General features: G+C 40.7%; 70 protein-coding genes (2 of these 70 running past the window's edge). 17 read left to right on the forward strand and 53 right to left on the reverse strand.

Annotation, left to right across the window (positions count from 1 at the left end):
• The 16 genes from D8793_RS01830 to D8793_RS01905 form a co-directional block, all read right to left on the reverse strand.
• Positions 1-288: the start of an Imm59 family immunity protein gene (locus D8793_RS01830; RefSeq protein WP_125370785.1), read on the reverse strand. The gene continues 360 nt to the left of window position 1, outside the view; the window shows 288 of its 648 coding nt (coding positions 1-288); its start codon is at positions 286-288; the stop codon falls past the left edge of the window.
• A gap of 34 nt (positions 289-322) precedes the next feature.
• Positions 323-673 carry a hypothetical protein gene (locus D8793_RS01835; RefSeq protein WP_125370784.1) on the reverse strand — a complete coding sequence of 117 codons (351 nt, stop codon included), beginning with the start codon at positions 671-673 and terminating at the stop codon, positions 323-325.
• An 11-nt stretch (positions 674-684) separates the two neighbouring features.
• Positions 685-1,035, reverse strand: coding sequence for a hypothetical protein (locus tag D8793_RS01840; RefSeq protein ID WP_125370783.1), 351 nt, complete (start codon positions 1,033-1,035; stop codon positions 685-687).
• 19 nt (positions 1,036-1,054) lie between these two features.
• Positions 1,055-1,405 carry a hypothetical protein gene (locus D8793_RS01845; protein ID WP_125370782.1) on the reverse strand — a complete coding sequence of 117 codons (351 nt, stop codon included), beginning with the start codon at positions 1,403-1,405 and terminating at the stop codon, positions 1,055-1,057.
• Positions 1,406-1,422: 17 nt separating this feature from the next.
• A complete protein-coding gene (locus D8793_RS01850; RefSeq protein WP_125370781.1) occupies positions 1,423-1,773 on the reverse strand; it encodes a hypothetical protein in 351 nt (116 codons plus the stop codon).
• A complete protein-coding gene (locus tag D8793_RS01855; RefSeq protein ID WP_125370780.1) occupies positions 1,746-2,147 on the reverse strand; it encodes a hypothetical protein in 402 nt (133 codons plus the stop codon). Before D8793_RS01855 ends, D8793_RS01850 begins: the two co-directional genes overlap by 28 nt.
• An 18-nt stretch (positions 2,148-2,165) precedes the next feature.
• Entirely contained in the window at positions 2,166-2,516 is a 351-nt protein-coding gene (locus D8793_RS01860) for a hypothetical protein (RefSeq protein WP_125370927.1), read from the reverse strand.
• A gap of 22 nt (positions 2,517-2,538) precedes the next feature.
• Entirely contained in the window at positions 2,539-2,886 is a 348-nt protein-coding gene (locus D8793_RS01865) for a hypothetical protein (protein ID WP_125370779.1), read from the reverse strand.
• Between the two features lie 216 nt (positions 2,887-3,102).
• Positions 3,103-3,333, reverse strand: coding sequence for a hypothetical protein (locus D8793_RS12075; protein ID WP_260471068.1), 231 nt, complete (start codon positions 3,331-3,333; stop codon positions 3,103-3,105).
• 41 nt (positions 3,334-3,374) lie between these two features.
• Positions 3,375-3,710: a DUF7957 family protein gene (locus D8793_RS01875; protein ID WP_125370778.1), complete on the reverse strand. Its 336-nt coding sequence runs from the start codon at positions 3,708-3,710 to the stop codon at positions 3,375-3,377.
• 89 nt (positions 3,711-3,799) lie between these two features.
• Entirely contained in the window at positions 3,800-4,273 is a 474-nt protein-coding gene (locus tag D8793_RS01880; protein ID WP_125370777.1) for an SMI1/KNR4 family protein, read from the reverse strand.
• 11 nt (positions 4,274-4,284) lie between these two features.
• On the reverse strand, positions 4,285-4,728 hold the full coding sequence (locus D8793_RS01885; RefSeq protein WP_125370926.1) for a hypothetical protein: 444 nt from the start codon (positions 4,726-4,728) through the stop codon (positions 4,285-4,287).
• Between the two features lie 193 nt (positions 4,729-4,921).
• The gene (locus D8793_RS01890; protein ID WP_125383765.1) at positions 4,922-5,470 is read right to left on the reverse strand and encodes a DUF6036 family nucleotidyltransferase; all 549 of its coding nucleotides are present in this window, start codon (positions 5,468-5,470) and stop codon (positions 4,922-4,924) included.
• Positions 5,463-5,750, reverse strand: a complete 288-nt coding sequence (locus D8793_RS01895) for a hypothetical protein (protein ID WP_125370775.1) — start codon at positions 5,748-5,750, stop codon at positions 5,463-5,465. The genes D8793_RS01890 and D8793_RS01895 overlap by 8 nt, the downstream gene beginning before the upstream one ends.
• Positions 5,751-5,752: 2 nt before the next feature.
• Complete coding sequence (locus D8793_RS01900; protein WP_045759311.1) at positions 5,753-6,208, reverse strand: hypothetical protein; 456 nt, start codon at positions 6,206-6,208, stop codon at positions 5,753-5,755.
• Positions 6,198-7,115: an IS1595 family transposase gene (locus tag D8793_RS01905; protein ID WP_125370774.1), complete on the reverse strand. Its 918-nt coding sequence runs from the start codon at positions 7,113-7,115 to the stop codon at positions 6,198-6,200. Before D8793_RS01905 ends, D8793_RS01900 begins: the two co-directional genes overlap by 11 nt.
• A 136-nt stretch (positions 7,116-7,251) precedes the next feature.
• On the opposite strand from D8793_RS01905, the gene D8793_RS01910 reads away from it, so the two are divergent.
• The gene (locus tag D8793_RS01910) at positions 7,252-7,467 is read left to right on the forward strand and encodes a hypothetical protein (RefSeq protein WP_045759313.1); all 216 of its coding nucleotides are present in this window, start codon (positions 7,252-7,254) and stop codon (positions 7,465-7,467) included.
• Positions 7,460-9,751: a hypothetical protein gene (locus D8793_RS01915; protein WP_125370773.1), complete on the forward strand. Its 2,292-nt coding sequence runs from the start codon at positions 7,460-7,462 to the stop codon at positions 9,749-9,751. Before D8793_RS01910 ends, D8793_RS01915 begins: the two co-directional genes overlap by 8 nt.
• 55 nt (positions 9,752-9,806) lie before the next feature.
• On the opposite strand, the gene D8793_RS01920 is transcribed toward D8793_RS01915, so the two are convergent.
• The 14 genes from D8793_RS01920 to hisS form a co-directional block, all read right to left on the reverse strand.
• Positions 9,807-10,220: an Imm6 family immunity protein gene (locus D8793_RS01920; RefSeq protein WP_125370772.1), complete on the reverse strand. Its 414-nt coding sequence runs from the start codon at positions 10,218-10,220 to the stop codon at positions 9,807-9,809.
• 74 nt (positions 10,221-10,294) lie between these two features.
• A complete protein-coding gene (locus D8793_RS01925; RefSeq protein ID WP_125370771.1) occupies positions 10,295-10,789 on the reverse strand; it encodes an Imm6 family immunity protein in 495 nt (164 codons plus the stop codon).
• A gap of 37 nt (positions 10,790-10,826) precedes the next feature.
• Entirely contained in the window at positions 10,827-11,213 is a 387-nt protein-coding gene (locus D8793_RS01930) for an immunity 22 family protein (RefSeq protein ID WP_125370770.1), read from the reverse strand.
• A gap of 42 nt (positions 11,214-11,255) precedes the next feature.
• Positions 11,256-11,915: a PoNe immunity protein domain-containing protein gene (locus tag D8793_RS01935; protein WP_125370769.1), complete on the reverse strand. Its 660-nt coding sequence runs from the start codon at positions 11,913-11,915 to the stop codon at positions 11,256-11,258.
• A 162-nt stretch (positions 11,916-12,077) separates the two neighbouring features.
• Entirely contained in the window at positions 12,078-12,551 is a 474-nt protein-coding gene (locus D8793_RS01940) for an SMI1/KNR4 family protein (protein ID WP_125370768.1), read from the reverse strand.
• 52 nt (positions 12,552-12,603) lie between these two features.
• Positions 12,604-12,936, reverse strand: a complete 333-nt coding sequence (locus tag D8793_RS01945) for an Imm59 family immunity protein (protein WP_125370767.1) — start codon at positions 12,934-12,936, stop codon at positions 12,604-12,606.
• 15 nt (positions 12,937-12,951) lie between these two features.
• A complete protein-coding gene (locus tag D8793_RS01950; RefSeq protein ID WP_125370766.1) occupies positions 12,952-13,278 on the reverse strand; it encodes an Imm59 family immunity protein in 327 nt (108 codons plus the stop codon).
• A 50-nt stretch (positions 13,279-13,328) separates the two neighbouring features.
• Positions 13,329-13,808, reverse strand: coding sequence for a hypothetical protein (locus D8793_RS01955; protein WP_125370765.1), 480 nt, complete (start codon positions 13,806-13,808; stop codon positions 13,329-13,331).
• 60 nt (positions 13,809-13,868) lie between these two features.
• Positions 13,869-14,291 carry a hypothetical protein gene (locus tag D8793_RS01960; protein ID WP_125370764.1) on the reverse strand — a complete coding sequence of 141 codons (423 nt, stop codon included), beginning with the start codon at positions 14,289-14,291 and terminating at the stop codon, positions 13,869-13,871.
• Between the two features lie 70 nt (positions 14,292-14,361).
• On the reverse strand, positions 14,362-14,916 hold the full coding sequence (locus tag D8793_RS01965; protein WP_125370763.1) for a hypothetical protein: 555 nt from the start codon (positions 14,914-14,916) through the stop codon (positions 14,362-14,364).
• 20 nt (positions 14,917-14,936) lie between these two features.
• Positions 14,937-15,170, reverse strand: a complete 234-nt coding sequence (locus D8793_RS01970; protein ID WP_125370762.1) for an Imm74 family immunity protein — start codon at positions 15,168-15,170, stop codon at positions 14,937-14,939.
• Between the two features lie 327 nt (positions 15,171-15,497).
• The gene (locus tag D8793_RS01975) at positions 15,498-16,157 is read right to left on the reverse strand and encodes a DUF6572 domain-containing protein (protein ID WP_125370761.1); all 660 of its coding nucleotides are present in this window, start codon (positions 16,155-16,157) and stop codon (positions 15,498-15,500) included.
• A 105-nt stretch (positions 16,158-16,262) separates the two neighbouring features.
• On the reverse strand, positions 16,263-17,132 hold the full coding sequence (locus D8793_RS01980) for a hypothetical protein (protein WP_062004527.1): 870 nt from the start codon (positions 17,130-17,132) through the stop codon (positions 16,263-16,265).
• Between the two features lie 144 nt (positions 17,133-17,276).
• Positions 17,277-18,557 carry a histidine--tRNA ligase gene (gene hisS / locus D8793_RS01985; RefSeq protein ID WP_125370760.1) on the reverse strand — a complete coding sequence of 427 codons (1,281 nt, stop codon included), beginning with the start codon at positions 18,555-18,557 and terminating at the stop codon, positions 17,277-17,279.
• Between the two features lie 184 nt (positions 18,558-18,741).
• Here hisS and D8793_RS01990 point away from each other — a divergent pair, with 184 nt between their 5' ends.
• A complete protein-coding gene (locus D8793_RS01990) occupies positions 18,742-19,083 on the forward strand; it encodes a metal-sulfur cluster assembly factor (RefSeq protein ID WP_005591447.1) in 342 nt (113 codons plus the stop codon).
• Between the two features lie 69 nt (positions 19,084-19,152).
• Here D8793_RS01990 and ilvD read toward each other — a convergent pair whose 3' ends face one another.
• A complete protein-coding gene (gene ilvD / locus D8793_RS01995; protein WP_371259085.1) occupies positions 19,153-20,874 on the reverse strand; it encodes a dihydroxy-acid dehydratase in 1,722 nt (573 codons plus the stop codon).
• Between the two features lie 252 nt (positions 20,875-21,126).
• Here ilvD and rpmF point away from each other — a divergent pair, with 252 nt between their 5' ends.
• Both rpmF and rpmG read left to right on the forward strand, forming a co-directional pair.
• Positions 21,127-21,309: a 50S ribosomal protein L32 gene (gene rpmF, locus D8793_RS02000; RefSeq protein ID WP_000290416.1), complete on the forward strand. Its 183-nt coding sequence runs from the start codon at positions 21,127-21,129 to the stop codon at positions 21,307-21,309.
• A gap of 15 nt (positions 21,310-21,324) precedes the next feature.
• A complete protein-coding gene (gene rpmG, locus D8793_RS02005) occupies positions 21,325-21,474 on the forward strand; it encodes a 50S ribosomal protein L33 (protein WP_001265622.1) in 150 nt (49 codons plus the stop codon).
• 238 nt (positions 21,475-21,712) lie between these two features.
• On the opposite strand, the gene D8793_RS02010 is transcribed toward rpmG, so the two are convergent.
• Both D8793_RS02010 and D8793_RS02015 read right to left on the reverse strand, forming a co-directional pair.
• Positions 21,713-22,405 (reverse strand): ABC transporter permease, encoded by a 693-nt coding sequence (locus D8793_RS02010; protein ID WP_125370759.1) that lies wholly within the window; start codon positions 22,403-22,405, stop codon positions 21,713-21,715.
• A 1-nt stretch (position 22,406) separates the two neighbouring features.
• Positions 22,407-23,234 (reverse strand): ABC transporter ATP-binding protein, encoded by an 828-nt coding sequence (locus tag D8793_RS02015; RefSeq protein WP_125370758.1) that lies wholly within the window; start codon positions 23,232-23,234, stop codon positions 22,407-22,409.
• A gap of 284 nt (positions 23,235-23,518) precedes the next feature.
• Between D8793_RS02015 and D8793_RS02020 the strand changes: the two genes are divergently transcribed.
• Positions 23,519-26,149 (forward strand): serine-rich family protein, encoded by a 2,631-nt coding sequence (locus D8793_RS02020; protein WP_125370757.1) that lies wholly within the window; start codon positions 23,519-23,521, stop codon positions 26,147-26,149.
• 40 nt (positions 26,150-26,189) lie between these two features.
• Complete coding sequence (locus D8793_RS02025; protein WP_125370756.1) at positions 26,190-27,362, forward strand: family 1 glycosylhydrolase; 1,173 nt, start codon at positions 26,190-26,192, stop codon at positions 27,360-27,362.
• Between the two features lie 98 nt (positions 27,363-27,460).
• On the opposite strand, the gene D8793_RS02030 is transcribed toward D8793_RS02025, so the two are convergent.
• The 4 genes from D8793_RS02030 to D8793_RS02045 all read right to left on the reverse strand — a co-directional run bounded on the left by D8793_RS02030 (position 27,461) and on the right by D8793_RS02045 (position 29,948).
• Positions 27,461-28,108, reverse strand: a complete 648-nt coding sequence (locus D8793_RS02030; protein WP_125370755.1) for a Maf family protein — start codon at positions 28,106-28,108, stop codon at positions 27,461-27,463.
• Positions 28,105-28,332, reverse strand: coding sequence for a helix-turn-helix transcriptional regulator (locus D8793_RS02035; protein WP_125370754.1), 228 nt, complete (start codon positions 28,330-28,332; stop codon positions 28,105-28,107). Before D8793_RS02035 ends, D8793_RS02030 begins: the two co-directional genes overlap by 4 nt.
• A 2-nt stretch (positions 28,333-28,334) precedes the next feature.
• A complete protein-coding gene (locus D8793_RS02040) occupies positions 28,335-28,937 on the reverse strand; it encodes a DUF3796 domain-containing protein (RefSeq protein WP_125370753.1) in 603 nt (200 codons plus the stop codon).
• Positions 28,938-29,087: 150 nt separating this feature from the next.
• A complete protein-coding gene (locus tag D8793_RS02045) occupies positions 29,088-29,948 on the reverse strand; it encodes a cation diffusion facilitator family transporter (RefSeq protein WP_125370752.1) in 861 nt (286 codons plus the stop codon).
• Positions 29,949-30,117: 169 nt separating this feature from the next.
• On the opposite strand from D8793_RS02045, the gene D8793_RS02050 reads away from it, so the two are divergent.
• The 4 genes from D8793_RS02050 to D8793_RS02065 all read left to right on the forward strand — a co-directional run bounded on the left by D8793_RS02050 (position 30,118) and on the right by D8793_RS02065 (position 33,736).
• Positions 30,118-30,639, forward strand: a complete 522-nt coding sequence (locus tag D8793_RS02050) for a TetR/AcrR family transcriptional regulator (RefSeq protein WP_125370751.1) — start codon at positions 30,118-30,120, stop codon at positions 30,637-30,639.
• Between the two features lie 76 nt (positions 30,640-30,715).
• Entirely contained in the window at positions 30,716-31,888 is a 1,173-nt protein-coding gene (locus D8793_RS02055; protein WP_125370750.1) for a CynX/NimT family MFS transporter, read from the forward strand.
• Positions 31,889-32,120: 232 nt separating this feature from the next.
• Positions 32,121-32,867: a DeoR/GlpR family DNA-binding transcription regulator gene (locus D8793_RS02060; RefSeq protein ID WP_185761014.1), complete on the forward strand. Its 747-nt coding sequence runs from the start codon at positions 32,121-32,123 to the stop codon at positions 32,865-32,867.
• Positions 32,868-32,908: 41 nt separating this feature from the next.
• Complete coding sequence (locus D8793_RS02065) at positions 32,909-33,736, forward strand: Cof-type HAD-IIB family hydrolase (RefSeq protein ID WP_125370748.1); 828 nt, start codon at positions 32,909-32,911, stop codon at positions 33,734-33,736.
• A gap of 30 nt (positions 33,737-33,766) precedes the next feature.
• On the opposite strand, the gene D8793_RS02070 is transcribed toward D8793_RS02065, so the two are convergent.
• The 6 genes from D8793_RS02070 to D8793_RS02095 are packed head-to-tail and all read right to left on the reverse strand — an operon-like array spanning position 33,767 to position 38,739.
• Positions 33,767-34,246 (reverse strand): GNAT family N-acetyltransferase, encoded by a 480-nt coding sequence (locus D8793_RS02070; protein ID WP_125370747.1) that lies wholly within the window; start codon positions 34,244-34,246, stop codon positions 33,767-33,769.
• 24 nt (positions 34,247-34,270) lie between these two features.
• Complete coding sequence (gene dltD / locus D8793_RS02075) at positions 34,271-35,542, reverse strand: D-alanyl-lipoteichoic acid biosynthesis protein DltD (protein WP_125370746.1); 1,272 nt, start codon at positions 35,540-35,542, stop codon at positions 34,271-34,273.
• Entirely contained in the window at positions 35,535-35,774 is a 240-nt protein-coding gene (dltC, locus tag D8793_RS02080) for a D-alanine--poly(phosphoribitol) ligase subunit DltC (protein WP_005591431.1), read from the reverse strand. Before dltC ends, dltD begins: the two co-directional genes overlap by 8 nt.
• A 21-nt stretch (positions 35,775-35,795) precedes the next feature.
• Positions 35,796-37,040, reverse strand: a complete 1,245-nt coding sequence (gene dltB, locus D8793_RS02085; RefSeq protein ID WP_125370745.1) for a D-alanyl-lipoteichoic acid biosynthesis protein DltB — start codon at positions 37,038-37,040, stop codon at positions 35,796-35,798.
• Positions 37,037-38,587, reverse strand: a complete 1,551-nt coding sequence (dltA, locus tag D8793_RS02090) for a D-alanine--poly(phosphoribitol) ligase subunit DltA (RefSeq protein ID WP_125370744.1) — start codon at positions 38,585-38,587, stop codon at positions 37,037-37,039. Before dltA ends, dltB begins: the two co-directional genes overlap by 4 nt.
• 20 nt (positions 38,588-38,607) lie before the next feature.
• Complete coding sequence (locus D8793_RS02095; RefSeq protein WP_005591428.1) at positions 38,608-38,739, reverse strand: teichoic acid D-Ala incorporation-associated protein DltX; 132 nt, start codon at positions 38,737-38,739, stop codon at positions 38,608-38,610.
• Positions 38,740-39,005: 266 nt separating this feature from the next.
• Between D8793_RS02095 and D8793_RS02100 the strand changes: the two genes are divergently transcribed.
• The 5 genes from D8793_RS02100 (at position 39,006) to D8793_RS02120 (ending at position 42,519) form a co-directional block, all read left to right on the forward strand.
• Complete coding sequence (locus D8793_RS02100; RefSeq protein WP_005591427.1) at positions 39,006-39,332, forward strand: PadR family transcriptional regulator; 327 nt, start codon at positions 39,006-39,008, stop codon at positions 39,330-39,332.
• Positions 39,319-39,918, forward strand: coding sequence for a DUF1700 domain-containing protein (locus tag D8793_RS02105; protein WP_125370743.1), 600 nt, complete (start codon positions 39,319-39,321; stop codon positions 39,916-39,918). Before D8793_RS02100 ends, D8793_RS02105 begins: the two co-directional genes overlap by 14 nt.
• On the forward strand, positions 39,911-40,810 hold the full coding sequence (locus D8793_RS02110; RefSeq protein WP_125370742.1) for a DUF4097 family beta strand repeat-containing protein: 900 nt from the start codon (positions 39,911-39,913) through the stop codon (positions 40,808-40,810). Before D8793_RS02105 ends, D8793_RS02110 begins: the two co-directional genes overlap by 8 nt.
• A 72-nt stretch (positions 40,811-40,882) precedes the next feature.
• The gene (locus D8793_RS02115) at positions 40,883-41,497 is read left to right on the forward strand and encodes an HAD family hydrolase (RefSeq protein WP_125370741.1); all 615 of its coding nucleotides are present in this window, start codon (positions 40,883-40,885) and stop codon (positions 41,495-41,497) included.
• Positions 41,498-41,565: 68 nt separating this feature from the next.
• The gene (locus D8793_RS02120) at positions 41,566-42,519 is read left to right on the forward strand and encodes a S66 family peptidase (RefSeq protein WP_125370740.1); all 954 of its coding nucleotides are present in this window, start codon (positions 41,566-41,568) and stop codon (positions 42,517-42,519) included.
• A gap of 39 nt (positions 42,520-42,558) precedes the next feature.
• Here D8793_RS02120 and D8793_RS02125 read toward each other — a convergent pair whose 3' ends face one another.
• From D8793_RS02125 to D8793_RS02145, 5 genes are all read right to left on the reverse strand, one after another.
• Positions 42,559-43,809 carry a S41 family peptidase gene (locus D8793_RS02125; RefSeq protein WP_125370739.1) on the reverse strand — a complete coding sequence of 417 codons (1,251 nt, stop codon included), beginning with the start codon at positions 43,807-43,809 and terminating at the stop codon, positions 42,559-42,561.
• Positions 43,810-43,915: 106 nt separating this feature from the next.
• On the reverse strand, positions 43,916-45,166 hold the full coding sequence (locus D8793_RS02130; protein ID WP_125370738.1) for a carbohydrate-binding domain-containing protein: 1,251 nt from the start codon (positions 45,164-45,166) through the stop codon (positions 43,916-43,918).
• A 20-nt stretch (positions 45,167-45,186) separates the two neighbouring features.
• Positions 45,187-45,867 (reverse strand): DUF4956 domain-containing protein, encoded by a 681-nt coding sequence (locus D8793_RS02135; protein ID WP_125370737.1) that lies wholly within the window; start codon positions 45,865-45,867, stop codon positions 45,187-45,189.
• Positions 45,860-46,585 (reverse strand): polyphosphate polymerase domain-containing protein, encoded by a 726-nt coding sequence (locus tag D8793_RS02140; RefSeq protein ID WP_125370736.1) that lies wholly within the window; start codon positions 46,583-46,585, stop codon positions 45,860-45,862. Before D8793_RS02140 ends, D8793_RS02135 begins: the two co-directional genes overlap by 8 nt.
• Positions 46,586-46,826: 241 nt before the next feature.
• The gene (locus D8793_RS02145) at positions 46,827-49,226 is read right to left on the reverse strand and encodes a YhgE/Pip domain-containing protein (protein WP_125370735.1); all 2,400 of its coding nucleotides are present in this window, start codon (positions 49,224-49,226) and stop codon (positions 46,827-46,829) included.
• Positions 49,227-49,367: 141 nt separating this feature from the next.
• Between D8793_RS02145 and D8793_RS02150 the strand changes: the two genes are divergently transcribed.
• Positions 49,368-49,898 carry a TetR/AcrR family transcriptional regulator gene (locus tag D8793_RS02150; RefSeq protein WP_125370734.1) on the forward strand — a complete coding sequence of 177 codons (531 nt, stop codon included), beginning with the start codon at positions 49,368-49,370 and terminating at the stop codon, positions 49,896-49,898.
• Between the two features lie 104 nt (positions 49,899-50,002).
• Here the strand turns inward: D8793_RS02150 and rpsD are convergent, their stop codons facing one another.
• The 5 genes from rpsD to D8793_RS02175 form a co-directional block, all read right to left on the reverse strand.
• Complete coding sequence (gene rpsD, locus D8793_RS02155) at positions 50,003-50,614, reverse strand: 30S ribosomal protein S4 (protein WP_000092756.1); 612 nt, start codon at positions 50,612-50,614, stop codon at positions 50,003-50,005.
• 252 nt (positions 50,615-50,866) lie between these two features.
• Positions 50,867-51,589 carry an ABC transporter ATP-binding protein gene (locus D8793_RS02160; protein WP_125370733.1) on the reverse strand — a complete coding sequence of 241 codons (723 nt, stop codon included), beginning with the start codon at positions 51,587-51,589 and terminating at the stop codon, positions 50,867-50,869.
• A complete protein-coding gene (locus D8793_RS02165; protein ID WP_185761005.1) occupies positions 51,589-52,587 on the reverse strand; it encodes an ABC transporter substrate-binding protein in 999 nt (332 codons plus the stop codon). Before D8793_RS02165 ends, D8793_RS02160 begins: the two co-directional genes overlap by 1 nt.
• A gap of 42 nt (positions 52,588-52,629) precedes the next feature.
• Positions 52,630-53,382 (reverse strand): ABC transporter permease, encoded by a 753-nt coding sequence (locus D8793_RS02170; protein ID WP_125370731.1) that lies wholly within the window; start codon positions 53,380-53,382, stop codon positions 52,630-52,632.
• Positions 53,345-53,501, reverse strand: partial view of a thiamine-binding protein gene (locus D8793_RS02175; protein ID WP_045499954.1) — the 3' portion only. Its footprint extends 134 nt past the window's final position; 157 of the gene's 291 nt are visible here — the last part of the coding sequence; its start codon lies beyond the right edge, outside the window — the gene reads right to left on this strand; the stop codon is at positions 53,345-53,347. Before D8793_RS02175 ends, D8793_RS02170 begins: the two co-directional genes overlap by 38 nt.

A 53,501-nucleotide genomic window follows, 5' to 3' on the forward strand; every position in this document is an offset into this window, starting at 1 on the left:
CACCCAGCCATTGGAAATATAGTAATTAATTCTTGAAACAGTATGGTCTAAAAACTCTAAAAATTTTTCTTTTGCTTGAGGAAAATCAGGATACTCAAAAACTCTTCCTTTTCCAGCCCTGTCCCTTGTTAGATATACCTCATACTTATGAGTTTGAGGATTGAATTCAATTCTCGTTTCCCACTCCCAGGGATCATGGTCGTTGAAAATAGAAAATCTCAAACTATCATAGCCTAGTTCTTGAATCTCCGATAAAAGCTCCATTCGTTCTTGTTCTCTTTTAAACATAGTTCCTTTTCTCCTCTAAGAGTTTCAGACTAAACTACAACCATCCCTTGGATTTCAAAAACTTATCTGGAATGCGAAGCTCAATTTCTGCCATGATTTCTTTTAAGTAGCTGTCCCATTCACTAGTCGCCATATAACTTCGCATTCCACTTTCAAGGGACGCTCCAAATTCATCATTTAAAACAATAGAGAATCCGCATAAATCATTATCGTAATTAAATTGAACCCAATAGTAATCATAGGCTCTAAATATGAGGCGTAATATATGATGATTTGGGACATCGACGAACTCACAAATAGTTACTTCAGAGGCTCTATCTCCAAAAGAACGCTCAATCCGTCTAATCAATTCCAATTTTATCTCTTCTACACTCTTTCGCACCATATCAATACCTCCTATTTCCAGCCTTTAGCCTTTAAATACTTCTCTGGGATATAAGACTCAATTTTTACCATGATTTCTTTTAAATATACATCCCAATCACTTATTTCGCTATAACGACTGTTTGGCTTAGAAAGCAATAACCCTTCCTCGCCGTTTAAAAACAGATAAACCTCGAAGATATCATTCTTGTACTGAAATTTTGCCCCGGCAAAATTATAGACGCGGAACTTCAGTTTGAATGTATGACGATTTGGTTCGTCAATAACATCATAAATTCCAGAACCATACATTCTATCACCAAATACATTTCTAATTATTCTACTTGTTTGTACCGCCATAGTCTCTGTTTCATTTAATTTCAAAACAATACCTCCCAATCTTTTATCTCCAGCCTTTAGCTTTTAAATACTTCTCTGGTATATAGGACTCGATTTTTGTTATGATTTCTTTTAAATAACTATCCCAATCACTTATTTCGCTATAACAACTGTTTGGCTTAGAAAGCAATAACCCTTCCTCGCCGTTTAAAAACAGATAAATCTCAAAGAAATCATTCTCGTACTGAAATTTTACTCCAGCAAAATTATAGACGCGGAAGTTCAGTTTGAATGTATGACGATTGGGTTCATCAACTATATCATCAAACACTATACCATTAATCTTATTTTTAATACTTCTTTTAACTATATCAAAAAATTCATTTGATAAAATATCCATTTTATTTTCAAACATTACAAGATACCTCTTCTTTAATACCATCCCTTGGATTTCAAAAACTTATCTGGAATGCGAAGCTCGATTTCTGCCATGATCCCTTTTAAGTAGCTGCCCCAATCTGTTATTTGGCTATATACAGCTGGCTCTTTAGTCAAGGATATCTTCACTTCTTTTGTTAAAACAATAAAGAACTCACACATGTCATTTTCATAATCAAATTCGACAAAAAAATAATCGTAAGCCTTAAATTCTATTTTAAAAGTTTGATGACTGGGTTCATCAACTATATCGTACATACAACATGTGCCAATTCGCTTAGCAAACACTCTATCCAATATATCGCAGAATTTATCCGCTAAAATATCCATTTCATTTTCAAACATTGCAATATCCCTCTTCTTTTATACCATCCCTTGGCTTTCAAAAACTTGTCTGGAATGCGAGACTCAACTTCAATCATGAGTTCTTTCAAGTATTTGTCCCAGTCTCTAATCTCACTATAAAAAGTGGGTTTGTCTCCTTCGTTCAAGTCAGCTCCGAATCTATCACCAATAGAAATTGTAAATCCACAAAAATCAGCTTCATAGCTAAACATCATAAAGAAATAATCATACGCTATAAATTCAAGTCTAAAAGCTCTGTACTGTGGATATTCAACAACATCCACAATGTTTGGCTCAGTGATGCGATCACCAAATGCACTTTTGATTTTTTCTCTCGTTTCTTCTGCTAGTCGAAGCATTTTATTATCTTCCATTCAAATACTCCTTTTTTCTCATAGCCATCCCTTGGCTTTCAAAAACTTATCCGGAATCCGGAGTTCGAGCTCATCCTTGATTCCTTTTAAATAACTATCCCAATCTGTTATTTTGCTATATACAGCAGGCTCTTTAGTAAGGGATATCTTCACTTCTTTCGTTAAAACAATGAAGAACTCACACATGTCATTTTCATAATGAAATTCAATTGCGAAGTAATCGTAAGCCTTAAAGTCTAATTTAAAAGTTTGATGATCGGGTTCATCAGCATAATCGTAACCTGCAATCGTATCTGTCCTTTCTCCAAATATTTTCCTTATTTTCTTTCTAGTTTCTCTTGCGAGCTCTAGCATATCGTTTATTTGCATACTCCGATCCTCTTTCATCTTACTACCATCCCTTGGCTTTTAAAAACTTGTCCGGAATCCGGAGTTCGAGCTCATCCTTGATTCCTTTTAGGTATTTATCCCAATCTGTTATTTGGCTGTATACAGCTGGCTCTTTGGTCAGGGATAATTTCACTTCTTTCGTTAAGACAATGAAGAACTCGCAGAGGTCATTCTCATAATCAAATTCAATAGTAAAGTAATCATATGCCTTAAAATCAATTTTAAATGCACGATGATTGGGTTCCTCAACTATGTCGTATATACATGTATCATCCATTCTCTTCCCAAAATGAGTTCGAATCATTCGGCTCGTTTCAACAGCAAACTTCCCAGTTTCATTTAATTCCATATCACTATTCTCCTCAAAGATATCATTTCTTTAAAATCTATTTGGTCAATTCTTTAATAACATTTCCGCTCTGTCTGAATCTAGAAAATCTTTCAATAGTTGCAAAGTCCGTTCGACTGATTCTTCATCACGGCCATACACTCTTCTTATACTCTTATCATCAATAACCTTGGATAAAAAAGTGATTGAAAATCTCTGTTCATCCGTTTGAGTGAATCATATGTTAAACAAGCCACCCTCTCCAGCTTCCAATTGCCTATTTTTACTTGTTGATGAAATCCCCATCGTCATATGATAACCCTTATACACGAACGGAAAATTAAAATTTTCATCTTCTCCTTCATGAATGGTAATCGTATCAAGATTAATCGAAAAAATTTTCTCTAAAACTTGTTTGACATTCTGATAACCCAAACTATCTCTTGTAGGCAAGTAACCTTCGCTCATTGATGAGCCCTCCACATATTTCCGAAATTTTCAAACTGCTATTACTTTGATGTAGCCCTATCAACTATTTTTCCTGTCTTTAGATTGACTTTTAACCTTCTAGCATAAAAATCAGTCGCATAAAGCCAGCCATCTCTCAAAGTCATCTGTTCAAAGGGATAAATATTATTACTGTATCCACTATTATCAATCTTCCAAACCACATTTCCACTAGCATCAACTCTTAAAATGTTATTCTTTTCAATCTCATTATCAAAAGGAATCTCTAATAAAACAATACATCCATCACCTAGTTCAATGATATTACGGATTTCAAATGTAAAAGATTTTATAACTTCACCATTTACTATTAGCTGATGTTTTTTATTTTCTAGCACTGTATCCACCTTTCATCTGAGAATTCCTACGTTAAACAGTCTTTTAATCGTTTCTTCGTCTTCGTGTTAAATCAATATCCAGCACATAGCTAATCCTGTAACATAGCTAAAAACTCTGTAAAGTTATTTGCTACTAACTCTATAGCTGGCTCTAGCTCGTAGGATTCCTCGTGGTACCAGATACACATGCTTGGATTTTCGGAATCCTCGACATAATTTAGACAAACAAAATCACCACCGAACAATGCTACTATGGGAATCAACTCAAATCCCAAAATATCTTCATGTACAAATAATCTTTCATCCAGTTGGGACATTAAAACATCAATGTCATACATGCCAAGTGGATTGTCTTTTGTGTTTTCTAATACACACAAGAATCGCTCAATCAAAAAGAACCTATTTGTTAAAGAAAATAAATTTTTGGAAGGGCGAAAATCATTTTTTCTCATTATAAATTTCTTATAATCATCAGGCAGGTTAACCCTCCACGCCACTTCTCTTTTCTGTAATAGCGCATCAGTTGGTAAGGGATAGATAATTGATGGATCTTGTTGGATCATATCTTCTTCTCCTACAGTTCCTCACCTTTTACTTCTTCAAACCATTTTTCAAACTCTAGACGTGGAAGCAATTCTTCATCCTTGTCATAACGCCCTTCATAACTATAGCGACTATCAAGGCTATTTTTCTTGGCATCATAAATCAACCACATTTCAGTTGGGTGTTCACGATTGTACTCTTGGCAAACATCAAGCATTGATTCTACATCCTTGATACCTTCTTTCAACAAGACAGTTTGTAAACTAGTGTCAACATGAGAGTCTTTAGGTAAAAAATTATTTACTAAGTGTTTGTGTACAATATTTCCTTTAATCTTATAAAATAGATTAAAACTATACAAACTGTCCGCTATCGCATAGATATATACTTTCTCTGCCTGATTTTGAACATACTCCATAGCTAATGAAATCATACTAACCTGAACATCCATAAATTTATCTTCAAATTTTTTCATAGTCATAATCCTATTCTATCTAATTCTATTAAGACCTCTTCCTTTGATGGCGATTGACAACGTGCAAGGAAGTCTTTGATGTCCTGAACGTGGTCATAAAAATTAAGGGAACTATATACCAGTTTACACTAGACACAAGATATAGTATTTTCGAGAATATCAAAAAAGGCGACTTCCAAACGGAAACCGTCTTTTAATAATGTCTAAATTCTTCATAATGTTCACTCATATATTCTGCCAACCATTCCATACCATAGGCTATCTCAAATACTTCCAATATCAATGAAAGGTCTGGTTGAAAACCATATTCTTTGAGTTTATTGATAATATCTTTTATAGAACGAATTTTCACTAGTTTAATAATTTCCCCAGAATCCTGCCTATCTCTATCTCGTCCGCTGTCTAGTTTCATTCCGAGAATGTAAGATAATGGTGGTACAAAAACAGTCAAATTTGAATAGCTAAATGCCTTCTCACAGATAGACAGTGGCGGTATTTTATTCATATTTGCAACATTGTTGTTCAGCCATAACTCATCAGGCTCATTCACGTCAAAATCATCGCCAACTTTCTCAATAATGCTTCTGATTTTAACATCTTCTTGATAAAAAGCATCAACATCTTGTGTTCCTCGAAGGTTGTAGTATTCGAGGACAAAGCCACCAACACAGATAATTTCTAGGTCAATGTTTTCCTTAGCTAATTCTGTATTGAGAGCCTCAAATAAAACTTTCTTATCCATAGTTACCCTCTCTAAAGAGTTTCAAAATATCTTTTGGATGACTTTTACGGTTCGCCTGCAAAACGTGTTCTCTTGTGTGTGTGCCTTCTGTTAAAGCATCTTGAAGGGTTATTTTTTGGAAAGGTGTTAAGGTAGGACTTTTCAACAATTGCTCTACATCATCAGTAGTTAGTCTAGTCTCCTCATCTTTAATGACCTTATAAAGATAGCGAAACCACAAATCACCGTCACTTCCAGCATGTTCACTAGCTCTCACCATGTAATCGTACCATGTTGTCATTATTATTCCCCCTCATCTTTTCTAGGGTTATAGTGCATTGCTATCCAAAGTTTTTTGTCAAAATCAGATAACTCTTTTTTCTTCTGATAAATGCAATCGTTCAAATTAGGAAATTTGAGACTGTATTTTTTCTCAAAAAAGTTCTGAAACTCCTCTTTACTTTCTGCAATATCAACCAAGGCTTCTAACTCTGCCATTTGTTTGGCAATAGCCTTTCTGTCAATTTTCTTTTGACTATCTCCAAGTACGTCATAAACACAACGTTTTGTCAGTTGAGTATAAAAAGAGCGATGTTCAGTAACAAAATCAAAGGAATAGGTCTTATCCCAGAGTTTGGTGTACTTATTGTAAAAACCATCTGAAAGGCTGACCTGATAGCCAATCAGCTTACTATCAACTCTACGAGCGATGGACCTTTCCAATTCAAAATGTAGGTCATGTAATGTATTAGTAGCCATAAATCAGCTCCCTGTATTTAGTTCGGACACAGGCATTTGAAATCAGGAGATTAAAACGCTCACTATCCGAATAGTCACGAGTATTATAACGAAAAACAAATTCATCTACATAGTCTTGAAGATATTTCTTAGACCACGAATGGTAAATTCCTAATACTCCACGTTTCAATCCAGCCCAAAAGCCTTCAATCGTGTTGGTATAAACATTACCTTGCACATACTCGCTAGTTCCATGATTAACAAAGTCATGATTATACATCTTAGCTACTTTATTATAACCCAGCCATTCATCTGTGTAAAGTTGAGCTGTTTCCTTTACGTATTTGACAATCTGTTCAGTCAATGTTTTCGTCTTTGTATCTGGTACATGATGAGCATTAACTTTACCCTGACGTTGTACCATGCCTACTACAGCAGATTTGTCTTTCAATGAACGCCCTTGAGCATTTTTGACTTTTTTGGAGTTATGACGATTCTTATTTTTACCACCTATGTAGGTTTCATCAACTTCCACAACGTCATCAAGACTATTGTTGTTTTCAGAACTAAAACACTTACGGATACGTTCCAGCATAAACCAAGCTGTTTTTTGCGTAACACCAATATCTTTTGATAATTGCACAGATGAGATTCCTTTTTTGTGAGAAGTCACAAGCCAAATTGCCATAAACCATTTACGAAGTTCAATTTTAGTATTGTCAAAAAGAGTACCAGTCTTGACATTGAAGTATTTTCCAGTATTTTTACAGCGGTATTTGTTACCTTTGCATTTGTAGACCTTTGAAGTAGCATCAAAAGGGCTGATAATCACATCGCCCCAAATCATATTTTCTAAATGGTCAATACATGACTGTTCGTCTGGAAAAGCAGATTGTAAATCAAATAATGACTTAAACTCAAACTTCATAACTGATACTCCTTACTTCTTGATTATATTATATCGAAAACAAGAATATTTGTCAATAAAAATGTAAACTTCTACTATGCAAGGTTCCAAAATTTTGATATAATAGAAGTATCAAAAATAAAGGAAATTAAGTATTATGAACGCAATCACAGCTCACAGCTCACAGCTCACAGCTCACAGCTCACAGCTCACAGCTCACAGCTCACAGCTCACAGCTCACACTGATTATGTAATCGGGCGTGTTTTTTGTCAAGCATTAAAACAGGCTTTTTCACATTTTTGTGAGAAGGCTTTTTATGTTGAGTTTTCTGAGTTGTTTTTAGAGAGAAATGGGGAGCTACAATATGCCTAACCATTTCTCAAACGAAGTTGATGGACAACTCAAGTTTTATCAAGATTATCTACCTCTTGTTGATAAAACTTTGAAAACAGATGATATTTTAACGGATTATACAGATGGTATTGTAAATGGAAATCTGATTGAATTTAAAGTTGTTATCAATGATATTAACACTGTTCTATTCCAAGCCATCAAATATCTATCCGCTCGGAGAATCAAAGGAAAAGAAATTCCCAAAAACATTCTGCTTGTGTCGCTAACGAATGAAAAAATCTACGTTTTTGATAGTCAGGAATATTTAATACATATCGAAAAAGTATATTTTGGTGGTGCAAGTGTAAAAACCTCTGGTTTTTCTTCTGATGCTCCTCTTGAAGTTTTAGAATACGGTCAAAGTCAACTAGACGAAAGTCGTCTTATTACTTTACTACGTTCAAAGCAATATACAAAAATTAACATCGACGAAAACTGTATTGTTGGTTGGGCAGAACGTTTTTATCGTGAAAATAAAGGAGCTAAAAAGTCTGATTTTATCGGTGACCATACTGGTAAAGTTAAAATTATTGGTGAAATTCGGAAACCTGAGAAACTAAAAGAGTTTATCAATCCTTATATCGGTGAAACTAATGTTCAATTTCAATATTTGATGGATAAACTCAATGATAATTTGCAAAAGAAAAATTTAGGAGCTTTCTACACTCCTGAACCTTATGTTCAAAAGTCATTGGAGCTAGTCCGACAAGCTATTAAACGTGTTCCAGAAGGAAATGATTATATTATTTTGGATAGATGTGCCGGAACTGGAAACCTTGAGAAATTGATGAGCGACGAGGAATTAAGTCACTGTGTTCTTTCAACTATAGAATATTATGAATACAAAGTTCTGCTGGAATTGCTTGGAGATAAAGTCCGTCATATCATTCCACCAACTGAAAAAGAAGATACTTTTAATATGGGGCTAGTCCGAGGAGCGGATGCTCTTAGCGAGGAATATATCAATAATGAAATTATTCAACGCTATATCAACGACCCAAAAGTAACAATTATTTTGTATGAAAACCCACCCTACGCAGATACACGCAGTATAGAACATCAAAAAGCAAAAAAGACTTCATCATCATCTCAATGGAAACAAAGTTATTTAATGAAACAGATGAAACAAGAAATCAAGGGAATGGGTGTAAATGAGATGGGAAATATCTTTATTTGGAGTGGTTTCAAATATTATCTTCGTCAGCCTACTGATAGTTACATTATTTATAGCCCAATCAAATATTGGAAAGAAATTCATCTCATTGATAAAAAGTTTGAAAGTGGATTTGCTTTCAACCGAAGACATTTTCACACTAAAATTGATGCGTTAGTTTCTTGTATTCTTTGGTCAAATGTAGATGAAAAATTAGATAATATTACCCTTGAAGCATTCAATATAGCCAATAACGAAATCTTACAAGAAGAAGATTTAACCATCAATCGTATTTATACGAAATATAGTAATGTGTATTACGACAAACGGAAATTTAGTGACGATAAATTATCTGATTTTGTATTGGGGTTAAATGGAGCAAAATTAGTAGGCACGAATAAAATTACTTCTCAGACAATTATAAATAACAATCTAATTGGCTATTTGCGAGCTTCTGGAGTGAATTTTGACAATCCTGACTTGGCTTCTTCTCTACTAGTTGCTAGTCTATATAATGGTGCAGGGTATTTCCCATTAAGAAAAGACAATTTCATCGAAAAGCTCCCAATGTTTGCCGCCAGTCGCTACATTACTTATAATCGTCACTGGACACAGCGTGCTAATATTATGAAATCTGCTGATGGCGCTGAACGTTTTAGTAAAGCTGTATCAAGTAACAAGATTGAACAAGACTTATTGAAAATTCTGCTCTTCACAACACTTGAAACGCAAAATCACATGAGAAGTTTATATGGTTCTGATGGACGATTCTACCGCAATGAGTTGTCACTGGATAACTCTAATGGAGATACGCTAGCAACAGTCAACTTAGCAAAATTGAAACAAGGTTCTAAAGAGACTGCTTTATTTGAACAATGGGAAAAAGTCCTAACAGAAGCTAAGAAAACGGAAAATTATAATTCTAAATTGACGTATTCAGTTTATCAGATTATTGATGAACTTAACACATCTGAAAAAGATGAAAATGATAAAACAATCTATAACTATCCCGAATTAAACGGACACTTGAATACATTGAAAACAATGATAAAAGAATATTATAATTCTGAAATTGTGCCATTCTTATTTGAGTATGAATTTTTGAAATAAGCATGAAAAAGACGACTTCCGCTTGGAAGACGCCTTTTTCATATTCTCGTAAGCACTATATATTGTGTTTAGTGTAAACTGATATATAGTTCCCAAAATTAAAATTGATTTCTTTTAAATTCTCGATAAAAATCTTTATCAAAGAATCGTCGATATTTTCCAAAGGAGACGGTAGCTCTTTCTTATTTTCAAATGAATAAGCTGCTTTTGCAGTTGCGCCTATCGCATAACTAATATTATCCCAGGATGAGATATTCGCTTTATTTTCATCCAATTGCATATAAATGAAAATACCACCATAATCAGTTCCATCATCCAAAAGAGCATAGAGCTCTTCTCCACCTCTATCTTTATTCTCCAAAAAGCTCCAACAAGAATCGAAAGCGGAGCGAATCTGAGATTTATAGGGTGTTTCCAGTTGTTCAACGATTGCTTCTGAAAAAATTAGCATAAAATAACTATCGAACATACTTTCTCCTTGGCTAGTACTAGCTACATAAAAAATTGCGGAATAATCTTATTGTTAATAAAGGGGCTACATCATCATTTCATCTGAATGTCACGAAGTAGATCTCCAAAGTAATTGTCAACCAAAGGATCATTCAAAATCGGTTCAAGGTCTAGTGCTGATAATTGCTGCACTAATTGATTATTATCAGCTATTAGTTGCTGGTAACTCGAAACATAAGCTTCTAGCGTTTCCTCATCAACACTTTCAATTGTTTGGGGAAGATACTTTTCTCCAGATTGCTGATACAAATGATAGCAAATCAAAGCAAAATAATTGGCAATACAGCTCCATACAAGAGAATCAGTCTCCTTGTCCAGCTCCATAAATGTCAAGATATCCTTTTCGTCCACATTCTCCAAACGGCTGTATAAAAAATCAGGACAAATCTTACTATCCTGATCAAGCGATTGATTAGCAAGCTTCAAGGAGTCCAAAACGAATTCTTTGTACTCTAAAGGACTGATAAAATCGATTAGATTAAAAGTCAATTCTTGAAGGAGATATAATAAACTACCATTAAATTTCATTTTTTTTCTTTCATTTCACTACCTTGCGATAAACAAACTACGTCTCTTTATATCTTACAGTTCCGATAAATCTCGTATTTTCCCTTGCTAGTACATTAGCACTATAATGATAATTGTAAAGCAAAATGATGGTGTTGCTTGGAGGAATAATCGTATTGATTCCTTCCACTTTTAAATTTCGAAGAATCGTCTGGTCATAGGACGCACCTTTTATCATCTGTTCGAGATTTGAGTGCTCTAAATCATAGATCTCAGCTTCTAGTAGATCGTCATCAATATCATCAATATCAATTTCATAACTTTCATAAAATGGTGACGGAACCACTTCACCTTCATCATCGTAAATTAAAGTAAGGAATTCATCTAACTGAGATTTACTTTCAAAATTACCTACCCAGATAGACACTGTATTTTCTGTTTCCATTTATTTCCTTTCGATCAATCAACTTTTCTTTAAAATTCAGCATTATTTTTTTTGGACTAAAAGGTCATAGGGAAAATACTCCAACTCCCTCAAGCGTTCGTCGAAAAACCCTTTAATCTTGCAGGTTGCGGCGGTGTCAAAACTCCAGTAGCCCTTACAGGTATCTTTTGTATGGTTATTATACCACAGGGCATCTGAGTGGCTATAGTACCAGAAACCTTGCGCCTTAGCCACACTCTCATAAGTATCCTCAATCATACTTTGATACTCTAAAATCGAATGGAAAGGGACTATCTTGTCATGAAACAGATAGACCATGTAGTATTCAATCAAGCCATCTGTGTGATCCATCTGCTCATAAATAGCCTTTAAATCATCCAGGAATTCTTCCTTACGCTCACTGTAAAAAACTCCCAAAGCAAAAATGTTAACTGCCAAGTCAAATAGAACTCCCTCTGATGCAATGAGTTTCAAATTAGAAAGAAGCCCTTGATAATAGGGGAAAATCTCCTCTTTCGAAGCCCCTATAGAATAGGAAAGTTTCACTAGTTCTTCATTGAACAGAACCAAAAATTGGTAATGGACTTCTAGATAATCTTTCGTAATATCTTTACTTTTACTTACTTTCCTTTTTAAGTGTTCTTGTAAACGATTCAAACGCTTTTCAAAATACGCATGATCTTTATGTTTATCTCTTATCATAACTTCTTCTTTCTACTATGGTTTAATGATATTCGCTTTGGCATCTAAATTATTAATCATAATATTGCCATTCTTTTGAATTTTAACAAGCTGTGCTTGAATATCACCTGAGTCGTAAGCATCTAAAATTAAGTCATAATGATCTTAATCCATACCTTCTTTCTATTCGTATAGCATTGCTAAAAACTCTGTGAAGTTGTTCGCTACAAATTCAACAGCAGGATCCAATTCATAAGATTCCTCGTGATACCAGATACAAATGCATGGATTTTCAGTATCCTCTGCATAATTTAGACATAGAAAGTCTCCACCATACAATGCTACTATGGGGATTAGTTGCATTCCGACATTATCTTCATCAAATACAATACGACCTTCCAATTGCGTACTCACAACTCCGATATCGTAAACCTCTTCTGCTTTCTCACCTGAAATAGCTAGTATGGCTAAAAAGCGATCGATTACTTTCTCATTATTTCTAAATTGAAAATACCGTTTTGAAGGAATGCCCCCATTCTCTTTCTTTATAAATTCCTTATAATCATCAGGTAGTTTAACCCTCCACGCTACCTCTCTTTCATGCAATAAGGCATCAGTTGGCAAAGGTGAGATAATTGCTTGTTCTTTCTGATTCATAGTTTCAGCTTCTTTCTCTATTTAAAATCTTTATACCACTAGCTCTGAGGAATTAATCATTTTCTTCCTTGTCCCATAATGGGGATGGGTACATCTTACCCATTCCTTCTTGAACATAATAACGATTGAAAAAAATAGTATCTCCCAAAAGTTTTAAAAACTTCTCTTTTGCTTCTGAAAAGTCTGTAAAGTCGAAAATTCCTCCCTTACTTGCTCGATCCATTGTAGCGTAGACATTGTACACTTGCTTAGAATCGTCAAAGTCGATTACCACTTCCCATTCACCAGGACCATATTCATTAAAGATAGAATACCTCAAACTCTCGTATCCTAAATTATGAATGGCTGACAACAGATCCAAACGTTCTTTAGCTTCGTCTCTCATCTTTGCTTGACCTCCTTATTTTTCCCACAAACTACAAGAATAGTAGGGTGAATCTCCATTCTGTACAAAATATCTGTTCATTTCGATGAAAGACTCCATTAGATTAAGAAAAAATAGCTTTGCCTCTTCAAAATTGTCAAACTCCCATGTTTTCCCCATTATATAGGTCCGGTCGTCCCGACTATTTACCATAAACTTCTCATTTCGGTAGAATAGATGGATGGCCCAAAGTTGACTACTATTCTCATCAAATAGAGCATAATAAAGATTTTCAAAACCTTTTTCTCTGATTTCTTTTTCTACATCTTGTTTTAACAAATCTAAATTCAAATTATCATTCATATTAGTGCCCCAACCAACAGTTTATCTATATAACGTTATAACTCCCATCACTATTTCTCAATAATGGAAAACTGTTCATTCTTTTGATATTTTTGATTGAATCTTTCCAGCTGCTTCATTGGTTTTATTTTAACAAGACCGTTTGGGAAAGTGATGCTGTCGTTCAATTCCTTTTGAAAATTCTTAATTCCCTTAGCGATTGCTTGTGCAACTGTTGACGTATGGATTGTAAAGCTAGCTATATTTTTTTCTTGCATAAAAAGGATTGCATCAAAAAACAAAACCGAAATATACAAATCAACGGCAGAACGATTTGATAACTCCATAAGGCTGCCTTCTACTATATCTTGAATCTTGTCTATATCATCTTGCTTGTAGAAGTAATTAGCTAATACTTGGCAAATGTCAGTTGGAAAAGCATCTGGTACAGAGGTCGGAGGCTCTATGCGATATTTTTTTTCACCTCGCAAAATCGCTGCAACATTGTCTGCTTGGATAGCTTCTAACAAGAGTTTTCTGTAATTTTTCATTTGATAATCTCACTTAATTATGTCCCATTCTAGTGTTGTCGGTTTCATTTTACACCTTCCTTACTTAAGTGGTGATACATAATCATCTGGAAGTTTGCCTTCAGATTCAATCCACTGCTTTTCAGCAATTGGAATCAACTCTTCAAGTTCTTCCTTAGAAAAAAGTTTTCTATTTTTAGGGACATCTATCAAAGAAGCTGGATGTTTACTTATAAATTTTCTTCTAGATTCTCTTCTCTCTTCATCCGTTGGTGGCCAACGATCGGTCTGAATCTTCCAAGATACTTCTCGTATCGTTCTCTCCCCACTCTCTAGTAAGGCAAATAATTCATTTGGTAATTCATAAACCGCTAGCCAAGAAGCCACGGTTCCTTCTTCTAAAACTAAATAATACTTGTCCTCATTTTTCCAGATGGATTTCCCGTATCCTTCAACTTCTTCAAACTGGATAACATCTTCCCATTGTAATTTTGTTGGTTTCATTTGTACTCTCCTAGTGCAAGTTCTTCTCTCAACCAAAATATCGTAAGAATCAGGTTTCTATTTCTCTTACTCAATAGGCTACGCCATCTCTTATCCATTTTCTAGTTTCTAAATCCAAATTAAAATAAAAATCGCTTCGACCAAATTTATCAAAACAATCTTCTTTAAGAGCTTCACATACAATTCTCAGTTTTTCTTTACTTATCTCAGAAATGTATAACATTGTATATCCTACAGGAGATTCAATTTGGTAGATTTTTTCACCTTCTAAATTATGAATCTCTAATTCTGATGGTTCGTCAAAATCGCTTGATGAGCAAATTATGCTAAAGATACGCTGATTTTTAGGGTTAAAGCGAAGATGATGTAGATGATGAAAACCAATCTGATGTTGGCCATTATAATTCCACTCAAAAGTCCCTTCCGCTATATTCTGTTGCCCTAATAATTTTCCTTCTAAACTATAGTAGAAAATAGTTTTGCTAATAAAATTTTCCCCACAATAAACAATCACCATGTTCTCATCTTTATTAAATTCTGCATGAATGATATCAGATAATTCTATCTTTATTTCAGTAGAACCCCACTCCCATGTGAGCATCTGTTCACTGTAATCGATTTTCATCACCCTTCTCCTACTCTAATTCAGATAAATTCTATCTGAATTGTTTTCTCAGTCATCATGGATTTCACTTCCTCGATGAGTTTATCGATCTTTTTTTGTGAGATACGAATGTGATTGTATGGTGGCTCCCAATTCTGCATGCTTGACCTATATACAAGAAAACTATTATCAGTCAACAACTCTCCCTCTGCTTTTAAAACATAGCCATTTTCATAGTCGAAAGTAATGTTGCCACTTGTCCCAGAAATTTTCATTCTATTTCCTTCTTTTCTCAAATATCATTATTCCTTTTCAAGAATCAAGTTCCTAATACTTAATCCGATCTCATTATAAGGAGAGAAATCTCAATCAAATTAGTACTTATACTTTCTCCTATTATACCACACCATAGATATCTTATGACCTTTGTCAACATTTGGTCAAAAAAAAACACTGAATCTTCAGTGTTCGTTTTGTTTCTTTACGCTTCTTGAACGCACGATTGCAGGAATATAAATATCAGCCCTAAAGCCCTATTCTAAGGGCTTTTCTATCTAACTTGGTCAATATTTGGTCAAAAATTTCACTTACTTTTTTCCAACTCACTCCGGCAATTCTACCTTCAAGCTCATATCTGTATTTTGCAATGTCTTCTGAGCAGCAGCTAGAAAGGCCAATCCATTATCAGATGGAGAATATTGGAAAGTAATATGAATGACTTTTTTATCAAACTTATCACCGTATCGTTCTACATACTGCTTGCTTTCGAGGAAGTGAATATAATTGTTCATTTTTTCTTGCAGAATTTCCAAATGGACTGCTTCTATCTCTTCCTCCCAGCCAACTGGATCCACCAGAAGAAGCTCTAAATGACTATCAACTGTACCAATTGCGTCAAGTTCGCTAGGTTTCAATTTTGAAGCGATGGCTTGGGTGACAATTTGAGTAAACTCTTCAGAAGAAAATATTTTTTGATTATCAGACAAATCATTAAAAATTAGATCAGGATTATTTCGTATAAAAATTTTGTCTGACTCTTCTTGTGTATACTGTTTTTTAGATTTCCAAAAACCATACTGCGCATAATTCATCAACTCTTTGCCAGTATGTTCTCCCGACATATAACTGTCAGCAACTTCTTTGGGGATTTCTCTAATCACTTCTGGGCAGGTAATATTAAAAGTTGGATAACGCAAGAAATACTTATCCCCATCTTGACAGATTTCCAACATGTCTTTTTGACTTACATAAATTGTTTTCATTCATATCCTCCGTCAATTCAAGCTAGTTGAAAAATAAAAGTCTGAGACAAAAAGCCCCAGACCCGTTATCTATGTAAATGAGATCCTAAATCTTATTTCAAACTATTAGATCTTTGATTTATCGGAAGATGAAGAGGAGCTTGAGTCAGATTTAGAGCCAGAATCTGTTGATTTGTTTCCTTTACGGGTTTCTGCACCATTTGCTGAATACTCATTTACAAAAATTGATTTACGCAATTCAATAAAGTTTTCGTCATTGAGAATATAGCGACCCTCTTTTGTCTTCGTTAACTCCATTGTAAACTCACGCGGCGCAATGTAACCAAAGTCTTCATTCATACGATCAAAAGCATAGTAGAAGAGGAAGTTATTTACCAAAGCCAAACGCTTCTCAAGATCTGGATCCGTTGAGTCTTCCAAGGCTTTTACATCTTCAATTCCATTTTCAAACAGACTAGCTTTGGTCATATTGATTAAATTGGCCAAATCACGTGTTGCAATCGCACGGCTCTTAAATGTTACAGTGGCTGTTTCTCCATCGTCTTCAACCTTAGTAATTTCAAAATCATCGCCAATCGTAGCCAAGACTTTAAAACGTGCTTGGTCAAATAACTCCAAGATTTTTGATGGAGGGAATTTTTCTGTCTTTAAGTCAAGCGTATAGTTTTCTTCTGGCGTATATTTAGACAGGTTTTCATCAACGTAAGATTGAGTAATACCTTTCTTCCATTTGTCAACAGAAGTTCCCATCAAGGTCGTGAAACCTGAAGAGTGATCTGTAAAGACTGCACGCAAGATAATATCTGCGTCTTTTTCAATCCGCTTTTCATTGGTTTCTTTTTCTGATGTAGAAGATGAAGATTGCTCTGTCTTCACGTTTTCAGCATTCTTCTTCTGTGGTTTTGGCAGGGCCGAACATGCTCCCAACAAAAGAATACAAGCAGGCAATACGCCAAATTTCATCAATTTTTTCATTTTTTCTCCTTTATTTATGTAAGAGTATATCCATTATACCAAAATATTATCAATTTATTACATTATTTGCTCATCGCGTAACAAAAATGTAATGTTTCGAGATTCCTTAAAGAGCTCGGCCTTTAAGAAAAGGAAAGTTTTTCTCTAACAACCTAATTTTTCGAGAACAACCTGATAGTTTTCTTGAACTTGATCTAGACCAACCACTACTTCTTGACGAGTCGCATTATTCTTCACAGTGACTTGGTTGCTTTCGATCTCGCTTTCACCTAAAGTAATGATAGTTTTTGCCCTGAAAGCATCTGCTGACTTGAATTGTGCCTTGAGCTTGCGGTCCAAATAGTCTCGCTCGACCGCAAATCCTTGATTGCGGAGAGCCTGTACTAATTCCAAAGCACTGCGATTGGCAGCCTCACCCAAAACAGCAATATAGGCATCCAAGCCTGTCTCAAGTGGCAGAGCTACTCCCTGTTTTTCTAAAACCAAGAGCAGACGCTCCATTCCCATACCAAAACCAAAGGCAGGGGTTTCTGGTCCACCAAAGTAGTCAACCAAGCCATCATAGCGACCGCCCGCACAGATAGTTAGTTCGCTGCCTGCCACATCAGTCGTAAACTCAAAAATCGTGTGATTGTAGTAGTCCAGACCGCGCACCATATTGGTGTTAATGACATAAGGAACCTCCAAAGACTCTAGCATTGAGCGGACAGCCGCAAAATGCTCCTGGCTCTCCTCGTCCAGAAAGTCCAAAATCGAAGGAGCCTGCGCAACAGCTGCCTTATCTTCTTTTTCCTTCGAATCCAGCACCCGCAGCGGATTTTCCTCCAAACGACGCTGACTATCCTTAGAAAGACTGTCTTTCAGCGGAGTCAAATAATCAATCAAGGCCTGACGGTAGGCAGCCCGACTCGCCGCATTTCCCAAACTATTCAGCTGCAGCGTCACCTGCCCAATTCCAATTTCCTTGAAGAACTGGGCAGCCATAGCAATCGTTTCTGCATCTGTCGCTGGATTTTCAGAGCCGAAGCACTCCACCCCGATTTGGTGAAATTCGCGCAAGCGACCAGCCTGAGGCCGCTCATAGCGGAACATAGAGCCCATATAATAAAGCTTAACTGGCTTTTGAACTTCTGGTGCAAAGAGCTTGTTTTCGACATAAGAACGAACGACCGGTGCAGTTCCTTCTGGCCGTAGCGTAATATGACGATCTCCCTTATCGTAGAAATCATACATTTCCTTGGTCACGATGTCTGTCGTATCTCCAACAGAACGACTGATGACCTCATAGTGTTCAAAAATCGGTGTCCGAATTTCCGCATAGTTGTATTTTTTAAACGTCTCACGAGCAAACTCCTCCAGATACTGCCATTTAGCAGATTCCTGAGGGAGGATATCCTGAGTTCCTTTAGGTTTTTGTAATTTCATTTTCTAATCCTCTGCAACTATATAATATCTATTATTTTACCATAAATCAGATGTTTTGAGGAGTTAGAGCAGAAAAATTCCCTACGAGAGACTAAATCCGTTTTCATTCGCTAGAATTTCTTGAAAAATTGTCAGAATTATGAGAAAATAAGACCACCATTCTATAGAGAAAGAAGGAGCGAAGATGAGAGACGATATCAAAATCAATGACCGAGCAGCAGCTATCCAAGAAGAATTAATTAAAAAACTCGAAACGATTTACGATCCAGAGGTCGAGCTTGATGTCTACAATCTCGGGCTCATCTATGAAATCAATCTTGACGAGACTGGCCACTGCAAGATTGTCATGACCTTCACAGACACAGCCTGCGACTGTACCGAGACCGTTCCTATTGAAATTGTCGAGTCCCTGAAGCAAATCGAGGGCATCGAAACTGTCTCCGTTGAAGTCACTTGGTCGCCCGCGTGGAAAATCACCCGCATCAGTCGCTTTGGACGAATTGCGCTGGGGATTAGTCCTAGATAAGAAGATGAACATTCATCCAAATTAATAAACCCGCTAGAAAAACTAGCGGGTTCTTTTATCATATATAGGCTATTTCTTCCCTGTTTCTTCTGGTTTCCAGAAGTCGGTAACAGCACCTTTAGCGGCAGAGGATACCATATGAGCATATTTACCAAGTACACCGCGGCTATAAAGCGGTGGAATAGTTGTTTCTGCTTTTCGTTTTTCAAGTTCTTCTTCAGAAACTGCCATGGAAATTTCCTTGGTATCTTGGTCAACCGTGACCATATCGCCTGTGCGAAGGTAGGCAATCGGGCCACCATCCTGAGCTTCCGGAGCGATATGTCCGACAACGAGACCGTAGGTACCACCTGAGAAGCGACCGTCTGTCAAGAGGGCTACCTTATCTCCTTGGCCTTTCCCTACGATGATAGAAGAAAGTGACAGCATTTCTGGCATACCAGGGCCACCCTTTGGACCAACGTAGCGAACCACGACTACATCGCCATCGACTACTTCATCGGCCAACACTGCATCAATAGCAGCTTCTTCTGAGTCAAAGACCTTGGCTGGTCCTACGTGACGACGAACTTTAACACCTGATACCTTGGCAACAGCACCGTCTGGTGCTAGATTCCCATGCAAGATAATCAATGGACCGTCCGCACGTTTTGGATTTTCCAGCGGCATGATGACCTTCTGACCTGGTGTCAAGTCAGCAAAGTCAGCCAAGTTTTCCGCCACCGTCTTACCTGTACAAGTGATTCGATCACCGTGCAAGAAGCCGTTCGCCAAAAGATATTTCATAACGGCAGGCACACCACCGACATTGTATAGGTCTTGGAAGACATACTGGCCGGATGGTTTCAAATCCGCCAAATGCGGCACGCGCTCTTGAATGACATTGAAATCATCCAAGGTCAGCTCCACATTAGCCGCATGGGCAATGGCCAACAAGTGCAGAGTAGCATTGGTAGAGCCACCCAGAGCCATGGTCACTGTGATGGCATCTTCGAAGGCTTCGCGAGTCAGAATGTCAGACGGTTTGAGCCCCATTTCCAGCATCCGGACAACTGCTCGACCAGCTTCCACGATATCATCCTTCTTATCTTGAGATTCTGCTGGGTGAGAAGAAGAACCTGGCAAACTCATACCTAGAACTTCAATAGCTGTCGCCATAGTATTTGCCGTATACATACCGCCACAGCCACCAGGGCCAGGGCAGGCATTACACTCGATGCGGCGCACTTCCTCAGCAGTCAAATCGCCATGATTCCACTTCCCGATTCCTTCAAAGACGGAAACCAAGTCAATGTCTTTTCCATCAAGATTCCCGGGTGCAATGGTTCCACCATAAGCGAAAATAGCTGGAATATCCATATTCGCAATGGCAATCATAGAGCCAGGCATATTCTTATCACAGCCCCCGATAGCGACGAAGGCATCCACATTATGTCCGCCCATGGCAGCTTCGATAGAGTCTGCGATGATGTCGCGTGAGGTCAGAGAGAAGCGCATGCCCGGTGTTCCCATGGCAATCCCGTCTGCTACAGTAATCGTACCGAACTGAACAGGCCAAGCCCCCTGTTCTTTTACTCCTTCCTTGGCTAGTTTACCAAAATCATGCAAGTGAATATTACAAGGCGTATTTTCAGCCCAAGTCGAAATCACTCCGACAATCGGAGTCTCAAAGTCCTTGTCCGTCATCCCTGTTGCACGAAGCATGGCGCGGTTAGGAGATTTGACCATACTATCATAAATCTTACTTCTGTGGCGTGTATCTAATTTATCTGTCATGTCTTTCCCTTTCATTGTAGTCATCTTTGTGCTTTATTATACCACACTTATGCTCTGTTGGACAGAAGAAAATTTTTAAATTTTCAGAATATTGGAATAATAACCCCCAAAATAGGTGAAACTGATAAAAAGCTCTGCTATTGTCAAAAAGAAAATCAAAAAATTCTGTCAAGTAACTTTACTTTACAAAAAAGTTTTGTTATACTGTTAAAGTTGATGAAAATCATGAGATTGCATCGAATTACATTCTAAAAGGAGAAACAAACAATGGCAGTACCTGCACGTCGCACTTCAAAAGCGAAGAAAAACAAACGTCGTACACACTACAAAGTAACAGCTCCATCTGTAAACTTTGACGAAACTACTGGAGATTACTCACGTTCTCACCGTGTATCACTTAAAGGATACTACAAAGGACGTAAAATCGCTAAAGCTGCAGCAGCTGAATAATAGAAGGGAGATACCATGCGCGTAAATATTACACTTGAACACAAAGAATCTGGTGAACGCTTGTACCTTACTTCTAAAAACAAACGTAACACTCCAGACCGTCTTCAATTGAAGAAATACTCACCAAAACTTCGCAAACACGTTGTGTTTACAGAAGTTAAATAAGACAACATACAGAAAGCCTATGAAATCAATATTTCAAAGGCTTTTTTCTTTTTATTAAATGCGATATTGTATTGCAATCCAAACTCTGCTTCTTTATGAAATAAATTTAGATGTTCGGATATAAAAAGACGGTAGAATCCAATCTACTGTCTTCTTAGCACTCTATAATTTTATAGTGGGGAAAATCACTGTAGGAATTATGAAGCTTTTTATCTAGCTTTTAAACAGCCAGTCAAACTCAATGTTTACGATTCCATCCAAACCCTATATATACAAGTACAAGCATTGCCACAATCCAAATGATAAGTGCAAAGAATTGAGGTGTCAAAAGACTAAAGGTAGCCATACTGTTAAAATACTGATTGTGTGCTCCTAATAGTGAAAAATCTGTTAATAATTTTGCAACTTTATTAACACTTGAAAACAGAGGTAAGGACATTATAAGCAGGTAGAAAATCAAGCTTACAGCAGACGCTTGTGTTTGATTTTTACAGAATAGTGCTATCGCTAAATTGACAAAAATAAAGCAAGTAATCGTTAAGAAAGTTACTAATGCGTATACCCCAATGTGAGGTATGGATATAGCAAAAGCAATAGGCATAATACAGACCCCTAATATTGAAAACAGTAAAGGAAATAAAATCGTCGATAAAATGTACTCAGGTGTTGTGACCCCCGTTAAAATTAATGTTCTGAGGTTCTTTTTGTCTTTTTCCTCGCTTATAATCAATGTTGTAAAGGTTCCAGCAGTTAGACTATAAATCGTAATAACCGCCATACTCATTAAAAATATAGACCCACGAACATCTGGTACAAAGTTTAAAACGGAAAAGTCTACAATTGGTGTAAACACACATACAAATAAAATCATTTTATTATTAAGAAGGTAGCGATACCGTAACCACAACAAACTAAAAAATCGATTAAACATATTATAGTTTTTCTCCTGTTAATTGAATAAAGATGCTTTCAAGGTTCGTTTCAAGAGAATTGATCGTTTTTACATTCTTTCCTAAATATTTTGAAACTTCTCCCTTTGGAACAATAATTTCTTTCCCATCAAAATAAGTGACTTTTACCTTATCTGTCTGGCTATATTTATCGATAATGTCATGAGGGGAACCACTTTCTATTATTTTACCTTTATGAAGCAAAGCTATTGAATCACATAATTTGGTTGCCTCCTCCATGTTATGAGTTGTCAAAAAAATCGTTGTTCCCGCCTCTTTAATTTCTAATAATAAGTCATGAACTATTTGAGACAGGGTAGGATCCATTCCTGAAGTAGGTTCATCTAAAAAGATTAGCTGTGGGGAATGCAAAATTGCTCGGATTAATAACATTCGTTGCTTCATCCCTGTAGATAGTTTTTCTGCTTTTTTAAATCGATCGTCATATAGTTTCAACCGCTTAAGTAAACTGTCAAGATAAGAAATTTCTACATTATGAAATTTAGCAAAAAATATTAAATTATCATAGAGTGATAATCTATCATAAAAACCAACATTATCACTCATAATTCCCAATTCTAGAAATTTGTCGGAAGTTAATTGAGTACAATCTTCCCCTAATATTTTTGCAGCGCCTTCATCTGGTGATAATTGCCCTGTTAAAATATTTATTGTTGTGGTTTTACCAGCGCCAGATGGACCTAAAAACCCAAAAATCTCTCCACCATTAATTGAAAGATTTATATCTTGGAGTGCAATTTTTCCTTTGAAATTCTTTCTAAGATTTGAAATTACAATACTTTTATTCATCTCTTTGTCTTTCCTCTATAACTATTTCTCTCCGGTAAACATTAAATGAACGGAATACAATCATAACTTCTCATATTATATCATTATTTCGAAGCTATTATCAATATCGACTTCAAATCCTTCAAAAAAGAGAGCAAAGATGGATAAAATTCAGCGAAAAACTCTTATAAAATTCCAAGAAAACCCTTACTTTTGAAAATCTTCATTTTAATGCAATAAATTTTGACAGATGCTCTACTAGCCTTTATAATAGTATTATTACTAAAATTAGGGAGAGTATGTCCATGCCAAATAATGATGAGAACAAAGGTATGTTTCGTAATTTTTTAGGTGGCTTTAAGCGTCTTATAAAAGGAGAAGAGGACGAATCATCCACTTCTGCGGTTCATAACAATGAAGGAAATAACCCACAAGTCAATGTGAACCCAGAAGATAGAGAAAATTTCCTCATTGAGAAAGCTTTGGAATCGATCCAATACTACGACCGCTTGGATGTTATGAATATCGGTGGAGAAGAAGTAGACGAATCTCCAGCTGTAGAAAGTGAAGCTAGTCTGGAGCAGGAAAAAATGGCAGCGAAAAGCCAGGCAGCTAGCACGATAGAATCTGCTGAGACAAACATTTCTTCAGATTCTATGAAAAAGAGGGGCTTGAAGAGCACTGCTGATTCAATATCTCTATCATTAAGTATAGAAAGTAAAAAGGCTTCTCGTAGTTTAGAAGTAACCGAATCACAGACACAAAGTTTGAAAGTTGGGCAATCTGACAGCAAGGAAACGGATACTTCTGCTAGCTTGTCAATTGCGCAAAGTCATGCCTTCGAGCAATCAATCCTTGAAGAAAATAGAGCGTCGCTGAGCTTATCAATTTTCGAATCTGTATCTCAAAGCATGGCCGCTGAAGAGTCTCTCAATGCGGACAACGAGGCGTCTACTAGCTTGTCCGTGGCAGAGTCTGTATCGCAAAGCATCGCTATCCAAGAATCTATCAGCGCAGAATTGGAAACGTCGCTGAGCTTATCTGTTGCTGAGTCTATTTCTCAGAGTGTTGCTATCCAAGAATCGATCAGCGCGGAAATTGAAGCATCACTGAGCTTGTCCGTGGCGGAGTCTGTGGCGCAAAGCATTGCTATCCAAGAATCTATCAGCGCAGAATTGGAAGCTTCTACCAGCTTGTCCGTAGCCGAGTCTATTTCTCAGAACGTTGCCATCCAAGAATCTATCAGCGCGGAATTGGAAGCTTCTACTAGCCTATCTGTAGCAGAGTCTGTTTCGCAAAGTATTGCTATCCAAGAATCTATCAGCGCAGAAACGGAAGCATCTACTAGCCTATCTGTAGCAGAGTCTGTTTCGCAAAGCATTGCAGTCCAAGAATCGATCAGCGCGGAAATCCAAGCGTCTAAGAGCCTGTCTGTGGCGGAATCGGTGTCACAAAGCATTGCTATCCAAGAATCGATCAGCGCGGAATTGGAAGCTTCGCTGAGCCTATCTGTGGCTGAATCTATTTCGCAAAGTATCGCGATTCAGGAATCCATTAGCGCAGAATTGGAAGCTTCTACCAGCTTGTCCGTGGCGGAGTCTATTTCTCAGAGCGTTGCCATCCAAGAATCTATCAGCGCAGAAATCGAAGCGTCTACCAGCTTGTCCGTAGCCGAGTCTATTTCGCAAAGCATTGCGATTCAAGAATCTATCAGCGCGGAAATCGAAGCATCTACTAGCTTGTCGGTGGCCGAGTCTATTTCTCAAAGCGTTGCTATCCAAGAATCAATCAGTGCAGAAGTCGAAGCGTCTATCAGCTTGTCCGTGGCTGAGTCCGTTTCTCAAAGCATCGCTATCCAAGAATCAATCAGTGCAGAAGTCGAAGCGTCTGCTAGCCTGTCTATGGCTGAATCTGTTTCTCAAAGCATTGCCATCCAAGAATCAATCAGCGCAGAAATCGAAGCGTCTACTAGCCTGTCTGTAGAGGAATCCCATGTCTTAGATAGAGCTATTGAACAGTCTATTATCACGGAAAACGAAGTGTCTACGAGCTTATCTATCGTAGAGTCTGAAGCACTAAGTCAAGCGATCGAATTATCAATTAGCGCGGAAAATGAAGCGTCTATCAGCCTATCTGTAGCGGAATCCGAAGCCTTAAGTCGGGCAATTGAACAATCTATTAGCGCGGAGAACGAGGCATCACTAAGCCTATCTGTTACTGAAAATGAAATTCAAAGCATTGCTATTGAACAGTCTATCAGCCTAGAAAATGAAGTATCTACTAACCTGTCTATGGCGGAATCACAAGCGAAAAGCGTAGCCGTAGAGCAGTCTATCAGCTTGGAACAAGAACAGTCACGCAGCCTGTCTATCGCGGAATCGCAATCACAACATGCGGCAGTAGAACAATCTCGCAATCTGGAACAGGAATATTCATACAGTTTGGCAGCTGCGGAATCTAGAGCCAAAAGAGATACTATTGAGCAGTCTACCAGCTTGGAGCAAGAACAATCATTTAGCTTATCTACTGCAGAATCTAAAATCCTCAGCAGAGCCGTTGAACAATCAATCAGCGTCGAACAGGATCATTCATTCAGCATTTACCTTGCCCAATCTGAAGCCCAAAGTAAGATCATTGAGCAGTCTATCAGCCTAGAGCAAGAACAGTCACGTAGCCTGTCTGTGGCTGAATCGCAATCACAAAGTATCGCTATTGAGCAATCAATGAGCTTGGAAAGAGAGCGTTCAATCAGTCTATCTATCGCTGAGTCACAATCACAAAGAATGATTATTGAACAATCAATCAGTGCAGAGAGAGCCCATTCGATCAGTCTGTCTGCTGCCGTATATCAATCGCAAAGCATGGCTTCTGAATTTACTACTGTCACACAGAATCTATCAACCTTAGCCATGATTACTAAGAGACAGAAAAAATAAGCTCAGAACAAACAGCGAATGAATACTGAAAGGAACTAATATGATTAGAAATATTCTATCAAGTAATGGTAAAAGTCTAGGAATCACCGACATTCTACCCCAGTATGGTGAAGGCTATCGTCTCTCTGTCATGGACGGAACAGTTGATTATCGAACAATTCCCTTAGGAGCCTACGATCTGTTCAAACAAGGCTCCAGCAAACAGGATTATCTGGCAGACATTGAAAAAATTAAAACAATGGGCTTCAATACCTACCAGCTGTCCTTTTCATGGACTCGCCTCTTCCCGACAGGAGAAGAGCGGAGACCCGATGCTAAAGTCCTTGCTTTCTATGAGTCAATTATCGATGCACTGCTCGAAAATGACATCGAACCAATTGTAAGCCTGTCTCATTTCGATTTCCCGCTTCATTTGTATGAAAAATACGGAGCATGGAAAAGTCGGCAAATGATTGCCATGTATGAAAAGTATTGCGAAGCCGTTTTGACCCACTTTAAAGAAAAAGTCACTTACTGGATTACCTTTAAAGAAATGAGTGCTCTTTCCTATTTGCCATTCTTGGGCGCTGGGCTACACTTTGGTAGCACGGAAAACCAGGAGCAACAAATCTGGCTGGCTGCTCACCATCAGCTAATCGCATCCGCAAACGTGGTTAAGCTCGGTCAAACCATCAATCCAACCTTCCAATTTGGTAGCTTGATTACCATCAATAGTGACTCTCACCAAGAAAATCACTCAGCTACTGATGCCTTGGGCCATGAGTTGAACAGACGTAAAAACTACATTTTTACAGATGTGCAGACCAAGGGCCACTATCCAAACCACTTCCTTCGCTACATTGAGCGAAATCAGCTGGATCTGGGCATTACGGAAGAAGATGTCTTCGCCTTAAGAGAAGGCATCGTGGACTTTGTTGCTTTCTCACATTATGCGGCGGAAAATATCCAAGATTTGTTTACCAACAAATATGTCCGCAAAAATGTAGAAACTTGCCTTGCACAACCTGTCCTTCTTCGGATTGCCATGTCTGAGCTATATGAGCGCTACCACAAGCCTCTGTTGGTCATTGAGACTTGTTCTGAGGTCTCTGACCACCCGCAATTAGCTAAGAGCATTCAAGACAACGTTCAAGAAATTATTAAATCCGTTGAGATTGACGGGATTGAGCTGCTTGGCTACACACCATTTAGCTGGAGCGATGTAAATATCTAGGATCCAGTCTCAAGCTCAAAACATAGAAAAAATCTCCCCGAGAAAGTGAATAATCACTTGTGGGGAGATTTTTGATGTTTTAGAATAGAATCAAAGCCTTACTCTTTTCCTTTGCTACCTCTAAAAATCCGATAGCTAGTCTCAGCGACAGGCAGGCCGATGATGGTGTGCATATCACCTGTAATTGAACGGATAAAGCGAGGATCCAGCTCCTGAAAGCCATAAGCACCCGCCTTGTCTAGCGGACGCTTGTCATGTAGGTAGGCCTCGATGATAGGCTCTAATTCTGGGTAATAATCTACAAAGTCCACCTTCGCCACGGTGTAAAAGACTTCTAGAAAATCCTGCATACGTAGGCAGACCGAGGTCACTACATGGTGGCTCTTGCCAAAGTAAGAGCGAAACATCTGGCCAGCTTCAGCTAAATCCTGTGGTTTATTGTAAATCTGACCACCCACCACTACGATAGTATCAGCCGAAATATAAAGGGTCTCGGCTTCCAAGTCCAAATCAGACTTGGCCTTGGAAATCTCACAGCAAATCTTGGCTGCCTTGGTCAAAAAGTCCTGATCATCGATGGTTGCCATACAATGCTCTTCAATAGCTCGCTCGTCCACTTCTACAGCCTGAATCTCTGGATTCAAAAAGCTCAACAACTCCTTGCGTCTGGGCGACGTAGATAGCAGAACAAAGCGGCGAATCTCTCCTTTTTCACCTTCCCTTTGGTAGTCAAAAACCATCTTCATGATTGTCCTCCTGTGTCCTTTAATTGAAAGAGTTCCTCCACCCGCAAATCAAAAACCTGAGCGATTTTTAAAGCCATCTCTAGCGAGGGATTGTAGCGGTTATTCTCCAAGTGCAAGATCGTTTCGCGCCGCATTCCAATGCGATCCGCTAATTCCTGCTGGGTCATGCCTCTGGATTCTCGGACAAATTTGAGATTGGTGATAATATTGCTTTCCTTGGCCATTTTTAACCCCTCTTTTCAAATAAAAAGAAGACAAAACCAAAGAGCAAAACCAAGACACCAATCATGATAAAAAATATTCCAGCATTGACTGTGATAGCTCCTATATTGGCGCTGAGCCCTGCAAGCACCAGCAAAGTTGCTATACAGATGGCAAACATCAAAGTCGCTGCTTTTGCCAGATTGGCATAAAAGCGCTCGTCTACTCTTTCCTTGACCTTTTTCAAGGCAAAAAATAAAAGAAAGAGAAACTGGATAGCGAGGAAGCCTCCCAAAGCAATGTACTTTATAAAAGGCGGATTGGTACTTGGAGTCCATAACCAGATTCCGACAGTATAGATAGAGGTTGCTGAAAGAGTCAATAGATTATAAAATTTCATGGTTAGATCATAGACCTGCTTTTCTTGAACTTCTTTCATCCTCTTAGGCCATGGTTTCATGTGAAACCAAGACCAGATACTCACGAGCTGACCTATACTTACCAAACCGACAATTATCCACTTGGATGACCAGCTGAGATTGCTGGGAGCAAGGAAAACAGTAAAATCAATAAAGAGAGCGGTGGCGACCAGCAAAATGAGGCCACCCATTTTTTGACTTTTTTTCATGATAGACTCCTTTCGTAGTGTTAGAAATATCTAACACTTTTATGTTATAAATATATCACACACAAGAAAAAAAGACAAGCATTTATGTGCTATTTGGGAATTTTTTTATTTCCGCAAACAAAAACCCCAGAATTTCTCTGGGAAGCTGGCTTATTCTTTACCAATACAATATTCTTGGTGTTCCTGCAAGCTTTCATCGGTCTGAATGGTCACTTTGGCAATGCCATAAGCCAGGAGCTTTTGGCGCAGGACAGCCTGCGTTTCAGCCAGCAAATTTGGATCTTCCAGACAGATATGAAGCATGGCATATTTTTCCAAACCATCCGTCGTCCAAACATTGAGCTGGGTGATGGCTCGCACGTTTTCCAGCACTGCTATTTCCTGATAAAGCTGGCTGAGATCCACATCGCTGGGCACATGGTCTAGGAAAATCTGGATATTCTCCCAAAATTTTGGCAGAGCCTTGCTGAGAATAAAGCCTGCGATGACGAGAGAAAGCAGCGGATCCAGGAAATACCAGTCAGTGAAGCGCAGAATAATAGACACTCCGACAACTGCTAGCCAACCCAAGATATCCTCAAGAAAGTGCAAGCTAAGAATGGATTCATTGTTGCTGTGGCCATGGCTGACTACTCTGCTGGCTGCTGTATTGACGACAATAGCGACAATTCCCAAAACCAACATGCCATCATAATTTACCTTCTCAGGAGCGAATAATTTAGGGACATTTTCCACGATGACCAAGGTCGAACCGACCAGCAAAATCACTGAGGTCAAGAGAGCACCCAGCAGGCTGTAGCGCTTATAACCCAAGGTATATTCTCGGTCTTCTTTTTTTGTGGAAATCTTCTCAAAAAGAGTCGAAAGGCCAATAGCCAGAGCATCTCCTGTGTCGTGGATTGCATCCGCTAAGACAGCACTGGAATGAAAGAGAAGGCCAAAGATAAATTCAATAATAGCAAAAGAAAAGTTCAAGAGAAAAGCGATTGTCATATTTCTACTGGATTTCATGTGAACCTCCTTATTTATTTTCCTAAAAGAATACGATTTATGGTATAATCTAATCAATACCGAACACTCTGTTCAATTATATTATCCACTATTATCAGAAAGGAAACAAGAGCCAGTTCATGCCCTTTGTCTCTTAGCAGACAAAAAGCTCTTTTTGTACGGAATTTCCATGGATAGACGAGTAAAAAAATCACGCGCAGCCATTTACCAAGCCTTTATCAGCCTGCTCAATCAGAAAAGCTACGAAAGCATCACCGTTCAGGAAATCATTGATCTAGCAGATGTGGGCCGCTCCACCTTCTATAGCCACTTTGAGACCAAGGAAACCCTGCTGGAGGAACTCTGCCAAGATCTCTTTCAGCATACCTTTATCGAGCGGTCTGAAGGACGCGATTTATTTGAAGCGACAGCCCATATTTTCCATCACTTTCGGAAAAATCAGGATCGGATAGCCACCCTTCTCCTAGCTAAAAATACTTATTTCATCAACCGCTTGAAAATCGAGCTAGAGCGCTATCTCTTTCCCATGATTGAGCAGACATCATTGCAGAAAAAAAGCCATCTGCCGGACAACTTTTTAAAAAATTATGTGACGTCAACTTTTGTGGAGACGGTCAGCTGGTGGCTGCAGCAACGAAATCAGGTCGACGAAGACACGATTTCCCATTATTTTCTGGACTTGATGAACTAAGCCGCAATTCGCCTATCATTTTCAGGGAAGATGTGGTATAATCGTTCCTTGGTGTACGAAAGGAGATTGACTATTTATGAAAAAAGAACACTCACCGTTTTTAATTCCAGGTATAGTGATGATCGGGATAGCACTACGGGCTCCTTTTACTGTTTTGCCTATCGTTCTGACAGATATTGCAGAGGGGCTACAAGTTCCAGTTAGTTCCCTGGGCCTCTTGACTAGCCTGCCTTTGATTATGTTTGCCCTCTGCTCGGTCTTTGCTCCGCGCTTAGCGCAAAAGATGAGCTTGGAGAAACTGTTTGCTCTTGTTTTACTCGTGCTAACTCTAGGCTCGCTGATTCGCGTGTTTAATCTTCCCTTACTTTATACAGGAACTATTATTTTAGGAGCGGCTATTGCTGTCTTAAACGTCCTTCTTCCGAGCTTGATTCAGGCCAATCAGCCACATCGTGTCGGTCTTTTGACAACTCTTTATATCACATCGATGGGACTGTCAATCACGATTCTGTCTGCTCTGGCTGTTCCCATCGTACAAATGAGCTCTTGGCAAGGTCTCATTTGGATATCAACCTTGATTTGCTTTGTGATTCTCTTGGTTTGGCTGCCCAATGTCAAATATAGCCATCGCTTGGCGGCTAAACAACAAGGAAAGCAAGAGCAAGGAGCTCTTCTGAAAAATCCAAGAGTCTGGGCCTTAATTTTATTTGGTGGCTTACAGTCACTACTCTTTTATACCAGTATGACTTGGTTGCCGACTTTAGGACAACAAGCCGGCCTTTCTACTGATACGACAGGCTTACTAGCAGCCATCTTTTCTCTGATTAGCCTGCCCTTTTCGATGACCATTCCTAGCTTGACAGCGCGCTTGAAAGCTCGTCAACGTCTGGTCATGATTAGCCTGGTTTCTGCGGCAGGTCTGATCGGTATTACCATGCTCTTGATTCGGACAGATTCCTTTGCTTACTGGCTGGTTCTTAATCTCCTCATTGGTATGTCTGTCAGCGCTCTCTTCCCCTATCTCATGGTGACCTTCTCCCTCAAGACCTCTACGCCTGCGCAAACGGCTCAACTATCTGGACTAGCTCAAACCGGAGGATACATCCTAGCTGCCTTCGGTCCTAGCCTCTTTGGCTACAGTTTTGATTTGTTCCATTCTTGGACACCAGCCATCCTCATCCTCCTCGGACTGACCGTTATCATGACTATGAGCCTCTTTTACATAGAAAAATTTGATAAGATTCTATAAAACTTCTGATTCTCCATCAGGAGTTTTTTGCTGCCAAGTTTCTTGTGATTGCCGAAATTCACTTGAAATCATCTTTCCCTCATCTTATCTGTTTGATTCTTTTGATTATAACATAACTTTTAAACGACTTTTTTATATTCGACAAAATAACTTACATTTCATTGTAAAAACTTGCATATACTTATAAAATAAATTATAATGAACTTATAAAGTAGCAGAAAGGATGAGAAAGATGTATCAAGAGCAGCGGATTTCAAAAATGCTGGAACTTTTAGAGGACAAAGGACAACTGGCAGCCAAGGATATGGTAGACTATTTTCAGGTTTCAAAGGACACTATTCGCCGTGATTTCTCAATTTTGAGCGAGCGAAAACTGGTCCAACGCACCCATGGCGGGATTATTCCTTTGGAAAATAGTCGGCAAATTCCTTCTTTCAACGACCGTGTCGGCCAACTAAACCAAGAAAAAAAGGCCATTGCTCACAAGGCTCTGGACTTTCTCAAACCCAATCAGGTCAATTTCTTCGATGTATCAACGGTGGTTCTCAAGCTGGCTCAGCAAGTTCAGCAACCGATGACGATTTTTTCTCATTCTTTGGATAATGCCATCATGCTGAGTGGTCAAGAGCAGATTGATTTCCATCTTTTAGGTGGAAAGTTCTATCCGAGAAATCGTTTTTATTACACCCTCAATGAAGCCGAGCTGCTCAGAGAAATTTCTTTTGATCTAGCCTTCATCGGAGCTGCAGGTCTGAAAAATAGCCAAATCAGCTTTGAAGACCAAGAAGATGCCTATCTGAAGAAGCTAGCTCTCAAGCAGGCCAAGACAAAGATTCTGCTGGCCGAGCAGGCCAAAGTTAAGAAAGAATCAACCTATATTTTAGGAAATATCAGCGATTTTGACTACTGGATCACCGATCAAAAACCTAGCCCTGAGCTAGAAGCTCTTCTGGCTGGGAAAGTCACTATTATTTGCTAGTTTGACAAGATTTCATTTTATAGCTTACGGAGGAAGCGACCATGACCAAGCAACCTATTCGTTTGATTATCAGCGACATTGACGGCACAATTCTCGATGACCAGCACCAAGTAGATCCGCAACTGAGGGAGCAGATTCCCTTGCTGAACAAAGAAAACATCCCCTTTGTCCTAGCCTCTGCCCGCTCTCCTCTGGGCATGGAGCCAATTGCTCGTAAGCTAGGGCTGGGTGATAACCCACTAGCCTGCTACAACGGTGCTCTGGTCATCAAGGGTGATCCGCAAAATTACGAGACCATTATCGAGCATCCATTGGATAAAAAAGAAATCCGCACTTTTCTGGAACTGGTCAAAACTAAGTTTCCTAGTGTTTCCATCAATCTCTACTCTGGTAAAGATTGGATTGCTGACCGTTTGGATAGGTGGGTGCAGATTGAAGCCGAGATTACAGGTGAGCAGCCTCTTATTCAAAATGTTCTGCTGCCTGTTCTGGATGTGCTCATCCCAGCCCATAAGTTGCTGTTGATTGATGAGGCAGCTATTATCCAGGAACTCCATGCCTACTTGCAAACGATAGATTTTCCAAATACAGCCTTCTACCTGTCCAAGGACAACTATTTGGAAGTCACACATAAAGAGGTGTCAAAAGAGCAGGCCCTTCTGGAAGTGGCCAAACACTACCAGATTCCACTGGAGCAGGTCATGACGATTGGAGACAACTTCAATGACCTTCCGATGCTGCGACTGGCTGGTATGGGAGTTGCCATGGGCAATGCCCCTGAAACAGTTAAAGCTGAGGCAACAGTCGTCACTAAAAGCAACAACCAACATGGGGTCGCCAAAGCTATTGAGGAATATGTTTTACTATAATGCAAAAAATCTGCCCTTGAGCAGATTTTTTTATTGATGGTAATCATAGGCAAGGCGAGGGCTGCCATCTGGCAAATAAATCGTGCCACATTGGCTAAAACCGTAGCGGCGAATGGCTGCCTGCATCGGATGGTTATCCGCATGCGTATCGATGCGGAGATAAGGGATTTGCTGCAGGCAAAAGTCAAAACATTGATGAGCCAGACCCTTTACTTGTCCATTTGAAGCGATACGGTGGATTGTACCGTAAGGCTCTGAAAAATGCCAAGCACCTTCAATTTCTTGGTAGGTCGGATCTGGTCCAATGATAAACGCAAAGGTTCCAACAACTTGCCCAGCCTCTTCAAAGACATAACAGTGACCTGCTTGAATATCTTCCTCTACCAGCTGACGATTCGGATAGGAAGCCGGCCACTGACTAGGATTTCCCATAGTCCGCATAAACTCCCTAGCCTGATCAAAAATTGCTAAAATTGCTGGGATATCCTGCATTTCCGCCAAGCGAATCATGTCGCCTCCTTCCAGCCTATTACCTTATTTGACAAATTCCTCGTAGTTACCCGTGTAATTAGCCCACTCCTTACTGAAGAATTTTTCATTGATCTGATAATTCGGAGCAGGTTGAGGATTAGACACAAAAGGATCGACAGCCTTGTCGAAGGCCAGCCAACCATTCCAGCCCATGTGGATCGTATCCTGCATAAAGTAGGGCTTGTCGCCGTCCTTAGAAAAGTCTGCAATATTTGTAAAGCCTTGACTTTCCAGCTGGAACTTAATCTTCTCAACTGTCCGCTGATACATCTCTTCGCTCAGTCCAGTATAGGCCATCCATTTGGCATTGACCGGTGGAATGACAAAGATAACATTCGTATGGGATTTGGCAAATTGCTCCAAAACCAGCTGCAAATCATTGTACTCGGGAGACTTTTCATAAGACTGTTTGGATTGGAATCCTTTGAACTTCTTAATTTTTCTAGCTAAACGCTTCTTATAAAAGTCGTTATCGATACCTAAATCATTGTTATTAGTCTGTTTAACGGCATCTGCCGTAGCCAGTTTTTCCAATTCTTCATAGGAGAATTCATCCGGAAGACGGGAAAGCTGAGGTAAAACCTTCGTGTCATAGTTGCCATTATTACCAGCAGCAAACGTACTGAAAAATGCATCCTCCCGCTGATAAATCCGGCTCATAGTATTGATATACTGCTGCTCAAAAGAAGTCAGTTGGCTTCCATCGGCCACTTTCCTGACAATATCCCCCATAGCAATGTTGGGATAGAGCTGCAAAAGCCGCTGAGCTGCATACTGAGCGCCTACGCCACCGTCCTGCCAGCTAAGAAAACCAGCTAGCTGGTCGCTATTGAAATACTGCTGAAAAGCTGCTGCATCATAGCCTTTTTTAGTAAACCATTGCGGAGAAACGACATAGACAGCCGTCTTATTTTCCAGCTCAGAGGTCATCTGCTGCATCCCAAAATATTGGTTGAGCGAAGCCGCCCCCCGCTGTCCTAGAAAATAAGGTCGGTAATTGCGGTCATACTTTTCAGCCAAAACAGCTGGGTGCATACTGTCAAAGCGCAGCCATTCGCTGGAGCCAAAGTAGGGCACAAAACGGGTATCTTGATCTGTCAGGGCCGTCATTTTTTTGCTACGGCTTTTGAACGTTTCTGCTGTAAGAGTCACAGCTGCCCGCTTCTCTGCTTCCACATCATGCTTTTTCTCAAGCGGATAGAAGAAAAAGAGCAGGGCGACCATGACCAAGGCGCAGAAGACCGGCCCCAGAATCAGCCAGAGTCGTTTAAGCATTACGAAGCTCCGTTACGCCTTCAACGATTTTATTGGCTGTATTCCAGTCATCGCGGCCAAACTCTGATACTGGCACACGGATGTCAAAACGGTTTTCCAGCTCAACAATCAGCTCTACTGTCCCCATGCTGTCCAAAACGCCAGCATCAAACAAATCCTCGTCCATCATGTCCGAAACATCTTCCATAAATAATTCGTCAATAATTTCAATTACTTCTGCTTTTACATCCATTATAATTTCCTCGTTTACATTTTATTTTTTAAACCAAAGGTCATTCAAAAATCCTGAGAAGATCAAGAATGAGAACATGACAACATGGAAGGTGATAACAACCCCCAGCGCTTGGGTCCACTTGTTGTCAGGCAGGGCTGGCAGTCCCTTGCTTTTACGCTCTTTATTGATGGTCTTTTTCTTACGGAGCCAAGCGTCATTGACCACCAAGCCCAGACCGTGGAAGAGACCATAGGCGATATAGTACCAGGTCACACCATGCCAGAAGCCCATGACCAACATATTGATTATATAGGCTACACTGGAAGTCGTATTGCGGTTTTTAAAGACCTTGTTGCGCATGAGCACCATGACCAGACGCATAAAGACAAAGTCTCGGAACCAGAAGGACAGGCTCATGTGCCAGCGATTCCAGAATTCCTTCAAATCGCGTGAAACAAAAGGCTTGTCAAAGTTGATAGGACTCTTGATGCCCATAAGATTGGAAATAGCCACCGCAAACATCGAATAACCAGCAAAGTCAAAGAAGAGATCCAGACCAAAGACATACATGACGCCTAGCGTCCCCAGATTGAAGAAACCGCCAGTATAGAGGGCATAGGTCTTGACGTGCCCTAAAATCATGTGACCAAAGATATGAGCTAGGACAAACTTATAGAGAAAGCCCAGCATGATATACTTGACCGACTGCTCCAGCATATCTAGAAGCTCATCGCGCTCTGGAATTTGGAGATAATTTTCATTGAAACGCTTGAAACGATCAATGGGACCACTAGAAAAAGTGGGCATAAAGAGCATAAAGCGGAGGAATTCCCAGAGACTGAAATCAGTCAGCACGCCATCCCTCAGCTCAATGATCATCCCAACTGAGCGGAAGGTCAGATAGGAAATTCCCAGAAAGCCAAAGAGTGATTGGTGACCACTGATAGCTGGTTCGAACTTAACCCAGAATAGGGGCAGAACCGCCAGTGCTGTATGCAAATAAAATATCCACTTGCTATCCCGCTTTTTGCGGTAGAATTTATAAGAATAAACCCAGACCGTCTGCCAGACGACATAAAAGAGCAGGGCATAGAGCTGCGCCAGACTAGGACCCGTCAGCATCAAGACAATAAAAGCCAAGCTGACCAGGGCTTCATAGACTGGGAAGCGTTTTTTAAAGAAAAGTCCGATAAAGATTGGCAAAACAGCCAAGATAAGATAAAGGAAATACTGTGGGTCTCCGTAAGGCTCCAGATGAGGAAGCTGTTTCAAGAAATCCATCATGACTTGTTGACCTCACTAATCAGCCCCTTGATATCAATCTTACCGTTTGGTGTTAGGGGCAGAGATTCCCGATAGAGGAACTTAGATGGCATCATATAAGACATCATGATATCCTGTAGATCCTCTTTGATAGCCTTGGTAATATCGATTTCGCGGTCAAATTGCTCTGCAACACCGTCTTTCAAAATAACGTAGGCCAATAAGTTTTGAACCTTGTGGTCCTTATTGTAGCGTGGTACTGCTACTGCCGCCTCGATATACTTGGATTTGTTGAGGTTTTGAGACACATCCTCTAGCTCGATGCGATAGCCGTTAAACTTAATCTGGAAGTCCATACGACCGCCGTAGAGTAGGAGGCCTTCATCAGTCATCGTACCCACATCGCCTGTATGATAGGCTGGCAGCCCTTCAAATTCAAAGAAGGCTTCAGCTGTCTTTTCAGGATTGTTGAGGTAGCCCTTTGATACGGCTGGTCCGCAGACAATGATTTCGCCCTGCTGACCATTCGGCAACTTTTGCCCATTTTCATCGATGACAAAGGTTGGGGAATCCGCCTTGGTATAGCCGATTGGCAAGCGCTTGAGGGTAGCTAACATCTCATCTGTGATAGCAACTGCAGACAGAGCCACCGTTGCTTCGGTCGGACCATAGGCATTGATAATACGAGCCTCAGGGAAACGCTCCCGCAATTTCTGAGCTGTCTTGACCGTCAACTCCTCCCCATCAAAGTAAAAATGCGTAATTCCTGGCATCTTTTGGCTGTTAAAATCTTCCGAAAGCATGGCCATATCCGCAAAGGACGGTGTAGAAGTCCAGATTGCTACAGGCAGGCTGAGAATCGCTTCAAATAGCTGCTTGAAGTCCTGAGTCAGACTAGACGGCAGGGCATAGAGAGTTCCTCCTAGTGCCAAAGTCGGTGCCCAGTACATAACTGACAAGTCGAAAGAATAAGGCGGTTGCGCCAGCATTTGCGGACGGCTCGGTGTCGCAAATTCCTTGTCTGTAATCATCCAGTTGGTAAAGCTGAGCAAATTATCATGAGAAATTTGCACACCTTTGGGTTTACCAGTCGTACCAGAAGTAAAGATGATGTAGTAATTATCATCGCCCTTGACAGGATGGCTCATCTCATAGGCAGTCTTTTCTGCGTAAGCCGCTCGAACCTCTTCCAGACTGAGAATGGCTGCATCTGTATCAGCCAGCGGAAAATCCGCAATGGCAATAATCAGGCTTGGTTCAGCTACTTCCAAAATAGCAGTCACACGCTCCAAAGCTGAATGACTATCAATAGGAATATAAGCATGACCAGCTTTGGTCAAGGCCACAAAAGTAGCCAGCATTTCATACTCCTGACCACCGTAAACAACGACGGGTGACTTGGGAGCTAGCCCCAAGCTATCAATCTTGGCTGCCAGTGCATCGGAGTCGGTCTTTAGATCCCCGTATGTATGAACTTGTCCGAGGACATTGTAGACAGGGAAATCTGGCTGCGTCTGAGCAAAGTGCTCAATCGCTTCAATCATATCTGTAATTGCTGTATTTGACATGTGTATAGTACTCTCTTACATTAAAATTCATTGTAGATAAAGCCACCTTGACCTTGACCAAGATAACTAAAGAAATAAAGCAGGGCTACGAAAATCACAAAGTATAGCAATGTCTGCCCTACAAACTTATAAATCGTCTTATATTTCGTCATTTCATTCACTCTTATCTTTTTTTAGATAGACATAGATTATTTTACCATTTTATAGAGAAAGATTTCAATATAAAAGCTATCAATTGTGTAAAGTTCTTGTAAGGAAATAAAGAGAAAAAGAGTTACTTCCCTTATTTTTCAAGAATGAAATCCTTTTCAATATCTATAAGTAAAATTTCTATATATTACTTGACTTTTTGTTCGAAAGGGATTATCCTATATGTAGAAAGTTTATATATAATATTTTTATATATAGGAGGTAGTGCATGTATTTCCCTACATCTTCTACCCTGATAGAATTTCTGATTTTAGCGATTTTAGATAAAGAAGATTCCTATGGCTACGAGATTAGCCAGACCATCAAGCTCATTGCCGATATCAAGGAGTCCACGCTTTATCCTATCCTGAAAAAATTGGAAAAGAGTCAGTATTTAGAGACTTACTCTCAGGAATATCAAGGTCGAAAACGAAAATATTATTCTCTGACCCCAACAGGTCAGAAACAACTGGTCAGCCTCAAAAATGAATGGGAGCTTTATACCAGCATGATTAAGGGCATCATCGAAGGGAGTGTTCGCCATGACAAGAACTGAATATCTAGCCCAGCTAGAAAAATATTTAAAAAAGTTGCCAGCAAAAGACTATCAAGAAGCCATGGACTACTTCACCGAGTACTTTGACGAGGTCGGTCCAGAGGGAGAGGCAGCAGCTATAGCTGAACTGGGCAATCCTAAGGAAGCGGCTCACGAGATTATCATCAATCTTCTGGACAAGAAAATAGAAGAAGACAGTCAAGAAGCTAGCTCCGTCAAAAATAGTAAGCAGATCGTCCAGATTGCTATTCTGTCCATCTTGGCGGCTCCACTAGCAATTCCTCTATTAATTTTGGCTTTGACTTTGATTTTCACTTTCTTCCTCCTCGTCAGTATCCTTGCTTTTGTCATGGCCGTCTTTACCTTTACTATGCTTCTCCTAGGGGCTAGTCTGATTTGGGACAGCCTGACTCTCGGCATGGCTACTTCGATTCCTGCTTTTGCTCTCAGTTTGGGGATGAGCTTCTTAGCCTTCGGACTTGCTGGACTCTTTTATCTCAGCACTGGCCCTATCCTTCGCTTTATCAAACTGAGTTTTGTCAAACTCGCCCAAGCCTTGGCCCGGAAAGGAGACCATCATGTTTAAAGTAAGAAAAACCGTGTTCAGCATTGCGATTGTTGCCTGTCTGCTGGGTCTAGGCCTCATACTGGCAGGGCTAGCAAGTGGTGGTCTGCAGGATCTGGTGAAGAGCTCAGCCGCTAGCACCAAAATGACCAAGCATGAGGAAACCTATGACAATATCCATTCCTTAAATCTAGAACTCAACAATCGCTCGGTTGTAATTGGAGAATCACCCGATGATAAGGTTCACTTGACCTATTATCAAGGAGATGGCAAGACATCCGAAAAAATCAGTAGCAAGGCTGAAAACGGTAGTTTATACATTAAGGAATCAAGCTTTTTTATCAACATTAACAGCGGTCTACGCTCTTTACTGGGCTTGATAAATGGAGATTTTGAAAGGACTCAACAAATCATTCTAAGCCTACCTAAGGGAAGGAACTTGGAGCAGGTCAAGGCCAGTTTGGCTAACGGTAGCCTATCGATCAATGACCTGACAATCAAAAAATTAAAAGCCGATCTCAGCAATGGATCCATCGAACTCAGTCATAGCCAGATTGAAACCGGCAACATTGAAAGTGCTAATGGTAGAATCGAGCTAGTCCAAACCAGCCTGACCGATACTCAAATCAGTCTCTCCAACGGTAGTATCACTAGTGATAAACTGACCCTCAAGGGCAATATCAACATGTCCAGCAGCAATGGCTCCATCGATCTCCACCTCGCCGAAGAGACCTACAAAACCATCTCATTGGACCTGCAAACAGATCTAGGTGACATTGAACTGCCCAAGGACATGCAGACCAGCCACGACCAAGAGGACTTTATCGGAGATCGGGTCATTCATACCAATGAACAAGCTCAAGCCAAGCTGACCGCCCGTACCAGCACTGGCAGTATTGAGATTAGTCATTAAAAATAGAACGGAGCCTGATTGGTTCCGTTTTTTATGGTCAAAATGGTAAAATAAGATAGAGAGGGGTTTCGAATGACAAATTATAAATGGATATTTTTTGATATTGGTTCTACTTTAATCAATGAAGAGAAAGCTTATCAAGATAGGATTGAACAAGCAATTGCAGGAACAAATATCACTTATGATGCATTTTATCAGCGGATGCTACTATCATTTAAAGAGGGGCAAAAGGGAGATTTAATAGCATTACAAGAATTTGGCCTAGAACGTCCGAAATGGAACTCTGAACTAGAAACGCTTTACCCAGATACAAAAACGGTCTTAGAAATACTACATAATCGCTATAAAATAGGTATTATTGCTAATCAACTATCCGGCTTAGAGGAGCGATTAGAAAAGTTTGCTATCAGACAATGGATTGATCTGATTATCTCATCAGCTGACTGTGGATTTTCCAAACCTAGTTCTAAAATTTTTCAACTAGCCCTTCAACAAGCTTCATGTTCTGCTTCATCTGCTATTATGCTTGGTGACAGACTTGATAATGATATTGCGCCAGCTAAGACATTAGGCATGAAAACTATTTGGATCAAACAAGGATTTAGTGCATATAGTCCAATCCAATCACCGTCAGAAGAACCTGATTTTACTGTAAATTCCTTATCGGACTTGCTAAAAATTCTCTAACCCCACCTTTACTTCCTATAGCCTTTATGTTATGATACTCTATAAAAAATTATCACAAGGAGGTTCCTATGAAAAAACTCACATCTGGCATGCACATTCGGGTCGTCAGCCCCTCAGCGTCAATCGAACACATCGGTGGCTTTGAGGCCAATCTAGCCGCCAAGGAGCGCTTGGAAAAGCTAGGATTTACCGTGTCTTTTTCGGAGCATTATCTGGAAAATGATATACTAGGCTCTGCCTCCATCGAAAGCCGAGTGGCAGACATCCATGCTGCCTTTTCGGATGATTCCGTTGATGCTATTCTAGCCACTATCGGCGGTTTCAACTGCAATGAGCTCCTGCCCTATCTGGACTTTGAATTGATTGCTAGAAATCCTAAGATTTTCTGCGGCTACTCGGATACTACTGCCTTGCTCAACGCTATCTATAGCAAGACCGGCATGAAAACCTACATGGGACCGTCCTACTCCAGCTTTAAAATGGATGCCCTGCAGGACTATCAGACCGAGAGCTGGCTCAAGGCCGTCAGCCAGACTTCTTATGAATTGACTCCTAGTGAGAAATGGGGCAGTAATGCTTGGTATCTACCCGATGCGCCACTGACCTTCCATGAGACAGAGTGGAAAATCTACAACCATGGAAAAGCCCAAGCCACTGCTATCGGCGGCAATCTCTCCACCTTCTCACTTCTGCGTGGAACACCCTATGCCCCAACAGATGAAAACTATGTCCTCTTTTCTGAAAGCGCTGAAGAAGATGATTATTTTGAATTTAACCGCAATCTAGCTGCCCTCCTTCAGGCCTATCCCAACCCACAGGCCCTTCTCATTGGCCGCTTTCCAAAAGAATGTCAGATGACAGAAGAACTACTCCTTTATATCTTGGACAAACATCCAATTCTCAAACAAATTCCCGTCCTCTACGACTTGGACTTTGCCCACACCCAGCCACTCTTTACCATTACCATCGGTGCTCAAGTGACGGTGGATACAGAGAAAATGTCTATCAGAATTGATGAATAAACAAGAGACGACCTCCAAACAAAAGGTCGTTTTTGATATCTAAAAGTCATGAATCATCTCTAAACAGCGCTCCAAATCCACATCCCGCTCCAGATGCTCAACTGTCCAAGGAATAAGAATGTCTGGTTCAATCCCCTTGTCTGTCATACTCTGTCCCTTATCAAGTGCTAGAGCGCGTGAAGTTGGAAAGTTCAAACTATAGTCACCATAATCTACCTGACAGCAGTTAGAATAATCTAGTATTCCAAGAGTCGGGCGCCCCAGAACCGTCACCTTAGGAAAACATTTCATCATCTGGACAAAATTGTCTCCCGACGAAGCACAGTAGACATCTGCCAAGACAAAAATCTTCTCAAGATGGCTTCCTCCTTTCACATTAGGAAACATTTCCCTGTCCTCGCCTCCAAATTTAACATAGCCTTTGCCCCGATTGGCCTGCAGGTCTTGCATGATTATCTCCAACAAATCCTTCGTCTCCTGATTAATCCCTTCCTGCTGCACGTAGGCTTCAAAATCTTTCAAACGCAGGTCAACATTCCGCTCTGTGTAGAGAATTTCCATCCCTTCATCAGTCCAGCCCAAGTCAGAATAGACTTGCCCCTCAGAAAGAGCATAGTGGAGCAGAGGAAAATACAGCGAGTCCATCCCGCCAGTATTTTGACGGACATCAATCACCAGACAAGCAGCCCTCTTGATAGTATCTTGTGCTTCCTGATAGAGTTTGTTGATGGCTTTCTCGTTCCTAAAGTCATCCAAACGGAGATAAATAACACCCTTTTCTAACTCTTTCCATTCAAATCGACTCTCTACAGGATTCTGGCTAGGCTCAACTGAAAGGATTTGCTCTACTCCTGCTCGCAAAACAGTCACTTGCCTAGCTTTTGAAATCAACTCGCTCCACTCACGGTAGTTTCGCTCAGGCGTTGAACTGGTAAAATACGCTCGGTGCATCCTATAAAACTCTTCTAGATGCTGTCCATCCAGTTTCACAATTTGATCGCCCGCCTGCAAATTCGTATCTGCATTAGCCTGCTCAACATAAAGTCCTTGGATTGTTGAACGTAGAACAAAACCTTTTGGTTTAGCATATTTCTCCCGAAAAGCTACGTGGCCGATAACTCCGAAGCTAGCTAGATAAGTCTGAACCTGATAAAGAAAATCCTTTTCACTCATATCGTCTGAAATACATTCGCGAAAACCAGTCGGATCCGCACCGGCAATATCCTTTTTAGTTGCCGAATCTTGGGTCATAATCGAAACAACATCTTCAAAAATAGCCGTTTTTCTCATCGTATTGCTCCTCGTCATTACTGAGACTAGTATATCATTTTTGTACATTTTATGCCGATTTAAACAAAAAAATCTAAGCACAATCTCTGCTTAGATTTTTTTCTAATCAATGTCCACCGGGACCGCCACCTTGTCCGTTTGGGGCACCACCGCCACCAGGGCCATCTGCTGTGATTTCGGTTCGGGTTTGCCCATTAACCGTGATGGTCCCGCCCGTATAAGTAGCCTTACCATCAAAGTCAAAGGCAGATACAGTGGACGTGATAGCTAGGTTTCCGCCTGTCATGATGATATCGCCGTTGGAGTCAAGGGCGTCTGTATCGCCTTGGCCGACCTCAACCTTGATGTCACCTCCAGTAATCTTGATGAAAATCTCAGCCCCAGTCGCCGTACTAGCCGCATTGATTCCATCATCCGTCGCATAAAGGTCAAGTGTACCGCCATTAATCGTGACATTTGTTCCCTCTAAAGCTTCGACACTGGACTTGACTGTGATGGTGCCACCGTCGATCACCGCTGCATTGCTAGCATGGAGGCCGTCATCGCCAGCATTAATCGTAATGGTACCAGACTGGATATAGAGATTCCCGAGCGAAGTGTCCTCGTCATTATCTGCGTGGATCGCATCCTCCGTCGCGGTAATATCCAGACTAGCCTCCTTGATGTTGATGGCATCGTTGGCTGACAAGCCATTCTTGTAACCTTTAATCGTATAAGTCCCGCCTGTGATGCGCAGGTCATCATTAGACTCGACTGCGTTACCATATTTTCCTTCGATGGTCAGACTGCCTGAGCCGTTAAAGGTCAAGTCGTCCTTACTGTAAATGGCCGCATCGTAGTCAGTATTGGTGTGATTGGCTGAGTCAGAAATGCTATTCTTGCTGCCTTCAGCTAGGGTAATGAAGGTCTTATCTGCATTTTCTACCACAATCGCTGCATCCGTCCCTGTCATGGTCACACCATCCAAGACGATTTGTACCTTGTCTTGATCGCCAGCCTTGACAACAATCTGCACATTTTCACTGCTGCCAGAGAGGACATAGGTTCCAGCTGCCGTAATGGTCACCGTTGAGCCAGAAACGCTCGCTCCGTCACCAGAGGTCTTGGCTGTAGAGCCGCTCAAGTTAATCTTGGTCGCTGTCGACTCATCATAAGAAGCATCCTGATCACGATCCGTGAAATAGCTAGATGTATCTGTCTTTGTCGTACTGGTACCTGTTTGAGTGGTATTGGTGCTGGCGCTCGTACTAGTGCTGGACTGACTGGTCACGCTACAAGCTCCCAAGGTGACAGTCATTAGCGCTAGGGGCACCATTAGTTTTATTTTCTGAAATATTTTTTTCTTGCCTGTTTTCATGATTGGCCTCTTTCTAGATATTATAATTCATTTTCTTTCGTGATATAGCGGCTAATGGCAATCTCTAGATTTCCATTGCGCGTACGTAGGGCATCGATGAGTTCTTTTTCGGTCATTTGACCATTCAGCTGAATGATGTATTTAATCTTGAACAAACTTCCCATATCAGAGGTTTTGACATTAGCCAGTTCAACATGATTGGCAGCTTTATTGAAAATATCATCAAAAATGCTTTCATAGTCCAGACTTTCTGGTATGACAACAGTCAGCTGGCGCATGGAATGCTTCATCTGTCCGAAATTGACCACCTCAAGCAGCAGCATGACGAGCGACATGATGAGGGTAAAGACTGTCGCAAAGACCAGATAGCCCATTCCGATAGCAATCCCGATTGTCATGACTAGGAAAATGGACACCAGCTCCTTGGCTCCTCCCGGTGCGGAACGAAAACGAATCAAGCTGAAAGCTCCCATAACGGCAACCCCTGCTCCCAAACTTCCATTGACCAAGAAAATCACAATTGCAATCAAGGTCGGCAAAAGCGCCAAACTCATCACAAAGGATTTGCTGTAAACTGTCTTAAACTGGTAAACATTGGCAATGACTAAGCCCAGAAGCAAGGACACTCCGATAGCCAACATCATCATAGCCGGATCTACGGCCGTATCGGTAAAAATATCATAAAATAAATGACTAAGCATGATTTACAACTCCTTTATAGTCTGTCGTTTTCTTGTAAGCAACCCCGTATTTGGAAAAGGAGCTTGGGAAGACCTGATGGCGATCCAAAATCTCACTCAGCCAGAGCGGATAGGCCCCTGGCACCTTGACTTCCATAATCACATGATGATCCGGCAGAAGATTTTCCCCGTAATGACCATGCAAAAGGCTTAAATCATAGTTGCGGTAGGTCAAATCGTGGTCAATGGTAATCCGAACATTGGGATCCTCAATCCCCTTCATAGAATAACGATTGTAGTAGATATACATCATGGGCTGCAGGCCACCGTAGCGCTGACCCAGCCAGTCGATTTCCTCACGAATCTGACAATCCTCAACCTTACTGTGATCGCCCTCCAAGTAAGCCTCTGCAGCGATTAGATCTGTCGAAATGCGGCGTTTGTAGACAATCTTGCGCACTTTTTTCTTGATTTCCAAAAAGACTTGACTGTCTTCTTTCGGATTTTCATCGTAAGTCCGCACGCGCAATTTTTCTTTAAAATAGGGCTTTTCCAAGGACTCACGAATCATTTGATAAGTCGGGGTGTCGTAGTAAAGATTATGGATGGTCGAGTAAGCATGCTCATCCTCCACCAGATGACTTTCAAACTCGGTCAATAAATCGGCCAAGGTTTCTTTGGAAATAATATATTTGGTTTCAAATCGTTGAAATTTATCTTTAAATGTCTTTTTAGCCATGGATTCTCCCCCTGTCTTTCTTGTAACTAGAGCCATTTTACGGATGAAAACTTAAAGCAAGGCTAAAGAAAACTTAAAGAAAACAAAACATTCACATTTTCATACCGAATAAAATAGACTTGTGGAGAAAATCTACACAATAAAATTCTCTACTGTTTCACGTGAAACAAAAAAACTTGGTTTTGTTCACAAAACCAAGTTGTTCCTTTCGAAGAGAAAATAGTCTGCGCTCTTCTCTATTTTAAATAATTTCTTTCTTATCAGGACGATAGGCCATTGTACCTAAAGCCATGAAAATCAGTAAAGTTGCGGACAGGAAGGCTAGTTGCCCACCGATTTGACCATTCATCGAGATCGTTTCCCTCAGTCCTGACACCGCATAGCTCATCGGCAAGATTGGATTGAGCATTTGGAAGATTTCCGCCGTCAGGGGCAGCGGATAAGTACCAGCGCTGGAAGCCAACTGCAGGAGCAAGAGGATCAAGGAGATAAAGGCCCCAACCTTACTATCCCAAGTGACCAGAGTCGTCACAACCGCCATAAAGGCCATGCTGGCTAAAACAGTCAAGGCCAGCGTCATCCATTCGTAGTTGGCCTCAAGACCAATCAAATGAACCGCTCCATAGACCAAGATGCCTGCTAAAACAGAAATCAAGCCATTGACCTCCAGACGAGCCTTGAGCCAAGCTTTGCGAGAAGCTGGAACTTGACCAGAAGGGAGCGTGCCAAAAATAACATTGGTCGAAATCGCCGCCACAAAGAGAGCAACAGAAATCATGTAGGGAGCCATACCAACACCATTTTTACCGACTTGATCTTTATCTGTCTTTTTCAGCTCAACAGGGCCAGCCAAGGCTGCCGCATTGTCCTCTGTCACTGAAAGCTCGGACAATTGACCCTTGGCATCCGTCAACCCTGTATTTAGAGTCTGAGCGCCGATTGATAAATTTCCCAGCCCACTGTTTAAGGTCAGACCACCTGCTGCTAACTGCTGAGAACCATCTGCCATTTGAGTGGCACCTGTAGATAATGTTTGCATCCCTGTGACCAAAGTAGATGATTTATCATTTAATTGAGAGAGGCCTGAGCTGATTTGACCGATTCCTGAAGTCACTTGGTCATTATGGCTCGCTAAATTAGCCGCTCCTTGAGAAAGCTGGTCGACCCCTGTAGTATAAGCGGCTACTCCCTGAGCTACTTGAGAAAGGCCACCTGTATAAGCCGTAATGCCTTGAGAAAGGGTCGCTGAACCAGTGCTGGCAGAGGATAAAGCTTCATTTACTTGACCTAGACCACCATAGAGACCACTAATCATAGCTGAAGCACCTGGCAGGACTTGGTTGGCTGCTGCCGACAGCTGACTTGCCTGACTGCTGGCTGTTTGCAGCCCTTGCAGATTCGTTTGGATAGCTTGGACTTCCTGTACAATGGCTGCCGCTGCACTACTGCTAGAATCAGCACCGCCTGCTAGAGCGGCTTTTAGTTCTTCTTGCTCATCAGCAGAAAGTTTTTGGTAAGCAGCTGTGCCTTCCAAAGCTGCCATGGCTGCTGCCCGATCACTTTGCGCACTACTTGCCAAAGACTGGGCATTGGTCGCAATCGTCGTGAGAGAAGCCGCAATTGTTTCCGTTGGCAAGCTCGTTCCCGATGTGGCATTTTGAATGGCCGTATTGAGCTGATCTAGACCCGCCGTCAACTGAGCAACCTTTTCTTGATTAGCAGTAACGCTGCTATTAACGGAGGATTGCAGTTCTGCCAAACCGCTGTTTAGGCGCTCCACACCAGCGACTAATTCCTGTGAATTGCCCGTCAGTTGGTTGGTTCCATTTAGTAAAGTTTGTGACTGAGCGGTTAATTGACTGGCACCAGCTGAAAGCTGCCCAACTCCATCTGTATATTCCGTCATCTTGCTAGTAAAAGTCGGCAAGCCGGCATTGATCTGAGCCACTCCATTTGTGTATGCTACCAGACCTGTTGACAGCGCTGTGGCTCCATCTGAGAAAGTGAGGCTAGACTGAGCTAGACTTTCCAAGTTAGTAGACAGCTTTTGGCTACCGTTTGCCAGTTCCTGGCTACCTTCGGCCAATTTAGCTGTGCCATCGGCAGCTGTTCCAAGTCCACCTTTTAGCTTATCCATACTCGCAAAAAGGCTTGTCACATAGCTGTTTGTAATCTTCTGACTGACCGATTGCTTCATCGAAGTCATGGCAGAATCACTCATTTTGCTGGCGATAAAACTATGACCACTGGATGTTTGGTAGTGGATCGTAACTTGCTTAGGCTGATTGCTTAAGATACTAGCCGCATTGGCTGACAGATCCTTTGGCAGAGTCACCACCATGTAATAGTCGCCCTTTTCCAATCCCTTCTCTGCCTGATCCTTATCCACAAAATGAAAATCCATCGCTGCATTTTTCTTCATATCTTGAACCATATCTGAACCAATGGACAAGTCTTTTCCATATAAGCTCGCCTTCTGGTCCTGATTGACCACCGCTACTGGCAAATCAGAAAGCTTGCCATACGGATCCCACATAGAGCTCAAAAAAATCACATTATACAAGGCTGGAATCAAGGCAACCCCCAGCATGACTACAATAATCTTCGGTTTTTTGAAGATGGCTTTCCATTCTTTGAACATCTTTTCTCCTTTTTTATACACATTGTCTAAAAATTTGATATAATAGATTATACACAATAAAAAAATTAAGGCAAGCAGAAAAATCTATTTTTGTACATCTTGTCTAATTTTGTATAATTCAATAACAAAGGAAAGATTGAAATGACGGAAAGTAATAAACGTAAAAAAACCAAGGCCATCATTGAGAAAGCTATGGTTGACTTATTGCATCAAGAATCTTTTGACCATATTACAACAGTCGAATTGGCGCGAGCTGCTGGCATCAGTCGCAGTAGCTTTTATACCCACTACAAGGATAAATATGATATGATTGAGCGCTATCAGCAAGGCCTCTTTCATCAACTAGAACACATCTTTGAACACAATCGAGAAGATGTTGCAGTCGCTATCACAGAGGTCTTTCAGTTCTTGACCCAAGAGCCTCTTCTGGCTGCTCTCTTGACGGAAAACGGTACTAGAGAAATTCAAAATTTCCTACGCCACAAGCTCCAATCCTTACTTTCCCAAATCCTACAAGAACGGTTTCGCAATAAAGCTTTCAATCAAATCGAAAAGGAATACGGCATCGTCTACCTCGTTAATGCCTTCTTTGGCGTCTACCAGATGTGGATCGCCCGAGGCAGTAAGGAAAGCCCTGAACAAATGGCCAATCTCCTTTTAAAGATGCTATAAAACTCAACAACTAATAAAGACTGGGACAAGATATCCCAGCCTCTTTTTGTTAATCGAATAAAAAAGAAGCCGAAAACGGCTTCTGAATAAATTTCCAATAGAAATTAAAGCATCTTGTTGTAGAATTCAACGACAAGTGCTTCGTTGATTTCTGGGTTGATTTCATCGCGTTCTGGCAAGCGAGTCAATGAACCTTCTAATTTTTCAGCATCGAATGATACGAATGCTGGACGTCCAAGAGTAGCTTCTACTGCTTCAAGGATAGCTGGAACTTTCAATGATTTTTCGCGAACTGAGATCACTTGACCTGGAGTTACGCGGTATGATGGGATATCAACACGTTTGCCGTCAACAAGGATGTGACCGTGGTTTACGAATTGACGAGCTTGACGACGAGTAGTCGCAAGACCAAGACGGTAAACAACGTTATCCAAACGACGTTCCAAAAGAAGCATGAAGTTGAAACCAAGGATTCCGCCTTTGATTTTTGTAGCTTGTACGAACAAGTTACGGAATTGTTTTTCACCTACACCGTAAGTGAAACGAAGTTTTTGTTTTTCAGCCAATTGCAAACCGTATTCTGACAATTTAGAACGGTTGTTTGGTCCGTGTTGTCCTGGTACGTAGTTACGACGTGCCAATTCTTTACCTGTACCTGTAAGTGAAAGGCCAAGGCGACGAGCTTGTTTCCAAGATGGTCCTGTATAACGTGACATGTGTATGTCCTCCTGATATAAATAATATTTCGGTGGAAATAGTCACTTAGAAAGCCCTGATTCGTGCAGATGCCCTTCGCCTAAACAGCCAAGGTTACTTGTCATAAGACACCTGTTGACGAGCTTCATGCTTTCCTGCTGCTATTTCACACAAAGGCTATTGTACCATGAATACAGTCAAAAGTAAAGACTATTCTACAAAAAATCAAGCCCAGAGGCTTGATTAAAGTCATTTTTAGAAAACAAGGCAGCTTACAGCCCCAAAAGCTTCAAAATCTCCTGCTTGTATCGGAGCTTCTGCAGTTCCTTATCCTTGCTGTCTGACCAAGTCAGCTGGAGATCTGCTACGATTTGTCCAGGCCGATTTTTCAGAATATAGATGCGGTCACTGAGAGCCAGAGCTTCCTCGATGCTATGAGTAATAAAGAGGGTCGTCAGACCCAGCTTACGATGAATATCCAGATACCAAGTGTGTAGCTCCATCTTGGTCAACTCATCCAAGGCACTAAAGGCCTCGTCCAGAAGAAATAGCTTGTGACCGAACATATAGGTCCGCAGCAGAGCCACGCGCTGCCGCATCCCCCCGCTCAGCTCATGTGGATACTTGTCTGCCACATCAAAGAGTCCGAACTCCTTCAAAATCTGAGTAGCTTGCTCCGTCGCTTCCTTTTTGGATACCTTTCGGATAAGCAGGGGCAAGATGACATTGCCCAGCACTGTCTTGTGCTCCAACAGCAAGTCCTTCTGCAGCATATAACTTACCCTGCCCTTGGGATTTTCCTGCCCGTCTAGGACAATCCTGCCCGACTGGACCTCCAAAATCCCAGCAATCAGATTAAAGAGGGTCGATTTCCCGACTCCACTAGGCCCCAAAATCGCTACGACCTGGCCTGTCTCTACCTCTAGGCTGATATCTTTCAAAATCTGCTGCTCATTATAAGCATAGCTTACATTTTCAAGTTTGATTTCTGTCATTATTTTATATAATCGTTGCTAAATCCCTTGTCACTCAAGTCATTGTTCACGATGCCATTGTCCTTGGTCCATTTGTAAAAGGCATTCCAGCGGCTAGCCTCAAACTGACCCCACTTGTCCTTATCTGATGCATATTGCTCGGACAAATATTTTTGGGAAGCCAAGACAAAGTCTCGTTTGTTCTTCAGCTCTGGCGCATGCTTGATTAAAATATCCGCTGCTTCTTCAGGGTGCTCCATGGCATATTGATAGCCCTTCTTGATGGCTTGAAGAACCTTTTTCGCATCTTCTGGATTCTTCTTCAGATAGTCATTATTGGCAATGATGACTGGAGAATAATAGTCAAACTCCTTGACATAGTCCTTCATATAAAAGAAATTCGTGTCCATGCCCTGAGTCTTTGCCATGATACCGTCCCAACCATGATAAATCCAGGCTGCATCAAACAAGCCATTTTCAATCGGCGTAATAGAGTTGGAATCGTTGTTGGGAACCTTTTCCACCTCATCAAACTGACCGCCTTGGCTTTCGACCAAGGTTTTGAGCATGCCCAGCTCTACCGGATCATTCCAAGTGCCGTATTTCTTGCCAGCCAGATCCTTAGGGCTTGTGATCCCTGCAGATTTCTTGGAAATAATGCCCGAAGTATTATGCTCTACAATAGCCGCGACAGCTGTGATTTCTGCCCCCTTATCCAGTTTTTTAGCCATGGAGTCCTGGAAGTAAATACCAAAAGGTGCCTTGCCATTGATAATCAGATCCGAACTGCTATCTTCAGGCGGCAACTTGATATCCACATCCACGCCTGCTTCCTTGAAGTAGCCCTTTTCCTGAGCTACATAAAGGCCGGTATGGTTGGTGTTAGGTGACCAGTCTAGGATAAAATCAATCTTTTTATCCTTACTAGCAGACTCTGAGCCTGACTTACCACAAGCCGCTAGGCCAAAGATTGACACGGCAGCCAAACCTGCCAACAACATTTTATAAGTTTTTTTCATTATAATCCTCTTTTCTTTTTTGGAAATAGCAGAGCTGAGCTCTTATTTCCATTTAATGACATATTTTTCACTGACAGCCACCAGCTTCATCCCCAGCAGGCTGATAACCGAAACCAATATGATAATAGCAAACATAGTATCGTACTGGAAAAGTTTCTTGGACTGAATCATATAAACACCCAAGCCTTCGAAACCGCCCAGCCATTCAGAAACCACGGTCGTGATAAAGGCATAGGAAACACTGACGCGCAAGCCCGCATAGAAATAGGGAAGACTGGCTGGAATCTTAAAATGCCAGAGAATCTGCCAGCGATTGGCCTGCATAAGCTCAAAGAGAGTCAGAGTATCCCTATCACAATGCCGAAAACCGTCCAGAATACTGACGATAATCGGAAAAGTCGTCGTTAGAATAATGAGTACAATCTTAGGCAAAATCCCATAACCCAGCCAGAGAACCAGAATTGGCGCCAAAGCAATGGTCGGAATCGTCTGCACCACGACCATCATAGGGTAAATCAAATCATTGAGCCAGCTCATGCTGTCCATGAGCACAGCTAGTATACAGGCCAAGATGACACCCAAGACTAACCCCAGCAAGGCTACTTTTAAGGTGGCCCAGCTATGACTTGCTAGAAAGCTCGCATCTCTGATAAAGGCCTGACCGATTTCCAGAGGCGTCGGCAGGATAAACTTGGGCAAGAGCTTGAGCCAGCCCATGACCTGCCAGATGACAAGGATTCCCAGCATCCCCAAAAGGCTAATCTGCTGCCGCAGGATATTTTTCAAGTTTTTCATCAATACTTAAAATCTTTCCATAGTTTATTTTCACATTAGCAAAAACATTGTCTGCCTGAGTGCCTGCAAGCTCAATCGCCTGCTGCAGAATAGGAAATAAGGTCTCCCATTCCCCTTCT

Origin of the sequence: Streptococcus cristatus (assembly GCF_003943465.1) — a bacterium.
In the GTDB taxonomy this organism is placed as follows: Bacteria; Bacillota; Bacilli; order Lactobacillales; family Streptococcaceae; genus Streptococcus; species Streptococcus cristatus_C.

What these genes read in the sequence shown, in the direction of transcription:
- D8793_RS01890 (WP_125383765.1), bottom strand. Translation starts at nt 5,470, where the DNA reads ATGGATAAGAAAGTTTTATTTGAGGCTCTCAATACAGAATTAGCTAAG.
- D8793_RS02140 (WP_125370736.1), bottom strand. Translation starts at nt 46,585, where the DNA reads ATGGCTAAAAAGACATTTAAAGATAAATTTCAACGATTTGAAACCAAA.
- rpmG (WP_001265622.1), top strand. Translation starts at nt 21,325, where the DNA reads ATGCGCGTAAATATTACACTTGAACACAAAGAATCTGGTGAACGCTTG.
- dltC (WP_005591431.1), bottom strand. Translation starts at nt 35,774, where the DNA reads ATGGATGTAAAAGCAGAAGTAATTGAAATTATTGACGAATTATTTATG.
- D8793_RS01990 (WP_005591447.1), top strand. Translation starts at nt 18,742, where the DNA reads ATGAGAGACGATATCAAAATCAATGACCGAGCAGCAGCTATCCAAGAA.
- D8793_RS01885 (WP_125370926.1), bottom strand. Translation starts at nt 4,728, where the DNA reads ATGAAAAAATTTGAAGATAAATTTATGGATGTTCAGGTTAGTATGATT.
- D8793_RS02065 (WP_125370748.1), top strand. Translation starts at nt 32,909, where the DNA reads ATGACCAAGCAACCTATTCGTTTGATTATCAGCGACATTGACGGCACA.
- D8793_RS02110 (WP_125370742.1), top strand. Translation starts at nt 39,911, where the DNA reads ATGTTTAAAGTAAGAAAAACCGTGTTCAGCATTGCGATTGTTGCCTGT.
- D8793_RS02160 (WP_125370733.1), bottom strand. Translation starts at nt 51,589, where the DNA reads ATGACAGAAATCAAACTTGAAAATGTAAGCTATGCTTATAATGAGCAG.
- D8793_RS01845 (WP_125370782.1), bottom strand. Translation starts at nt 1,405, where the DNA reads ATGTTTGAAAATAAAATGGATATTTTATCAAATGAATTTTTTGATATA.
- D8793_RS02105 (WP_125370743.1), top strand. Translation starts at nt 39,319, where the DNA reads ATGACAAGAACTGAATATCTAGCCCAGCTAGAAAAATATTTAAAAAAG.
- D8793_RS02015 (WP_125370758.1), bottom strand. Translation starts at nt 23,234, where the DNA reads ATGAATAAAAGTATTGTAATTTCAAATCTTAGAAAGAATTTCAAAGGA.
- D8793_RS02050 (WP_125370751.1), top strand. Translation starts at nt 30,118, where the DNA reads ATGGATAGACGAGTAAAAAAATCACGCGCAGCCATTTACCAAGCCTTT.
- D8793_RS01910 (WP_045759313.1), top strand. Translation starts at nt 7,252, where the DNA reads ATGAACGCAATCACAGCTCACAGCTCACAGCTCACAGCTCACAGCTCA.
- D8793_RS02025 (WP_125370756.1), top strand. Translation starts at nt 26,190, where the DNA reads ATGATTAGAAATATTCTATCAAGTAATGGTAAAAGTCTAGGAATCACC.
- D8793_RS01950 (WP_125370766.1), bottom strand. Translation starts at nt 13,278, where the DNA reads ATGAATGATAATTTGAATTTAGATTTGTTAAAACAAGATGTAGAAAAA.
- D8793_RS02040 (WP_125370753.1), bottom strand. Translation starts at nt 28,937, where the DNA reads ATGAAAAAAAGTCAAAAAATGGGTGGCCTCATTTTGCTGGTCGCCACC.
- dltA (WP_125370744.1), bottom strand. Translation starts at nt 38,587, where the DNA reads ATGTCAAATACAGCAATTACAGATATGATTGAAGCGATTGAGCACTTT.
- D8793_RS02125 (WP_125370739.1), bottom strand. Translation starts at nt 43,809, where the DNA reads ATGAGAAAAACGGCTATTTTTGAAGATGTTGTTTCGATTATGACCCAA.
- D8793_RS01920 (WP_125370772.1), bottom strand. Translation starts at nt 10,220, where the DNA reads ATGTTCGATAGTTATTTTATGCTAATTTTTTCAGAAGCAATCGTTGAA.
- D8793_RS02045 (WP_125370752.1), bottom strand. Translation starts at nt 29,948, where the DNA reads ATGAAATCCAGTAGAAATATGACAATCGCTTTTCTCTTGAACTTTTCT.
- D8793_RS02130 (WP_125370738.1), bottom strand. Translation starts at nt 45,166, where the DNA reads ATGAAAACAGGCAAGAAAAAAATATTTCAGAAAATAAAACTAATGGTG.
- D8793_RS02100 (WP_005591427.1), top strand. Translation starts at nt 39,006, where the DNA reads ATGTATTTCCCTACATCTTCTACCCTGATAGAATTTCTGATTTTAGCG.
- D8793_RS02030 (WP_125370755.1), bottom strand. Translation starts at nt 28,108, where the DNA reads ATGAAGATGGTTTTTGACTACCAAAGGGAAGGTGAAAAAGGAGAGATT.
- D8793_RS01895 (WP_125370775.1), bottom strand. Translation starts at nt 5,750, where the DNA reads ATGACAACATGGTACGATTACATGGTGAGAGCTAGTGAACATGCTGGA.
- D8793_RS02060 (WP_185761014.1), top strand. Translation starts at nt 32,121, where the DNA reads ATGTATCAAGAGCAGCGGATTTCAAAAATGCTGGAACTTTTAGAGGAC.
- dltD (WP_125370746.1), bottom strand. Translation starts at nt 35,542, where the DNA reads ATGCTTAAACGACTCTGGCTGATTCTGGGGCCGGTCTTCTGCGCCTTG.
- D8793_RS02170 (WP_125370731.1), bottom strand. Translation starts at nt 53,382, where the DNA reads ATGAAAAACTTGAAAAATATCCTGCGGCAGCAGATTAGCCTTTTGGGG.
- hisS (WP_125370760.1), bottom strand. Translation starts at nt 18,557, where the DNA reads ATGAAATTACAAAAACCTAAAGGAACTCAGGATATCCTCCCTCAGGAA.
- ilvD (WP_371259085.1), bottom strand. Translation starts at nt 20,874, where the DNA reads ATGAAAGGGAAAGACATGACAGATAAATTAGATACACGCCACAGAAGT.
- D8793_RS01860 (WP_125370927.1), bottom strand. Translation starts at nt 2,516, where the DNA reads ATGCAAATAAACGATATGCTAGAGCTCGCAAGAGAAACTAGAAAGAAA.
- D8793_RS01965 (WP_125370763.1), bottom strand. Translation starts at nt 14,916, where the DNA reads ATGAAAATCGATTACAGTGAACAGATGCTCACATGGGAGTGGGGTTCT.
- D8793_RS01915 (WP_125370773.1), top strand. Translation starts at nt 7,460, where the DNA reads ATGCCTAACCATTTCTCAAACGAAGTTGATGGACAACTCAAGTTTTAT.
- D8793_RS12075 (WP_260471068.1), bottom strand. Translation starts at nt 3,333, where the DNA reads ATGAGCGAAGGTTACTTGCCTACAAGAGATAGTTTGGGTTATCAGAAT.
- D8793_RS01975 (WP_125370761.1), bottom strand. Translation starts at nt 16,157, where the DNA reads ATGAAAACAATTTATGTAAGTCAAAAAGACATGTTGGAAATCTGTCAA.
- D8793_RS01865 (WP_125370779.1), bottom strand. Translation starts at nt 2,886, where the DNA reads ATGGAATTAAATGAAACTGGGAAGTTTGCTGTTGAAACGAGCCGAATG.
- D8793_RS02055 (WP_125370750.1), top strand. Translation starts at nt 30,716, where the DNA reads ATGAAAAAAGAACACTCACCGTTTTTAATTCCAGGTATAGTGATGATC.
- D8793_RS01900 (WP_045759311.1), bottom strand. Translation starts at nt 6,208, where the DNA reads ATGGCTACTAATACATTACATGACCTACATTTTGAATTGGAAAGGTCC.
- D8793_RS02010 (WP_125370759.1), bottom strand. Translation starts at nt 22,405, where the DNA reads ATGTTTAATCGATTTTTTAGTTTGTTGTGGTTACGGTATCGCTACCTT.
- D8793_RS01930 (WP_125370770.1), bottom strand. Translation starts at nt 11,213, where the DNA reads ATGGAAACAGAAAATACAGTGTCTATCTGGGTAGGTAATTTTGAAAGT.
- D8793_RS02120 (WP_125370740.1), top strand. Translation starts at nt 41,566, where the DNA reads ATGAAAAAACTCACATCTGGCATGCACATTCGGGTCGTCAGCCCCTCA.
- D8793_RS02145 (WP_125370735.1), bottom strand. Translation starts at nt 49,226, where the DNA reads ATGTTCAAAGAATGGAAAGCCATCTTCAAAAAACCGAAGATTATTGTA.
- D8793_RS01945 (WP_125370767.1), bottom strand. Translation starts at nt 12,936, where the DNA reads ATGAGAGACGAAGCTAAAGAACGTTTGGATCTGTTGTCAGCCATTCAT.
- D8793_RS02095 (WP_005591428.1), bottom strand. Translation starts at nt 38,739, where the DNA reads ATGACGAAATATAAGACGATTTATAAGTTTGTAGGGCAGACATTGCTA.
- D8793_RS01835 (WP_125370784.1), bottom strand. Translation starts at nt 673, where the DNA reads ATGGTGCGAAAGAGTGTAGAAGAGATAAAATTGGAATTGATTAGACGG.
- D8793_RS02165 (WP_185761005.1), bottom strand. Translation starts at nt 52,587, where the DNA reads ATGAAAAAAACTTATAAAATGTTGTTGGCAGGTTTGGCTGCCGTGTCA.
- D8793_RS02035 (WP_125370754.1), bottom strand. Translation starts at nt 28,332, where the DNA reads ATGGCCAAGGAAAGCAATATTATCACCAATCTCAAATTTGTCCGAGAA.
- D8793_RS01955 (WP_125370765.1), bottom strand. Translation starts at nt 13,808, where the DNA reads ATGAAAAATTACAGAAAACTCTTGTTAGAAGCTATCCAAGCAGACAAT.
- D8793_RS01855 (WP_125370780.1), bottom strand. Translation starts at nt 2,147, where the DNA reads ATGGAAGATAATAAAATGCTTCGACTAGCAGAAGAAACGAGAGAAAAA.
- D8793_RS02150 (WP_125370734.1), top strand. Translation starts at nt 49,368, where the DNA reads ATGACGGAAAGTAATAAACGTAAAAAAACCAAGGCCATCATTGAGAAA.
- D8793_RS01980 (WP_062004527.1), bottom strand. Translation starts at nt 17,132, where the DNA reads ATGAAAAAATTGATGAAATTTGGCGTATTGCCTGCTTGTATTCTTTTG.
- D8793_RS02020 (WP_125370757.1), top strand. Translation starts at nt 23,519, where the DNA reads ATGCCAAATAATGATGAGAACAAAGGTATGTTTCGTAATTTTTTAGGT.
- D8793_RS02070 (WP_125370747.1), bottom strand. Translation starts at nt 34,246, where the DNA reads ATGATTCGCTTGGCGGAAATGCAGGATATCCCAGCAATTTTAGCAATT.
- rpsD (WP_000092756.1), bottom strand. Translation starts at nt 50,614, where the DNA reads ATGTCACGTTATACAGGACCATCTTGGAAACAAGCTCGTCGCCTTGGC.
- D8793_RS01925 (WP_125370771.1), bottom strand. Translation starts at nt 10,789, where the DNA reads ATGAAATTTAATGGTAGTTTATTATATCTCCTTCAAGAATTGACTTTT.
- D8793_RS01850 (WP_125370781.1), bottom strand. Translation starts at nt 1,773, where the DNA reads ATGTTTGAAAATGAAATGGATATTTTAGCGGATAAATTCTGCGATATA.
- D8793_RS01970 (WP_125370762.1), bottom strand. Translation starts at nt 15,170, where the DNA reads ATGAAAATTTCTGGGACAAGTGGCAACATTACTTTCGACTATGAAAAT.
- D8793_RS02135 (WP_125370737.1), bottom strand. Translation starts at nt 45,867, where the DNA reads ATGCTTAGTCATTTATTTTATGATATTTTTACCGATACGGCCGTAGAT.
- D8793_RS01935 (WP_125370769.1), bottom strand. Translation starts at nt 11,915, where the DNA reads ATGATAAGAGATAAACATAAAGATCATGCGTATTTTGAAAAGCGTTTG.
- dltB (WP_125370745.1), bottom strand. Translation starts at nt 37,040, where the DNA reads ATGATGGATTTCTTGAAACAGCTTCCTCATCTGGAGCCTTACGGAGAC.
- D8793_RS01905 (WP_125370774.1), bottom strand. Translation starts at nt 7,115, where the DNA reads ATGAAGTTTGAGTTTAAGTCATTATTTGATTTACAATCTGCTTTTCCA.
- rpmF (WP_000290416.1), top strand. Translation starts at nt 21,127, where the DNA reads ATGGCAGTACCTGCACGTCGCACTTCAAAAGCGAAGAAAAACAAACGT.
- D8793_RS01960 (WP_125370764.1), bottom strand. Translation starts at nt 14,291, where the DNA reads ATGAAACCAACAAAATTACAATGGGAAGATGTTATCCAGTTTGAAGAA.
- D8793_RS01940 (WP_125370768.1), bottom strand. Translation starts at nt 12,551, where the DNA reads ATGAATCAGAAAGAACAAGCAATTATCTCACCTTTGCCAACTGATGCC.
- D8793_RS02115 (WP_125370741.1), top strand. Translation starts at nt 40,883, where the DNA reads ATGACAAATTATAAATGGATATTTTTTGATATTGGTTCTACTTTAATC.
- D8793_RS01880 (WP_125370777.1), bottom strand. Translation starts at nt 4,273, where the DNA reads ATGATCCAACAAGATCCATCAATTATCTATCCCTTACCAACTGATGCG.